The organism is Gammaproteobacteria bacterium (assembly GCA_035501935.1).
In the GTDB taxonomy this organism is placed as follows: Bacteria; Pseudomonadota; Gammaproteobacteria; order JAJPIJ01; family JAJPIJ01; genus JAJPIJ01.
In genome coordinates this window covers 1-54887 of record DATJVC010000019.1, presented here as the reverse complement: position 1 = coordinate 54887, position 54887 = coordinate 1, and the positions used below count along the sequence as shown (strand labels likewise).

The 54887-nt window shown below is 62.6% G+C and carries 63 protein-coding genes and 1 tRNA gene (1 of these 64 running past the window's edge); 45 read left to right on the top strand and 19 right to left on the bottom strand.

Features of this window, described 5'->3' with window-relative positions:
* From mfd to VMH34_05050, 3 genes are all read left to right on the top strand, one after another.
* On the top strand, positions 1–1949 hold the 3' portion of the coding sequence (gene mfd, locus VMH34_05060; GenBank protein ID HTT08141.1) for a transcription-repair coupling factor. It extends 1516 nt beyond the left edge of the window; only the last 1949 of its 3465 coding nucleotides appear in the window; its start codon lies beyond the left edge, outside the window; it ends in the stop codon at positions 1947–1949.
* Between the two features lie 214 nt (positions 1950–2163).
* Positions 2164–2697 (top strand): CsiV family protein, encoded by a 534-nt coding sequence (locus VMH34_05055; GenBank protein HTT08140.1) that lies wholly within the window; start codon positions 2164–2166, stop codon positions 2695–2697.
* A 123-nt stretch (positions 2698–2820) separates the two neighbouring features.
* Positions 2821–3123 (top strand): hypothetical protein, encoded by a 303-nt coding sequence (locus tag VMH34_05050; GenBank protein ID HTT08139.1) that lies wholly within the window; start codon positions 2821–2823, stop codon positions 3121–3123.
* Positions 3124–3126: 3 nt separating this feature from the next.
* Here VMH34_05050 and VMH34_05045 read toward each other — a convergent pair whose 3' ends face one another.
* The 3 genes from VMH34_05045 to VMH34_05035 are packed head-to-tail and all read right to left on the bottom strand — an operon-like array spanning position 3127 to position 5317.
* Complete coding sequence (locus tag VMH34_05045; GenBank protein HTT08138.1) at positions 3127–3891, bottom strand: S-methyl-5'-thioinosine phosphorylase; 765 nt, start codon at positions 3889–3891, stop codon at positions 3127–3129.
* Positions 3888–4454 carry a hypoxanthine-guanine phosphoribosyltransferase gene (locus VMH34_05040; protein HTT08137.1) on the bottom strand — a complete coding sequence of 189 codons (567 nt, stop codon included), beginning with the start codon at positions 4452–4454 and terminating at the stop codon, positions 3888–3890. Before VMH34_05040 ends, VMH34_05045 begins: the two co-directional genes overlap by 4 nt.
* On the bottom strand, positions 4451–5317 hold the full coding sequence (locus VMH34_05035) for an ATP-binding protein (protein HTT08136.1): 867 nt from the start codon (positions 5315–5317) through the stop codon (positions 4451–4453). Before VMH34_05035 ends, VMH34_05040 begins: the two co-directional genes overlap by 4 nt.
* A 163-nt stretch (positions 5318–5480) precedes the next feature.
* Here VMH34_05035 and glyA point away from each other — a divergent pair, with 163 nt between their 5' ends.
* The 8 genes from glyA to thiL are packed head-to-tail and all read left to right on the top strand — an operon-like array spanning position 5481 to position 12351.
* A complete protein-coding gene (gene glyA, locus VMH34_05030) occupies positions 5481–6881 on the top strand; it encodes a serine hydroxymethyltransferase (GenBank protein HTT08135.1) in 1401 nt (466 codons plus the stop codon).
* Between the two features lie 36 nt (positions 6882–6917).
* Positions 6918–7514: a transcriptional regulator NrdR gene (gene nrdR, locus VMH34_05025; GenBank protein HTT08134.1), complete on the top strand. Its 597-nt coding sequence runs from the start codon at positions 6918–6920 to the stop codon at positions 7512–7514.
* Positions 7515–7547: 33 nt separating this feature from the next.
* Positions 7548–8666: a bifunctional diaminohydroxyphosphoribosylaminopyrimidine deaminase/5-amino-6-(5-phosphoribosylamino)uracil reductase RibD gene (gene ribD / locus VMH34_05020; protein HTT08133.1), complete on the top strand. Its 1119-nt coding sequence runs from the start codon at positions 7548–7550 to the stop codon at positions 8664–8666.
* Between the two features lie 8 nt (positions 8667–8674).
* Entirely contained in the window at positions 8675–9283 is a 609-nt protein-coding gene (locus VMH34_05015; protein HTT08132.1) for a riboflavin synthase, read from the top strand.
* Positions 9284–9318: 35 nt separating this feature from the next.
* Positions 9319–10422, top strand: coding sequence for a bifunctional 3,4-dihydroxy-2-butanone-4-phosphate synthase/GTP cyclohydrolase II (gene ribBA / locus VMH34_05010; GenBank protein HTT08131.1), 1104 nt, complete (start codon positions 9319–9321; stop codon positions 10420–10422).
* A gap of 16 nt (positions 10423–10438) precedes the next feature.
* Positions 10439–10909, top strand: coding sequence for a 6,7-dimethyl-8-ribityllumazine synthase (gene ribH / locus VMH34_05005; protein ID HTT08130.1), 471 nt, complete (start codon positions 10439–10441; stop codon positions 10907–10909).
* On the top strand, positions 10906–11364 hold the full coding sequence (nusB, locus tag VMH34_05000; protein ID HTT08129.1) for a transcription antitermination factor NusB: 459 nt from the start codon (positions 10906–10908) through the stop codon (positions 11362–11364). Before ribH ends, nusB begins: the two co-directional genes overlap by 4 nt.
* A gap of 48 nt (positions 11365–11412) precedes the next feature.
* Positions 11413–12351 (top strand): thiamine-phosphate kinase, encoded by a 939-nt coding sequence (gene thiL / locus VMH34_04995; protein ID HTT08128.1) that lies wholly within the window; start codon positions 11413–11415, stop codon positions 12349–12351.
* Here the strand turns inward: thiL and VMH34_04990 are convergent.
* From VMH34_04990 to VMH34_04980, 3 genes are read right to left on the bottom strand one after another with little or no spacing between them, the layout of a single operon-like run.
* The gene (locus tag VMH34_04990) at positions 12317–13123 is read right to left on the bottom strand and encodes a class I SAM-dependent methyltransferase (GenBank protein ID HTT08127.1); all 807 of its coding nucleotides are present in this window, start codon (positions 13121–13123) and stop codon (positions 12317–12319) included. The two genes, thiL and VMH34_04990, sit on opposite strands and share 35 nt — an antisense overlap.
* Before the next feature lie 56 nt (positions 13124–13179).
* Positions 13180–13413 carry a hypothetical protein gene (locus VMH34_04985; protein HTT08126.1) on the bottom strand — a complete coding sequence of 78 codons (234 nt, stop codon included), beginning with the start codon at positions 13411–13413 and terminating at the stop codon, positions 13180–13182.
* A gap of 40 nt (positions 13414–13453) precedes the next feature.
* Positions 13454–13945 carry an acyl-CoA thioesterase gene (locus VMH34_04980; GenBank protein HTT08125.1) on the bottom strand — a complete coding sequence of 164 codons (492 nt, stop codon included), beginning with the start codon at positions 13943–13945 and terminating at the stop codon, positions 13454–13456.
* 208 nt (positions 13946–14153) lie between these two features.
* On the opposite strand from VMH34_04980, the gene VMH34_04975 reads away from it, so the two are divergent.
* From VMH34_04975 to VMH34_04960, 4 genes are all read left to right on the top strand, one after another.
* Positions 14154–14750 carry a TetR/AcrR family transcriptional regulator gene (locus tag VMH34_04975; GenBank protein ID HTT08124.1) on the top strand — a complete coding sequence of 199 codons (597 nt, stop codon included), beginning with the start codon at positions 14154–14156 and terminating at the stop codon, positions 14748–14750.
* A complete protein-coding gene (locus VMH34_04970; protein HTT08123.1) occupies positions 14750–15688 on the top strand; it encodes a quinoprotein relay system zinc metallohydrolase 2 in 939 nt (312 codons plus the stop codon). The genes VMH34_04975 and VMH34_04970 overlap by 1 nt, the downstream gene beginning before the upstream one ends.
* Positions 15689–15740: 52 nt before the next feature.
* Entirely contained in the window at positions 15741–16583 is an 843-nt protein-coding gene (locus VMH34_04965) for a quinoprotein dehydrogenase-associated SoxYZ-like carrier (protein ID HTT08122.1), read from the top strand.
* Between the two features lie 114 nt (positions 16584–16697).
* The gene (locus tag VMH34_04960) at positions 16698–18095 is read left to right on the top strand and encodes a class II fumarate hydratase (GenBank protein ID HTT08121.1); all 1398 of its coding nucleotides are present in this window, start codon (positions 16698–16700) and stop codon (positions 18093–18095) included.
* 19 nt (positions 18096–18114) lie between these two features.
* On the opposite strand, the gene VMH34_04955 is transcribed toward VMH34_04960, so the two are convergent.
* The 8 genes from VMH34_04955 to VMH34_04920 form a co-directional block, all read right to left on the bottom strand.
* Positions 18115–19164, bottom strand: coding sequence for a hypothetical protein (locus VMH34_04955; GenBank protein HTT08120.1), 1050 nt, complete (start codon positions 19162–19164; stop codon positions 18115–18117).
* A 72-nt stretch (positions 19165–19236) separates the two neighbouring features.
* Positions 19237–19683 carry a hypothetical protein gene (locus VMH34_04950; protein HTT08119.1) on the bottom strand — a complete coding sequence of 149 codons (447 nt, stop codon included), beginning with the start codon at positions 19681–19683 and terminating at the stop codon, positions 19237–19239.
* 48 nt (positions 19684–19731) lie between these two features.
* A complete protein-coding gene (locus VMH34_04945; protein HTT08118.1) occupies positions 19732–20280 on the bottom strand; it encodes a glutaredoxin family protein in 549 nt (182 codons plus the stop codon).
* Positions 20281–20313: 33 nt separating this feature from the next.
* Complete coding sequence (gene dapE / locus VMH34_04940) at positions 20314–21444, bottom strand: succinyl-diaminopimelate desuccinylase (protein HTT08117.1); 1131 nt, start codon at positions 21442–21444, stop codon at positions 20314–20316.
* Entirely contained in the window at positions 21437–22234 is a 798-nt protein-coding gene (locus tag VMH34_04935; protein ID HTT08116.1) for a site-specific DNA-methyltransferase, read from the bottom strand. The genes dapE and VMH34_04935 overlap by 8 nt, the downstream gene beginning before the upstream one ends.
* Positions 22231–22497, bottom strand: a complete 267-nt coding sequence (locus VMH34_04930; protein ID HTT08115.1) for a BolA family protein — start codon at positions 22495–22497, stop codon at positions 22231–22233. The genes VMH34_04935 and VMH34_04930 overlap by 4 nt, the downstream gene beginning before the upstream one ends.
* 11 nt (positions 22498–22508) lie before the next feature.
* Positions 22509–22808: a YciI family protein gene (locus VMH34_04925; GenBank protein HTT08114.1), complete on the bottom strand. Its 300-nt coding sequence runs from the start codon at positions 22806–22808 to the stop codon at positions 22509–22511.
* A 9-nt stretch (positions 22809–22817) separates the two neighbouring features.
* Entirely contained in the window at positions 22818–23387 is a 570-nt protein-coding gene (locus VMH34_04920) for a septation protein A (protein ID HTT08113.1), read from the bottom strand.
* 74 nt (positions 23388–23461) lie between these two features.
* Between VMH34_04920 and VMH34_04915 the strand changes: the two genes are divergently transcribed.
* From VMH34_04915 to VMH34_04790, 26 genes are all read left to right on the top strand, one after another.
* Positions 23462–24103, top strand: a complete 642-nt coding sequence (locus VMH34_04915; protein HTT08112.1) for an L-threonylcarbamoyladenylate synthase — start codon at positions 23462–23464, stop codon at positions 24101–24103.
* Between the two features lie 143 nt (positions 24104–24246).
* Entirely contained in the window at positions 24247–25452 is a 1206-nt protein-coding gene (locus VMH34_04910) for a tryptophan--tRNA ligase (protein HTT08111.1), read from the top strand.
* Positions 25449–26267, top strand: a complete 819-nt coding sequence (locus VMH34_04905) for a ScpA family protein (protein HTT08110.1) — start codon at positions 25449–25451, stop codon at positions 26265–26267. The genes VMH34_04910 and VMH34_04905 overlap by 4 nt, the downstream gene beginning before the upstream one ends.
* Entirely contained in the window at positions 26264–26956 is a 693-nt protein-coding gene (gene scpB / locus VMH34_04900) for an SMC-Scp complex subunit ScpB (GenBank protein ID HTT08109.1), read from the top strand. Before VMH34_04905 ends, scpB begins: the two co-directional genes overlap by 4 nt.
* A gap of 17 nt (positions 26957–26973) precedes the next feature.
* Complete coding sequence (locus VMH34_04895) at positions 26974–27939, top strand: pseudouridine synthase (GenBank protein ID HTT08108.1); 966 nt, start codon at positions 26974–26976, stop codon at positions 27937–27939.
* The gene (locus tag VMH34_04890; GenBank protein HTT08107.1) at positions 27936–28607 is read left to right on the top strand and encodes an endonuclease III domain-containing protein; all 672 of its coding nucleotides are present in this window, start codon (positions 27936–27938) and stop codon (positions 28605–28607) included. Before VMH34_04895 ends, VMH34_04890 begins: the two co-directional genes overlap by 4 nt.
* Positions 28608–28688: 81 nt before the next feature.
* Positions 28689–29462 carry a triose-phosphate isomerase gene (gene tpiA, locus VMH34_04885; GenBank protein ID HTT08106.1) on the top strand — a complete coding sequence of 258 codons (774 nt, stop codon included), beginning with the start codon at positions 28689–28691 and terminating at the stop codon, positions 29460–29462.
* 16 nt (positions 29463–29478) lie between these two features.
* Positions 29479–29952, top strand: coding sequence for a preprotein translocase subunit SecG (gene secG / locus VMH34_04880; GenBank protein HTT08105.1), 474 nt, complete (start codon positions 29479–29481; stop codon positions 29950–29952).
* Between the two features lie 31 nt (positions 29953–29983).
* Positions 29984–30068 (top strand) — tRNA-Leu (locus tag VMH34_04875).
* 24 nt (positions 30069–30092) lie between these two features.
* Positions 30093–30953: a hopanoid biosynthesis-associated protein HpnK gene (gene hpnK, locus VMH34_04870; GenBank protein ID HTT08104.1), complete on the top strand. Its 861-nt coding sequence runs from the start codon at positions 30093–30095 to the stop codon at positions 30951–30953.
* Between the two features lie 160 nt (positions 30954–31113).
* Positions 31114–31482 (top strand): NADH-quinone oxidoreductase subunit A, encoded by a 369-nt coding sequence (locus VMH34_04865; GenBank protein ID HTT08103.1) that lies wholly within the window; start codon positions 31114–31116, stop codon positions 31480–31482.
* A 78-nt stretch (positions 31483–31560) separates the two neighbouring features.
* On the top strand, positions 31561–32112 hold the full coding sequence (locus VMH34_04860; GenBank protein HTT08102.1) for an NADH-quinone oxidoreductase subunit B family protein: 552 nt from the start codon (positions 31561–31563) through the stop codon (positions 32110–32112).
* Positions 32113–32116: 4 nt separating this feature from the next.
* A complete protein-coding gene (locus VMH34_04855) occupies positions 32117–32800 on the top strand; it encodes an NADH-quinone oxidoreductase subunit C (protein HTT08101.1) in 684 nt (227 codons plus the stop codon).
* A gap of 141 nt (positions 32801–32941) precedes the next feature.
* Complete coding sequence (locus VMH34_04850) at positions 32942–34195, top strand: NADH-quinone oxidoreductase subunit D (GenBank protein ID HTT08100.1); 1254 nt, start codon at positions 32942–32944, stop codon at positions 34193–34195.
* 133 nt (positions 34196–34328) lie between these two features.
* On the top strand, positions 34329–34823 hold the full coding sequence (locus VMH34_04845; GenBank protein ID HTT08099.1) for an NAD(P)H-dependent oxidoreductase subunit E: 495 nt from the start codon (positions 34329–34331) through the stop codon (positions 34821–34823).
* Complete coding sequence (nuoF, locus tag VMH34_04840) at positions 34820–36121, top strand: NADH-quinone oxidoreductase subunit NuoF (protein ID HTT08098.1); 1302 nt, start codon at positions 34820–34822, stop codon at positions 36119–36121. Before VMH34_04845 ends, nuoF begins: the two co-directional genes overlap by 4 nt.
* An 11-nt stretch (positions 36122–36132) precedes the next feature.
* The gene (gene nuoG, locus VMH34_04835; protein ID HTT08097.1) at positions 36133–38493 is read left to right on the top strand and encodes an NADH-quinone oxidoreductase subunit NuoG; all 2361 of its coding nucleotides are present in this window, start codon (positions 36133–36135) and stop codon (positions 38491–38493) included.
* A gap of 28 nt (positions 38494–38521) precedes the next feature.
* Complete coding sequence (nuoH, locus tag VMH34_04830; GenBank protein HTT08096.1) at positions 38522–39583, top strand: NADH-quinone oxidoreductase subunit NuoH; 1062 nt, start codon at positions 38522–38524, stop codon at positions 39581–39583.
* A gap of 2 nt (positions 39584–39585) precedes the next feature.
* Positions 39586–40074, top strand: a complete 489-nt coding sequence (gene nuoI, locus VMH34_04825) for an NADH-quinone oxidoreductase subunit NuoI (GenBank protein ID HTT08095.1) — start codon at positions 39586–39588, stop codon at positions 40072–40074.
* Positions 40075–40103: 29 nt separating this feature from the next.
* Positions 40104–40718 carry an NADH-quinone oxidoreductase subunit J gene (locus VMH34_04820; GenBank protein ID HTT08094.1) on the top strand — a complete coding sequence of 205 codons (615 nt, stop codon included), beginning with the start codon at positions 40104–40106 and terminating at the stop codon, positions 40716–40718.
* Positions 40715–41020 (top strand): NADH-quinone oxidoreductase subunit NuoK, encoded by a 306-nt coding sequence (nuoK, locus tag VMH34_04815; GenBank protein HTT08093.1) that lies wholly within the window; start codon positions 40715–40717, stop codon positions 41018–41020. The genes VMH34_04820 and nuoK overlap by 4 nt, the downstream gene beginning before the upstream one ends.
* 2 nt (positions 41021–41022) lie before the next feature.
* On the top strand, positions 41023–42984 hold the full coding sequence (gene nuoL / locus VMH34_04810) for an NADH-quinone oxidoreductase subunit L (protein ID HTT08092.1): 1962 nt from the start codon (positions 41023–41025) through the stop codon (positions 42982–42984).
* A 39-nt stretch (positions 42985–43023) separates the two neighbouring features.
* Positions 43024–43602 carry a Yip1 family protein gene (locus tag VMH34_04805; GenBank protein HTT08091.1) on the top strand — a complete coding sequence of 193 codons (579 nt, stop codon included), beginning with the start codon at positions 43024–43026 and terminating at the stop codon, positions 43600–43602.
* A 23-nt stretch (positions 43603–43625) separates the two neighbouring features.
* Positions 43626–45152, top strand: coding sequence for an NADH-quinone oxidoreductase subunit M (locus tag VMH34_04800; GenBank protein ID HTT08090.1), 1527 nt, complete (start codon positions 43626–43628; stop codon positions 45150–45152).
* Positions 45149–46591 (top strand): NADH-quinone oxidoreductase subunit NuoN, encoded by a 1443-nt coding sequence (nuoN, locus tag VMH34_04795; GenBank protein HTT08089.1) that lies wholly within the window; start codon positions 45149–45151, stop codon positions 46589–46591. Before VMH34_04800 ends, nuoN begins: the two co-directional genes overlap by 4 nt.
* A gap of 6 nt (positions 46592–46597) precedes the next feature.
* Positions 46598–46906 carry a DUF2818 family protein gene (locus VMH34_04790; protein HTT08088.1) on the top strand — a complete coding sequence of 103 codons (309 nt, stop codon included), beginning with the start codon at positions 46598–46600 and terminating at the stop codon, positions 46904–46906.
* A 1-nt stretch (position 46907) separates the two neighbouring features.
* On the opposite strand, the gene asd is transcribed toward VMH34_04790, so the two are convergent.
* From asd to VMH34_04775, 3 genes are read right to left on the bottom strand one after another with little or no spacing between them, the layout of a single operon-like run.
* The gene (gene asd / locus VMH34_04785) at positions 46908–47774 is read right to left on the bottom strand and encodes an archaetidylserine decarboxylase (GenBank protein HTT08087.1); all 867 of its coding nucleotides are present in this window, start codon (positions 47772–47774) and stop codon (positions 46908–46910) included.
* Between the two features lie 20 nt (positions 47775–47794).
* A complete protein-coding gene (locus VMH34_04780) occupies positions 47795–48241 on the bottom strand; it encodes a copper chaperone PCu(A)C (protein HTT08086.1) in 447 nt (148 codons plus the stop codon).
* Positions 48238–48861 (bottom strand): SCO family protein, encoded by a 624-nt coding sequence (locus VMH34_04775; protein ID HTT08085.1) that lies wholly within the window; start codon positions 48859–48861, stop codon positions 48238–48240. The genes VMH34_04780 and VMH34_04775 overlap by 4 nt, the downstream gene beginning before the upstream one ends.
* 94 nt (positions 48862–48955) lie before the next feature.
* On the opposite strand from VMH34_04775, the gene VMH34_04770 reads away from it, so the two are divergent.
* Entirely contained in the window at positions 48956–50245 is a 1290-nt protein-coding gene (locus VMH34_04770) for a serine/threonine-protein kinase (protein HTT08084.1), read from the top strand.
* A gap of 6 nt (positions 50246–50251) precedes the next feature.
* Here the strand turns inward: VMH34_04770 and pgi are convergent, their stop codons facing one another.
* Together pgi and VMH34_04760 are read right to left on the bottom strand one after the other, a co-directional pair.
* A complete protein-coding gene (pgi, locus tag VMH34_04765; GenBank protein ID HTT08083.1) occupies positions 50252–51892 on the bottom strand; it encodes a glucose-6-phosphate isomerase in 1641 nt (546 codons plus the stop codon).
* A 117-nt stretch (positions 51893–52009) separates the two neighbouring features.
* Positions 52010–52444 carry a CBS domain-containing protein gene (locus VMH34_04760; GenBank protein HTT08082.1) on the bottom strand — a complete coding sequence of 145 codons (435 nt, stop codon included), beginning with the start codon at positions 52442–52444 and terminating at the stop codon, positions 52010–52012.
* 247 nt (positions 52445–52691) lie between these two features.
* Here VMH34_04760 and VMH34_04755 point away from each other — a divergent pair, with 247 nt between their 5' ends.
* From VMH34_04755 to VMH34_04745, 3 genes are all read left to right on the top strand, one after another.
* Positions 52692–53993, top strand: a complete 1302-nt coding sequence (locus VMH34_04755) for a serine/threonine-protein kinase (protein ID HTT08081.1) — start codon at positions 52692–52694, stop codon at positions 53991–53993.
* A complete protein-coding gene (locus VMH34_04750; GenBank protein HTT08080.1) occupies positions 53993–54418 on the top strand; it encodes a hypothetical protein in 426 nt (141 codons plus the stop codon). Before VMH34_04755 ends, VMH34_04750 begins: the two co-directional genes overlap by 1 nt.
* A 275-nt stretch (positions 54419–54693) precedes the next feature.
* On the top strand, positions 54694–54887 hold a 194-nt coding region (locus VMH34_04745), incomplete at its 3' end, for a hypothetical protein (GenBank protein ID HTT08079.1).

Here is a 54887-nt window from a genome sequence, read left to right as displayed (position 1 = left end):
TGACCGTCGACGGCATCCCCGGCGAATTTCTGCATCTGGAGTACGCCGGCGGCGACAAATTGTACGTGCCGGTGGCCGCGCTGCAACTGATCAGCCGCTACGCCGGCGTCGATCCGGAACACGCACCGCTGCACAAGCTGGGCAGCAATGCCTGGGCGAAGGCGCGCCGCCGCGCCGCCGAGCGCGTCCGCGACGTGGCCGCGGAACTGCTGGCGCTGCACGCCCAGCGCGCCGCGCGCCAGGGACACGCCTTCACGCTCGACCGCCACGCCTATTCCGTATTCACCGAGGGCTTTCCGTTCGAGGAGACCCCGGATCAGGCGCGGGCCATCGACGAGGTCGTCAATGACATGACCGCCGGGCGGCCCATGGACCGGCTGATCTGCGGCGACGCCGGTTTCGGCAAGACCGAGGTGGCGATGCGCGCGGCGTTCGTCGCCGTGCACGACGGCCGCCAGGTGCTGCTGCTGGTGCCGACCACCTTGCTGGCGCAGCAACACGTCCAGACCTTCAAGGATCGCTTCGCCGACTGGCCCGTGCGCGTTGAGAACCTGTCGCGCTTCCGTTCGCGCAAGGAGCAGACGGCGGTCATGGCGGGGCTGGCCGACGGTACGGTCGACATCGTCATCGGCACCCACAAACTGCTGGCCTCCGATCTGCGCTGCAAGCGCCTCGGCCTCGTCATCATCGACGAGGAACACCGCTTCGGCGTGCGCCAGAAGGAGCGGCTCAAGGCCCTGCGCGCCGAGGTGGACGTGCTGACGCTGACGGCCACGCCCATCCCACGCACGCTCAATCTGGCGCTGACCAGCGTCCGCGACCTGTCGTTGATCGCCACACCCCCGGCGCGGCGGCAGGCGGTAAAAACTTTTCTTCGCGAATGGGACGATGGCCTGCTGCGCGAGGCCCTGCTGCGCGAGATCGGCCGCGGCGGGCAGGTCTTTTTCCTGCACAACGACGTGGACAGCATCGAAGAGATGGCCCGCAAGGTGGCCACGTTGTTGCCGGAGGCGCGCGTGCGCGTGGCGCACGGCCAGATGCGCGAGCGCGATCTGGAGCGGGTCATGCTCGATTTCTACCACCGCCACTTCAACGTGCTGGTCTGCACCACGATCATCGAAACGGGCATCGACATCCCGACGGCCAACACGCTGATCATCCACCGCGCCGACAAGTTCGGTCTGGCGCAGCTCTACCAGTTGCGCGGCCGCGTGGGCCGCTCCCATCACCGCGCTTACGCCTATCTGCTGGTGCCTTCCATCCGCGGGTTGTCGGCGGACGCGGCCAGGCGGCTGGAGGCGGTCGCCGCGTTGGAGGAACTGGGCGTCGGCTTTACGCTCGCGACCCACGACTTGGAGATCCGCGGCGCCGGGGAGATCCTGGGCGAGGAACAGAGCGGCCACATTCAGGAGATCGGCTACGGTCTGTATATGGAATTGCTGGATCGCGCCGTGGCGAGTCTCAGGAGCGGCAAGATGCCGGCGGAAGCGGAGGTTGCAACCGGCGTCGAGATTGAACTGCACGCGCCGGCGCTGTTCCCCGCCGATTACCTGCCGGACGTGCATGCGCGGCTCATGCTCTACAAGCGCATCGCCGGCGTCAGGGACGCCGCCGGCCTGATCACGCTGCGGGAGGAGGTCATAGACCGTTTCGGCCACCTGCCCGAACCGGCGCTTAATCTTTTCCGGCTGGCGGAGATGAAATTATTGTTACAGCCGCTTGGCATACGCAAGGTGGACTTGGGTGAGCGCGGCGGCCGCGTCCTGTTTCACGAACGGCCCAACCTTGATCCGCAGGCGGTGCTGCGGCTCATCCAGCAGCAGCCAAAGTGTTACCGGTTGGATGGCGCCGACAAGTTACGTATCATCAAGGAACTGCCGGAGTTCGACGTCCGCATTGAGGAACTACGGCAACTGGTGGAACGGTTCGGAATCCGGCGGGCCGCGTGATTTTTATCATGAACCATTTCAAAAAATGCCGTTCGTGCTGAGGCCCATCCTGAGGTATCGAAGGATATCGAAGCACGAACGACTTAATGTGCTTGATAATATTCGCCCTTCGATACCTTAGGGCGAACGGCTTTCATACTCTGGTGTAGTTTTGGGATGAGTTTTAATATTCAAAGTTATGAACAAGACAAGTAAAAATATTTTGAAAGCATGGATGCTGATCTTGTCCGCGCTTGCCGCCGCACCGCTGGGGGCAGCGGCGGATTCCGGCTATCAGGTCGAGATCATCGTCTTCGAGCGGAACGCGATGGATGCTGCGGCAACTCATGATGAGAGCAACAACAAGGCGCCGTCGGATTACTCCAATGCCGTGACGCCCGGCACCGACAGTATCGGCTTGCTGACGCCGGGAAGGTTCCAGCTTTCAGGCGCGGAGCAGAAACTCAAACGTTCCGGCCGCACGCCGCTGGTGCACACCGGCTGGATACAGCGGCGCAGCGAGTCCCGCGCCGTGCGCATCACCTCAACCGCAACGGAAGCCGGGGATGCAGCACCGATCGTGGACGGCGCAATGCGCCTGAAGGTCAGCGATCTGCTCAACGTCGGAGTCGACCTGACCTGCCGCGACGGCGGCGATGTCACCTCGATTATAGAAACACGCGCTGTGAAATTCGGCGAGTTGCATTACTTCGACGGTGATCAATTCGGTGTCTTGATGCAAGTCACCCGCACCACCGGCAGCGAATAGTCGACCAAAATAAACGTGACACGCCACACATATTTTTATAACAAACTGTTTTCTTAGGCAAATTTTACATATATGAGCCTCGTGCTAAATTTATTAATATCTTAAACGACACGAGGAACGCACATGAGCGCATCAGCTATAAAAGAAGGCGAGAACGGAGAGTTGGTATTGGAAGAAACTGTAACAGGCATTCAATCTCTCTATGAACAATCCTCTACCTACGATCGGGAAGAGCTTTATAAACGATTCTCTGCTGCTCTATATTCACCAGCACCTTTCACAGCTTGGCAGCCATACGAGAAAATTCTAGAGGAAGCTCATATCGACGTAAAAAATTCAACACATATGCGTTTTGCGGCAGCTGCTTTCGCAAGAGTGATGATGAAAGGGAACGCGCCACTATCTTTCTGCTTTCAAGGGCGATAAAGGTTAACTGGTGTTGAGGGACAAGGTGGCGCGGAGGAGGGCGACGACCTGCGTCATGCCGGCGTTGAGATGCGCCTCGATGATCTGCGGCGTGATGGTCGCCGCGCAGCGGCCGGCGGCACGATTGACTACCACCGCGCAGCAGGCGTAAGGAATCCCCAGCTCGCGCGCCAGCCCGGCCTCCGGCATGCCGGTCATGCCGACGATGTCGCAGCCGTCGCGTTCCATGCGGTCGATCTCGGCGGCGCTTTCCAGTCGCGGCCCCTGCGTTGCGCCATAAACGCCGTGCGGAACCACGTCGATTCCCGCAGTTGCGGCCGCGTCGATCAACTGCTGTTGCAATGAGGGATCGTAGGGCCTCGTGAAATCGACGTGCGTCACCGGTGTGTCGTCGCCCTCGAAGAAGGTGTGCGCGCGGCCGTAAGTGTAATCGATGATCTGATCCGGTATGACGATGCGCTCCGGGCGCATCTCGATGGTAATCCCGCCGACCGTCGCCACGGCGATGATGCCGCTCACGCCCGCCGACTTCAGGGCGTGGATGTTGGCGCGGTAGTTGATGAGGTGCGGCGGCAGGGTGTGTCCCGCGCCGTGGCGGGTGAGAAAGATCACTCGACGTCCGGCGAACTCGCCGTGGATCAGCGGCGCCGAGGGCGCACCGTAGGGCGTGTCCACGCGATCTTCGCGCGTGATCTTGAGGTCGGGCAATCGTTGCAGGCCGCTGCCGCCGATGATGGCGATTGATTTGCTGGTTTTGGAACTACTCATCGCTGATCCTCCCGCACGGCGTAGATGCCGTCCGCATTGCGTAGATAATGGTGGTAGTCCATGCCCCAGCCGAACAGGTATCGATCGGGGGCATGCAGCGCGGCGAAATCCGCATGTGCCGGGCCGTTGCGGCGGGCGATGTCCTTCTCGACCAGCACCGTCATGTATACCGCGGCAGCGCCGTTCGCCTTGCAGCGCGCGGCGATCGCGGCCAGCGTCGTGCCTTGATCGAGGATGTCGTCCACCAGCAGCACGGTGCGGCCGGACAACAAATCGGGTGGCGGACGCAGCCAGTGCAGATCGCGGCCCTGCGTGCCGCCGTGATAGCGGGTGACGTGCACGTAATCCACCTGTAATGGAAACGTCAGGCGGGTCAGCAGATGGCCGGCGAATACCACGCCGCCGTGCATGACCACCAGCAGCAACGGATTGGTGCCGCCCAGCCGGGCGGCGATGACCGTTGCCGTGCGATCGAGGGCGAGTTCGATTTCGGGGCGGGCGTAGAGCCGCTCGGCGTCGCCCTGAACGCGGCGGATTTTTTCCAGCTCAGTGCTGTCGGTCATGGCGATGGCACCGCCGCCCGGCCCGCCCAGTCTCTGGCAAACTGCCATGCGCTGCGGCCGCTGCGCGAGCCCTGCCGCAGGGCCCATTGCAGCGCGGCCTGCTCGACCGTCTCGCCCGCACCGGGAGCGCCCAACCGTTGCAACCAGTGGTGGACGATGCGCAGGTATTCCTCCTGGCTGAAGGGATGCAGCGGCAGCCACAGACCGAAGCGCTCCGAGAGCGAGATGCGTTCCTCGACGGATTCGCCGTGGTGCAGATCGCCATCGATCATCTGCGCCTCCCAGTTGTCGCGCTGCGATTCCGGCAGCAGGTGCCGGCGGTTGGAGGTGGCATAGACCAGGACATTGGCGGCGCCCGCGCGCACGGAGCCGTCGAGGATGACCTTCAACGCCTTGTAGCGCGTATCCTGGGCCTCGAACGAGAGATCATCGCAAAACAGGATGAACCATTCCGGACGATTGGCCAGCCGTTCGATGATGTCGGGCAGATCGGCGAGATGATCGCGATCCACCTCGATGAGCCGCAGCCCCTGATCCGCGAATTCAGTCAGCAGCGCCTTGATGATCGAGGACTTGCCGGTGCCGCGCGGCCCCCAAATCAGTGCGTGGTTGGCCGGGGCGCCGGCCAGAAACTGGCGGGTATTGGCCACGACGCGTTGTTTGGCGTCGTCGATGCACAGTAAATCGTCGAGGCGGGGAATGGCGGAGGCGGTGACCGCCTGCAAATAGCCGTAAAACGCCTCCCGCCGCCAGCAATAGGCCGTGGCCGACCAGTCGACGGCGGTCGGCAGCGGCGGCAGCCTGGCCTCGATGCGAACCAGCAGTTGCTCCAGGCGTTGCAAAAGGGATTCGATGGCGGACATGCGGGGCGGAAATATAACACAGACTCCCACGGCACCCGGACGCAGCGCTGGCAAAATCATGGGCAAAGCGCCGTGCGCCGGAAGTTGATTTTTGTTACTCTGTGCAACCCCGGGCGCCACCGCCCCAGATTCATTTCAGACTTGAAAAATCGAGGACAAGACGATGTTCAGCGCAACGATGAAAATAGCCGGTTTCGACAATGAATTATGGGCCGCGATACAAAACGAACTGCTGCGGCAGGAGGAGCACATTGAGCTGATCGCCTCCGAGAACTACGTGAGCCCCAGGGTGCTGGAGGCCCACGGCACCGTGCTTACCAATAAATACGCCGAGGGCTACCCCGGCAAGCGCTATTACGGCGGTTGCGAATACGTGGACGTCGTCGAACAACTGGCCATCGATCGCGCCAAGCAGTTGTTCGGCGCGGATTACGCCAACGTGCAGCCGCACTCCGGATCGCAGGCCAACGGCGCCGTTTACCTCGCGCTGCTCAATCCCGGCGACGTCATCATGGGCATGAGCCTGGCGCACGGCGGCCATCTCACCCATGGCGCCAAGGTGAACTTTTCCGGCAAACAGTACAACGCCGTGCAATACGGCCTCAATCCCGCCACCGGCGAGATCGACTACGACGCCGCCGAGCGGCTGGCGCTCGAACACCGGCCGAAGATGATCATGACCGGCTTCTCCGCCTACTCGCGCATTCTGGACTGGCAGCGGTTCCGCGACATCGCCGACAAGGTGGGCGCCTACCTGGTCGCCGACATCGCCCATGTCGCCGGGCTGGTGGCGACCGGTTTGTATCCCAATCCCATCAAGATCGTCGACGTGGTGACCACCACCACCCACAAGACCCTGCGCGGGCCGCGCGCCGGTCTGCTGCTGGCCCGCCGCAACGAGGAGATCGAGAAGAAACTCAACAGCGCCGTGTTCCCGGGCATTCAGGGCGGGCCGCTGATGCACGTCATCGCCGCCAAGGCCGTGGCCTTCAAGGAGGCCATGCAGCCGGAGTTCAAGACCTACCAGCAGCAGGTCAAGAAAAACGCCCAGGTGATGGCGAAGACCTTCATGGATCGCGGCGTCAAGATCGTCTCCGGCGGCACCGACAATCACCTGATGCTGGTCGATCTTATCGCCAGGAAGATCACCGGCAAGGACCTCGACGCGGCGCTGGGCCGCGCCAACATCACCGTCAACAAGAACGCCGTGCCGAACGATCCGCAATCGCCGTTCGTGACCAGCGGCATCCGGGTCGGCACGCCGGCCGCCACCTCCCGCGGTTTCAGGGAAGGCGAGGCGAGGACGGTCGCGAACTGGATGTGCGACATCATCGACAACATGGGCAATGAGTCCGTGGTGGAGGGCATCAAGAAGAAGGTGCTGGACCTATGCAAGGCCTTCCCGGTTTACGGCAAGGCCGCACCGGCGACCGTTGCCCGGAAAAAGAAACCCGTGGTAAAAAAAGCGCCGAAAAGGAGGGCCTCGAAAAAGAAAACGCCCGTGAAAAAGAAACGCCCGGCGGCCCGCCGCCGGACGGTGAAGAGAAGGAAGGCCAGGCGCTGAAGATTGGCATGGGTTTGAAACGGCACGTTCGCCCACATGCGCTGCCCGTACTGCACCCATATTGACACCCGCGTCATCGACTCCCGCTTCGCCAATGAAGGCGAGCAAGTGCGGCGACGGCGGCAGTGCGAGCGTTGCAAGGAGCGCTTCACCACCTATGAAACCGCCGAGCTCAGCATGCCGCGCATCATCAAGTCGCGCGACAAGGCGCGTGAGGCGTTCAGCGAGGAAAAGCTGCGCGCCGGCATGGATCGCGCACTGCGCAAGCGGCCGGTGGAGACCGAGAAGGTGGACGCGGCCATCGCCCGCATCAAGCGCCGCCTGCGCGAGAGCGGCGAGCGTGAAATACAGTCCGGCCGCATCGGCAACTGGGTGATGGAGGAGTTGCGCGATCTCGATCACGTGGCCTACATCCGTTTCGCGTCCGTTTACCGCAGCTTCGGCGACGTGCGCGCCTTTCTGGATGAAATCGCCGGTCTGGAGAATGTCCTCCCGCCCGAGGTCAAGCGCAGCCAACTGCATCTGGCTCTGCCTGAAGGCGGGGCTCCGCCACCCGCGCCGGCCGAGAGCGGCAAGCGCGCCGGGAAAAAGAAAACGCCAACGCGCGCGCCCGCGGGTCGCGGGAAGCGCTGACAGACCACCAACCATAAATTTCCAATCGTGTTTATGACCGCCTCCCCGTTTACGGCGGATGATTACGGCCACATGGCGCGCGCCCTGCAACTGGCCGTACGTGGCCTCTCGGGCGCGCGTCCCAATCCGCGCGTGGGCTGCGTGTTGGTGAAGGATGGCCGCGTCATCGGCGAAGGCTGGCATGCCTACGCCGGCGGGCCGCACGCCGAGATCGTCGCCTTGCAGGCGGCGGGGGCGGAGGCCCGCGGCGCGACGTGCTACGTCACGCTGGAACCCTGCCGCCATCAGGGCCGCACCGGACCCTGCACCACCGCCTTGATTGACGCCGGCGTGCGCGAAGTCGTGGCGGCCACGGAAGATCCCAATCCAAAAATGACCGGCGAGGGGCTGGCGATCCTGCGCGCGGCCGGCATTGCCACCCGCGCGGGTCTGCTCGCCGGCGAGGCGGAGAATTTGAACGCGGGATTCCTGCGGCGCATGCGCGGCGGCGGGCCTTACGTGCGCGTCAAGGCGGGCATGTCGCTGGACGGCCGTGCGGCGCTCGCAGGCGGAGGGAGCCAATGGATCACCGGCGCGGCGGCGCGGCGCGACGTGCAACGCTGGCGGGCGCGAAGCTGCGCCGTCGTGACCGGCGTCGGCACGGTGCTGGCCGATGACCCGCGCTTGAACGTGCGCGAACCCGACGCGCTCGAAGGCCTGCGCGAGCAGCCGTTGCGCGTGGTGCTGGATGCGAAATTGCGCACCCCGCCAAAGGCGCGCCTGCTGACCGAACCCGGTCGGGTGCTGATTTTTACCGCCACGGCGGATGATGAACGCACGAAAAAATTGCTAGCCGCCGGCGCCGGGATCGAAACTCTCCCGGCGCCGGACGGTCGGCTGGATTTGACCGTGGTGTTGCAACGGCTGGCGCAGCGGGAGATCAACGAGGTGTGGGTGGAGGCCGGCCCGCGATTGACCGGCGCCTTCCTGCAATCGCGCCTGGCCGATGAACTGATCGCCTATGTCGCGCCCAAACTGCTGGGACACGACGCCCGCGCCATGGCCGAGTTTCCGCCATTCGATACACTGGCGGACGCGCCGGAATGGCATTGGCGGGACGTGCGCGTCTGCGGCACGGATTTGCGCCTTATACTGGCGCCAAAGCAAAGGTAAACACAACCATGTTCACCGGCATTGTTGAAACCCTGGGACGCATCACGCAGGCACAGCCGGCGGGCGGCCACCTGCGGCTGGTCCTCGAGCCGGGCGCGATCCCACCTGCCGAACTTAAAGTGGGGGACAGTATTGCCGTCAACGGTGCGTGCCTGACCGTGGCGGCCGTCGAAGCAGCGGGATTTGCGGTGGACGTGTCGCCGGAATCCCTGCATTGCACGACACTGGGCTCGCTGTCGGCGGGAGATCGGGTCAATCTGGAACGCGCCGTGGTGGCGGGGCGGCGCCTGGACGGCCATCTGGTCTGCGGCCACGTCGACGGTGTCGGCAAAATTCTGGCGCGTGAGATGCAGAACGACGCGCTGGAACTGGCCATCATCGCGCCGGAGGAATTGAAGAAGTTCATCGTGCGCAAGGGGTCGGTGTGCGTGGATGGCGTCAGCCTGACGGTGAATGAAGTGCAGGACAACGCCTTTTCCGTGCAGATTGTGCCGCACACCCGCACGCAGACGCTGTGCGGCGGCTACCGGGTGGCTGACCGCGTCAACATCGAAGTGGATCTGGTCGCCCGCTATCTCGACGGGCTGCTCGCTGCGCGGGTGGACACGCATAAATAAATCGCGGGCGGTGTCGTGCACGGTATAATCGCGCCATGACGATCAGCGACACCGAGGAAATCATCGACGAGATCATCCGCGGCCGCATGGTCATCATCATGGACGATGAAGACCGCGAGAACGAGGGCGATCTGCTCATGGCCGCGGAACGCGTGCGGCCGGAGGACGTCAATTTCATGGCCCGTTACGGGCGCGGGTTGATTTGCCTGACGCTGACGCGCGAACGCTGCCAGCGGCTCGGCCTGCCGCTGATGGTGCGCGACACGTATTATCATGAGGGCACGAATTTCACCGTTTCCATCGAGGCGGCGCGCGGCGTGTCCACCGGCATCTCCGCCGCCGATCGCGCGCTCACCATACGCACGGCGGTGGCGGCGGAGGCCAAACCTTCCGACCTCGTGCAGCCAGGTCATGTGTTCCCGCTGATGGCGCAGCCGGGCGGCGTCCTGCGCCGCGCCGGCCACACCGAGGCCGGCTGCGATCTGGCGCGGCTCGCGGGCCTCGAACCGGCGGCGGTGATCGTCGAGATCCTGAAAGAGGACGGCAGCATGGCGCGGCGGCCCGATCTGGAGGTCATGGCCCGCGAACACGGTTTGAAGATGGGCACCATTGCCGATCTGATCCGCTACCGGATTCACCACGGTCGTACCATCGAGCGCGTGGCGATCGCCAAAAAGTCAACAGAATTCGGCGAGTTTCAAGTCGTGGCCTATCGCGACACCGTGCTGGGACACGTGCATCTGGCGATGGTCAAGGGCGGCATCGACGCCGGGCGGCCGACGCCGGTGCGCGTGCATGTTGAAAATCCGCTATATGATCTCACGGCTTGCCATCCGCCGCGCGGCTGGTCGTTGCGCGAGGCCTTGCAGCGGGTCGCGAAGGAGGGCTTCGGGGTGGTCGTCATCCTCCGGCACCAGTTCGAGCCGGGAGATTTGGTCCTGCAGGCCCGGCAGTGGGAGGGCGATGCCGCGACCGCGGAACCCGCGCCGCCCGCGGGCCAGGACAATCTGCGCACCATTGGGTTGGGTGCCCAAATCCTGGCGGACCTGGGCGTGAGAAAGATGCGCGTGATGAGCCGCGCGCGCAAGTACAATGCGTTGTCCGGTTTTGGTCTCGAAGTGGTGGATTATCTGACGTGAGGCGGCAATGGCCGAAATGACGCAAATCACAGGTGGAGAGAAGACCGGCAAATCCGTCCGTGTGGGCGTCATTGCCAGCCGGTTCAACAGTGCCATCGCCGATGCCCTGCTCAAGGGTTGCATCGAGACGCTGCGCGCCGGCGGCGTGGTGGAAAAGGACATCACCGTGGTCCGCGTGCCCGGCGCCTTTGAAATTCCGTTTGTCGCCCGGCGGATGGCGGCGCAGGGCGACTGCGACGTGTTGATTGCGCTCGGCGCCGTCATCCGCGGCGAGACCCCGCACTTCGACTACATCGCCGGCCAGTGCGCCCGCGGCGTGGCCGAAGTCAGCGCCGATCTCGACGTGCCCGTCATCTTTGGCGTGCTGACCACCGAGACGCTGCCGCAGGCGGCGGCGCGGGCCGGCGGCGAGGTGGGCAACAAGGGCGCCGACGCGGCGCGCGCCGCCATCGAAATGGTGAACGTGCTGCGGGCGCTGACCAAATGAGCAGTATTTCCGCGCCGGCGACAGTCATTGATCACCGGGCGCGGGCGCGGGCGCGCCGCTGCGCTGTGCAGGCGCTGTATCAATGGCAGCTGGCCGGGCAGGACCCGGCGGACATCCTGAACGAGTTCATCGCCGAACGCGAAGTCGTGCACGTTGATCTGGATTATTTCCGCCTGCTGGCGCGCGAGATTCCCGCCCACGCCATCGAACTGGAGCAGGACCTGTTGCCGGTATTGAACCGCCCCTGGCGCGAACTCGATCCGGTGGAGCGCGCCATTCTGCTCATCGGCGCCTACGAGTTTCATTTTTGTCCGGAGGTGCCCTGGCGCGTCGTCATCAACGAGGCCATTGAACTCGAGAAGATGTTCGGCGCCGAGCAGGGCCACCGCTACATCAACACCACGCTCGACAAGCTGGCGCATCAACTGCGGCCCCAGGAAATCGCCGCCAGCTGATTCTCCCGCGGCAGGCCGGCTTCTGTACTCCGTTATAATCCAGCCACCATGCCGCTCTCCGAATTCGAATTGATCTCGCGCTATTTTGAGCGGCCCGTCCGCCGCGGAGACGTGGCGCTGGGCATCGGCGATGACGCGGCGTTGCTGCGACCGCCGCCCGGACAGGAGCTGGCGGTGTCCACCGACACGCTGATCGCCGGCGTGCATTTCCGCGAGGATGCCGCGCCGGCCGGCATCGGCTATCGCGCGCTGGCCGTCAACCTGAGCGATCTGGCGGCCATGGGCGCGGAACCCGCCTGGGTCATCCTCGCGCTGACGCTGCCGGCGGCGGATGAGGAATGGCTCACCGGTTTTTCGGCGGGCTTCTTTGAGCTGGCGGAGGCGCACGGCGTGGCGCTCGTCGGCGGCAACACCGCACGTGGGCCGCTCAATATCACGCTCACCGTGATCGGTTTCGTGCCGGAGGGCGGGGCCCTGCGGCGCGACGGCGCCCGCCCGGGCGACGCGATCTATGTCAGTGGCACCCTGGGTGATGCCGGTTTCGCGCTGGAAAACTGGCGTGGTGCGGACGATGCCGCAAGACGGCGCCTGCTGCGGCCCATGCCGCGAGTGGCGTTGGGACTGGCGTTGCGCGGTATAGCCAGCGGCGCCGTCGACATCTCCGATGGTTTCGCCGCCGATCTGGGGCATATCCTGGAGCGAAGCCGCGTCGGCGCGCATGTCGAGGTGGATCGATTGCCGCTCTCACCCGCGTTGAAGGCACTCGACAGGGCGGCCGCACAGCGGTATGCCTTGAGCAGTGGCGATGACTACGAGCTGTGCTTCACCGTGCCGCCGGCGCGGGAGGCAAGCCTGGCTGAAATCGGGGTTCGATGCGGCTGCACCTTGACGCGCGTGGGCGAAATCACCGCGGGCAAAGGTTTACATCTGACTGCGTCGGAGGGTGGGGCGGTTACTCTCGAACGAACCGGTTATCGCCACTTTTAAAGGCGCCCGGGTGCTGATGCCCATGATCGGCGTGTGTGACATTGACCTTGATCCCCGGTTTGAGATTGAAGCGCTTCTTGACGATTTTCAGGCCGTGTTTTTCCAGCAGCCGCTGCAACGTGTCCTTGCTGAAATAATAAAGATGCTGTGACGGCAGTATCGCTTCCCAGCGGTGCAGCGGTTTGGGCGTGCGCCAGTGCGCCACGTCCGGCGTCGTGAGATAGATGATCCCGGTTGGCGACAATACTCTTTTCATCTCCGCGCAAAACCTGTTCAGATTGGGGACGTGTTCGATGACTTCAACGACGGTGATGACGTCGAAAAACCCATCGGGGAAATTCTGCTCTTCCAAGGATCCGAGAAAGATGTTTTTCAAACCGAAGACCTCGGTCGCGTATTTCACCCCCAGCGGATCGACCTCGACGCCGTAGGGATCGAAGCCCGCGGCGCGGGCGGCCTGCAACGTGAATCCCGCGGAACAGCCGATGTCCAGCCAGCGCCCGCGCGGCACAATTCCCGACAGCCGGCGGACCATCTTTCCGGCCCGGCGGAGCTTTTTTTCATGCTTGTCGATGTAGTGAGTGCTGTAGCCGTGGGTATAGGTATGGATGATGTCCGAATACAGCGGCCGGGGATTGATCATGATCAGCGTGCAACCATTGCAGCGCACGAAAGGTTCGCCGCCCTTTTCAAAAAGCCGGGTGAAGGCAACGCCCTCGCAGATGGGACATGACAGCTGCTGCCAGTTTTCCGGCGATCGCGATGCATTCATCGGATGCGGTGACAATCTCCAGGATTTCAGCGGGCGACCGTCGATAGTTCCGGCCGTCACCAGTTCTGAATGGTGGTGTCTTCCATTTCCAGTCCGGCAGCCTTGAGTTCATCGTAAGCGGAGCGCAGGGCCTTGCGTTTGGTATGCAGGACGGCCATGGTCATTTCGCCGACCGCCGTGTCCTTGGTCTTTTTCAGTTCGCGGTCGATGGCGCGAATGCTCTCCTTCAGGCAGCGGGCCATGATCAAGGCGGCTTCTTTGCGGATGGTGATTTGCGGCGCGGTTTTCATGATCTTTACTCCGTTGAGAACAGGGATGGGAATGACGTCTTTATTGTTCCGGTATGCCCACATGCAGGGCGCGGTTGCGTTCGGTAATCTCCTGGCGCATCCCCTTGCGCATGACCGCCGCCTCAAAAAGCTTGCGCTCGGTTTCCGTGGTGATCTCCAGCGGCGTCACACTGCGGGGTCTGCCGGCGTCGTCCATGGCGACCATTGTAAAGTAGCAGGAGCTGGTGTGGCGCTTGGTCTTGGTGTGCAGATTTTCGGCGACGACCTTGATGCCGACTTCCATCGACGTATTGCCGGTGTAATTGACATTGGCCATGAAGGTCACCAGTTCGCCCACCTCCAGCGGTTCCTTGAATTGCACCAGATCGAGCGAGGCGGTGATCACATAACCCTTGGAATAACGGGCGGCGCAGGCATAGGCGACTTGATCCAGCAGCTTGAGGATGGCGCCGCCGTGCACCTTGCCGGAGAAATTCGCCATGTCCGGCGTCATCAACACGGTCATGTACAGCGATTTTTCCTGCGTACTCATGGGGTCAGGCTTGGTGATTGTAATTTTTACCCGGGGTTCGCGATAAGCATAGCAAGATGCGGGGAATTAAAAAACCAAATCATAACAATCAGTTGGTTATAAAGCCCGGGCCGTCGAATCAATCCTCGACAGTTAATCCGCCATGGACAACAGCAGTTTTCGCGAGTATTCTATCTACCAGTAGATAGATAGTGTCTTTGGAGGCCGCATGAGCACGCCGGAGTTGATCCTCGATGTCGCGCAGGACATGCTGCAGAAGGGTGGACTGCAGGCGTTCAGCTACCGCGATATTTCCTCCCGCGTCGGTATACGCACCGCGAGCATTCATTATTACTATCCCACGAAGGCCGATCTCGCCCATGCCATCGTGACGCGCGTCAGGAAACAATTCAGCACCGCTCTGGCAGAGATCGATACCGGCACCTCCGATCCCCTGCGGCGCCTGGAGAAATTCTGCGGCATTTTTCTGGATACGCTGGGCAGCGCCGATCGTTTGTGTCCGATGTGCATGCTGGCGATGGGTCAGGATGAGATTCCACCTGCGGTGCGGCGCGAGGTGTGTGAATTCTGGAGGCATGGCGAGCATTGGGTGGCGGAAAACATCGAACAGGTGCGCGCGCAGGGGAAATACCCGCCGGCCGTCAAATCCAGCCAGCTGGCGCAGAATTGGATGGCCACGCTGGAGGGTGCGATGGTGGCGGCGCGTGCATTCAACGAGCGCGCGCGCCTGGTGGATGCCATCGCGGTGTTGCTGGCTGGATTGGCGCCGGTCGTTTCCAGGCGTAAAAACCGGCTTGATAGGTAATGTCACTCGTGCGGCGCCGCCTGTTTCATGGAATGCTCCTGCTGCTGTCCGGCTGGCTGGCGGCAGGCGCCGTGGCGGCGGACGCCGCGCTGGCCGTGCAGGAAGTGGCGCCGGGTAATTACGTCCACTTCGGCAAACATGTGACGTTTGAAGACCCGCAACACGATGACATCGCAAACATCGGTTTCATTGTGGGCGGCAAATGCGTGGCGGTGGTGGATACGGGCGGTTCGATCAAGATTGGCCGGCAGTTGCGGGAGGCGGTGCGTGAAAAAACCCGGCTGCCTGTATGTTACGTCATCAACACGCATGTGCACGTCGATCACGTGCTGGGCAATTATGCCTTCAAGGATGACAAACCGATCTTCATCGGCAACGCGGCGCTGGCCGAGGCCATGCGGGCCAACCGGGAGTTCTTCGTCAAAAATTACCCGGAGGATTTGGGCGTGCCCCCCAGCCCGGATCAGGTGATAGGCCCGGATCAGGGGGTGGAAAAGACTCTGGAACTGGATTTGGGCGGCAAGCGGCTGCTGCTAACATCCTATCCCAAGGCGCATTCCAGCGCGGATTTGACGGTGCTGGATGAGGACACGAACACATTATGGACGGGGGACCTGCTGTTCCGGGAGAGAATTCCGTCGCTGGACGGGAGCGTTCTGGGCTGGCTGAAGGTCATCGATGACCTCAAACGGGAAAAGGTGAAACTGGCCATCCCAGGCCACGGGTCGGTGACCAACGACCTGGTGGGCGCGCTGGACCAGGAGCGCGGTTATTTGCAGATGCTGGTGGATCAAGTGCGTGGAATGATCAAACAGGGCGTGCCGATGGAGGTGGCGATGACGCAGGTGGGAATGCCGCAGGCCATGAAATGGCAGCTCTGGGAGCAGCATCACCGGCGCAACGTGATCCGTGTTTTTCATGAACTGGAATGGGAATGAACCTCTTCCGGTTCTGCAGTCAAACAGGTTAACGCAGTAGAGGAGAGCAGACATGTTTAATCGAATGGCAGTCAAGATGGCCATGGTTCTGAGCCTGGCGCTGGCGGGTGTTTGTGCCCGGGCGGAACAGTCGCCGATCAGCGTCTGGGACGCGTTTCTCAAGGACAAGTACTTCAAGGACATGAACATCGTCGAGGACAAGACCGTCATCGACATGACCACGCCCTACCGGGCCGAGGATGCGTCGCTGACACCGGTCTCCATCATTGCGAAGATTCCACAGACGGCGGAGCGTTATATCAAGGATATCTATCTCATCGTCGATCAAAACCCGGAGCCGCTGGTGGGCGTATTCCATACCACGGTGGATATGGGCAAGGCGGACCTGTCCATGCGCATACGCATAGACAAGTACACCAACGTACGCGCGATAGCGGTGCTGAACAACGGCGAGCACCACATGGTGACCAACTATGTGAAGGCCTCCGGCGGCTGTTCCGATCCCTTCGGCGGCGACATCTATGAGGCGCTGAAGACTGCCGGCAGGATGAAATTTCGCACCGTCGGCGACGTGCTGGCGGATCAAACCGAGGTCGGGCAGCTCAACATCAGCCATCCGAACTTCACCGGCATGTCGGTCAATCAGCGCACCGGCAACATCGTGCCGCCGCATTACATCGACAAGCTGAAACTGACCTACAACGACAAGGTCGTGATGACGGCGGAAACCGGCATTTCCATCAGTGCCGACCCGAGTTACCGCTTCTTCTTCAAGCCCGGCCAGGGCGGCAGGCTGAAGGCCGAGGTGGAGGACTCCAAGGGCGGCAAATACGTGGAGGAATTCGACATTCAGCCTCAAGCCGCGGAGGCCGTCTCGACAACGCAGAAGTCATAACACATCTGTTTCGCTGCATTGCGGAAGGGCGCTACGGCGCCCTTTTTGTTTTTTCGAGATTGAACCGGTATTCGTACTGTTATAATTGCACTGCGTTCATCCCGGGGATTCACGATGAGTAAAAAAGGCCACCGCGTCGAGAAGGACAGCATGGGCGAGGTGCGCGTGCCGGTGGACGCGCTCTATGCGGCGCAGACGCAGCGCGCCGTGGACAATTTCCCCGTCAGCGGTTTGCGCATGCCGCGCGCCTTCATTGAGGCCATCGGGCTCATCAAGTCGGCTGCCGCCAGGGCCAATCTCGACCTGGGCCTGCTGGAGAAGCCCATGGCGAAGGCCATACAGTCCGCCGCGCTCGAGGTATCGAAAGGCCGGCACGACGCGCATTTCCCGATCGATGTTTTCCAGACCGGTTCCGGCACCAGCTCGAACATGAACGCCAACGAGGTGATCGCCAATCTGGCGACGCAGCGCCTGGGCCGGAAAGTACATCCGAATGATCACGTCAACATGGGGCAGAGCAGCAACGACGTGGTGCCGACGGCCATCCATGTCAGCGGCTGTCTGCTGGTGACGCGCGATCTGATCCCGGCGCTGGAGCACCTGGCCGACACCATCGCCCGCCGCGGTGCAAAACTGAAAAGCGTCGTCAAGACGGGGCGCACGCACTTGATGGACGCCATGCCGGTGACGTTCGCCCAGGAACTCTCCGGTTGGGAGGCGCAGGTCCGCCACGGCATCGAGCGCCTGCACCCGGCGCTGGAGCGCCTGAACGCCCTGCCGCAGGGCGGCTCCGCCGTCGGCACCGGCATCAACGCGCACCCTGAATTCGGCTCGCGCGTGGCCGCGGAATTGACCGAGTTGACCGGCGTGCCGTTCAAATCGAAGAGCAATCACTTTGAAGGACTGAGTTCACAGGATGCGGCGGTGGAGATGAGCGGCCAGTTGAAGACCATCGCCGTGAGCCTCACCAAGATCGCCAACGATCTGCGCTGGATGAACAGCGGGCCGCTGGCGGGCCTCGCCGAGATCACGCTGCCCGTCCTCCAGCCCGGCAGCAGCATCATGCCCGGCAAGGTGAATCCCGTCATCCCGGAGGCGGTGTGCATGGTCTGTGCGCAGGTGATCGGCAATGACCTCACCATCACCCTCGGCGGCCAGGCGGGCAATTTCCAGTTGAACGTGATGCTGCCGGTGATTGCCTACAATCTCTGCCAGAGCATGGAAATCCTCGCCAATGCCTCGCGTCTGCTGGCGGACAAGACGATTGCGGGATTCACTGTGAACCGCGAGCGGCTGAACGACGCCCTCGACCGCAACCCCATATTGGTGACGGCCTTGAATTCGGTGATTGGCTATGAACTGGGCGCAAAAATCGCCAAGCGGGCTTACAAGGAGAAGAAACCCATCCTCGAGGTCGCCAGGGCAATGACCTCGCTGTCGGAGAAGGAACTCAGGCGCCTGCTCAATCCCGCGGAACTGACCAAGGGCGGCATCCGTTCCAGTAAAAAATAATTCAGGCCCGTCAACACGGCTATTGCAGGTTCACGCTCAAGTGATAGGCAATGTTCTGACCTGAACCGGCGCTGACGCGGATTTTATAGTCGCCGTCACGATGCAGTTTGGCCGACCAATCCTTGAGATCGGAGACGATCTCCCCGCGATTGCTGTAAACCCCGAAAGTGGCGGCCCCCTGGTCGCTGTCAAGCTTGAGTGTCAGCGTCTGGCCATCCTTGGCGGTGATCACGTACTCGCGCACTGATTTCCCGCTTACAGTGCCTGACACCGTGGTTCCGTTGGACCCCCCGGCAAGGCTGATCTTTGAACCCGCGGACTCCTTGGGGCTTTCTTTTCCAGCGGTCTTTGCAGCCTTGTTTTTTCCCTTGGCCGCCGGTTTCTCGGCGGCGGCTTCCGCCACGGCCGCGGGCGGCCGGGCCACGTTATGCAGATTCTGCGCCCGCGTCAGCACCGGCAGCGCCTCGTATTCGCTGATCGGAGCCGGGATGTCATCCACGGTCTTCGAGGCGGCAGTCAGCCTGCCGCTGGCGTCAAACACCATGCTGCGCGCGATCTTGCGTGCGTTTACCGGCGCCGGGGAATTGAATTCGCGCCACTGGCCTTCCTCCTGGTAGAAAGTGAGGTTGCCGCCGTCGAAATAATATTTGCCGGTCGAGGAACCCCGATCACCGGCGTTCAAATGTTCCTCGATGTATACCAGATTGGCGCCGGAGAAATAGGCGGTGAAGGTGGATTCATTACTGCCGGCCTGCCAGCGCCCTTCGCTTTTGGTCAGGGTGTTCAGACTGTTGTCAATCTCGGCGGCCTTGGCCTGCGCCTGGACGATGAAGGGATCCGGCGCGGGAGGAGCCGGCGGCGCCTTCGCGGCGCCGGCCGCGGGCGGCGTGGGCGCAGTCTTGGTCGCGGGCACCGGTTCGGGCTGGGCGGTCGTCGCTTCGAGCACCACCTTGGGCTGGGTGACATCACTGGAGCCCTCGGGCTTGTTGCCCTTGTCCTCGTCGTGATGGCGGCTGCACGCGGCGAGCAGCAGGACGGGAAGGATGAACACGTGATAACGCATGGACATGAAACCTCCTAGAAGCGGGCCGGGCTATGGTGCGTCGCGAAAGTCGAATTCTGTCAAGAACGCCGGTCTTTATCAAACCGAACGACGCAGGGCGGCTGCGAGGCGCGCCATCAGCGGCCGATCGCGCGCCGGATCGAATGCCGGAGCAACATGCCAGTCATGCAGCCAGACGGGCTGCCTGCGCAGTGCTTCGGGCTCGGTACTGTAACGCGGGATGACGTGCGCATGCAGCGCCGGCTCGGCGTTGCCCAGCATCTCGTAGTTGATGCGCGCCGCGCCGGTGACCGTCAGCACGGCGGCGCCGAGATCGGCCATGTCACCCAGGAATCGCGCGCGCGCATCGCTGGCAAGCTCATGCAGATCAGCGACCACGGGATCGGGGTACAGCACGCAATAACCCGGCAGGATTTGCGGATCGCCCAAGACCGCCCAGCCGGAAGGCAGTGGCGAGATCACGCGGGCCAGCCTGCCCGCGCGCGCCGCGCTGACAAACCGGTGTATGGCGGTTTCTGCATTCATACCAAGACCATTGCTTTCAAATGAGTCGCCGAATCACGAGATTGCGCTTCAGTTCAGCCGCGCCAAAGCCTGCAGCATGGCTTCTTCGCCGTATCCCCTGATCACCTCATTGCCGATGACGATGACGGGAATGCCCCTGGCATGCAGCACATCCCGATGAACGCGGCCCGCCTCGCTGTCTTGTTCGATATCCCGCTCCAGGTAGTCGACATGATGGCTTTTGAAGAACGCCCGCGTCCTGGCGCAGTAGGGACACCATGCCGTCGAGTACATGACGACCTTGTAGTCGGTGTGGGCGAAAACAGCGGCGCGCGTTCCTGGATCATCAAGCCGCACATCCGGGCTGGCGGTCGCATGGAACAGGCCGTATAAAATGCAGGCGACCACCAGCACGACCAGCCAGGGTGCACTTGTTCCCTGCGCCTGGAGCCGGGTGGGCGCCGGCGGATTCCACTGGGTTGGCGGCATACCTGTGTGAGCCTGCCGCTGATGCGCCAGATACTTGGCGATCGCGATACCGCAATGGGGACACTGCCAGTCCGGCGCCGTATCGCCAGGCCGGCGCGTGTAGTGGCACCTGGGGCAGGGATCGGTCATCGGCAATGCGCGCGTCGCCGGGGCGGGCTTGCGTCACGCCGCCAGCAGGCGCTCCAGCAGTTTTTCGTAGATGGTGGAGAGCGCGTCGAGATCGGCAACGGCAATGTGCTCGTCGATCTTGTGGATGGTGGCGTTGAGTGGACCGAGCTCGAGGACCTCCGCGCCGGTCGGGGCGATGAAGCGGCCATCGGAGGTGCCGCCGCCGGTCGATAGTTCCAGGGTGATGCCGCGCACCTGCTTGACCGCCTGCCCCGCTGCCTCGAGGAGTTTGCCGTGTGAAGTCAGGAACGGCTTGCCGGACAGGCGCCAGTCGATGCTGTAGTCCAGATGATGGCGGCGCAGAATATCCCCGACGTATTGTTTCAAACCGTCATCCGACTGTTCCGTCGAGTAGCGGAAGTTGAACTGTACCTCCAGTTCGCCGGGGATGACGTTGTCCGCGCCGGTGCCGCCGTGGATGTTGGAGATCTGAAAACCCGTCGGCGGAAAATGCGCGTTGCCCTTATCCCAGGTCATCGCTGCCAGCTCCGACAGCGCCGGCAGGGCCAGGTGAACGGGATTTTTGGCGAGATGCGGGTAGGCGACGTGCCCCTGCACACCACGCACCCGTAGCGTGCCGTTGAGCGAGCCGCGCCGGCCGTTTTTGGCGGTGTCGCCGACTTTCTTCTCCGACGACGGTTCGCCGACCAGACACCAGTCGATCTGCTCGCCGCGCCGGCGCAGTTTGTCGATGACCTTTACCGTGCCGTCCTCCGCCGGCCCCTCTTCATCGCTCGTCAGCAGGAATGCAATCGAGCCTTGATGTTGCGGACGCCGCGCGATGAAGCGCTCGGTGGCGGTGACCATCGCCGCGATGCTGCCCTTCATGTCGGCCGCGCCGCGCCCGTAGAGATTGCCATCGCGCACCTCTGGCACGAACGGATCGGAGGTCCAGGCCTCGCGCGGCCCGGTGGGAACCACGTCGGTGTGCCCCGCAAACACGAACAACGGCTGCGCAGTGCCGCGCCGCGCCCACAGGTTCTCCACCTCGGCGAACATCATGGCCTCGATGTTGAAGCCCAGTGCCCGCAACCGCGCGGCGATCAGCGCCTGGCAGCCGGCGTCGTCGGGCGTCACCGACGGCCGGTTGATCAATGCCTTCGCCAGTTCCAGTGTCTCAGTCATGTTTCCGTCCGGAGATCTCGCCCAACCGTTTGCGCGCGAGGAGGAAATAACGCTCGTCAATTTCGCTGCCGATGAACCGGCGGCCCAATTGTAGCGCAGCCACGCCGGTGGAGCCCGAACCCATGAAGGGGTCGAAAATCACGTCTTCCGGCCGCGTACTGGCGCGCAGGCAGCGTTCGATGAGTTCCACGGGTTTTTGCGTGGGATGGCGCCCATGTTTTTTCTCCGCTCTTCCCGCGGCGCGCAACCGCCAGACGCTCTTCATCTGCCGCCCGCCGTTGAGTTTCTTCATGTCGGCATAATTGAAGGTGTATTTGTGTCGGTCATTTTTTTGCGCCGGCGTCGCCCACAACAGGGTCTCGGTGGCGTGCGTGAAACAGCGGCAGCCGAGATTGGGCGGTGGATTGGGCTTTTCCCAGACGATGTCGTTGAGTATGCGAAAACCGAGTTGCTGCATGGCCATGCCGACGCTCAGGTAGACATGAAACGTCCCGCTGACCCAGATCGTGCCCGCGGGTTTCAGCACCCGCTTGCACGCTGAAAGCCATGCCAGGTTGAATTCATGATCAACTTCGATCCCGCGGCTGCGGTCCCACTCGCCCTTGTTGACCCGGGCGCGACGGCCTGCAACGCACGTGGTGCCGTTATTGGAAAGAAAATAAGGCGGATCGGTCCACACGCTATCGACACTGGCCGCCGGCAGTTCCGCCATCACCGCGAGCCGATCACCGCAGTACAAACGGATGCGGCCGCTGGCGGTTTCCCAGTAACGATGTTCCTTGTGCTTCACGCGTCCGGTGCCGAGGCGTCGATGCTGAGCGCGTGGATGTCGGTCTGCATCAGATCGCCGAGTGCGTCGTAAACGAGGCGGTGGCGCTGCACCGGATTCAACCCCGCGAAACGGCTGCTGACTATGCGCAGCCGGTAATGACCCCTCCCGCTTTTGGCGCCGGCATGTCCCGCGTGCAGATGACTTTCGTCGATCAAGTCCATCGTCGCCGGTGTCAGCGCCTTTTGCAGGCGATCACGAATGCGCGTCATGCGATCTTCCATGTGACATCTGCTTACGGCATGGTTTTCCTGAACGGTCGTACCGTCACGCGCTGGTAGACGCCGGCCGCCAGATATGGATCGGCATCGGCCCAGGCTTGCGCGGCCGTGAGCGAGTCGAACTCGGCGATGATGATGCTGCCGGTGAAACCCGCCGGGCCGGGATCGGGACTGTCGATGGCGGGGAAGGGGCCGGCCAGCAGCAGCCGTCCCTGATCCTTCAGCGCCTGCAAGCGCTCCAGGTGCTGCGGGCGCGTTTGCATGCGCTTGTCCAGGCTGTTGGCGTGGTCTTCGCCGACGATGACGTAGTACATGTGGATCCCTCAGTGCGGAGCCGGTGTGGTTTTATGTATTTCCTCGGCGTGGCGGGCGAGATAGAACGATTGCGCTATGGCAAACAGCAGCATCAGTCCCAGCATGCCGAAGAGCTTGAATTTCACCCAGGTCTCCTCGGCAAAATTAAACGCCACGTAGAGATTGACGCCGCCGAGGAAGATAAAAAACAATACCCAGCTCATATTCAAGCGCCGCCACACCGCCGCCGGCGCGGTAATCGCGCCTTCCATCATCCGCCGCACCAGATTTTTGGGACCGACGAATTCGCTGCCGAGGAAGATCAGCGCGAAGGCCCAGTACACCGCCGTGGGCTTCCATTTGATGTAGCGTGCGTCGTGCAGCAACAGGGTGGCGCCGCCGAGGACGATGAGCAGCGCCAGGGTCACCAGTTGCATTTTTTCATAACGGCCATGACGCAGCCGGTGCCAGGACACCTGCGCCAGCGAGGCGCCGATGGCCACCGCCGTGGCAAGGTAGATGCCCTGACTGCGATCCGCCGGAAGGTAATAGGCGATGAAAAACAGCAATATTGGGAGAAAATCGAATAAAACTTTCATGTATCAGCCGGCGCGATATGGAAACATTATAATCATACCGGAAACATGCCAACGGCTGCACCGCGAGTCATCACATGGGACGCCTGCTGGAAATTCATCCGCAAAACCCGGAACGCCGCAAACTGGAACAGGTGGTGGCGGCTTTGCGCGACGGCGGCGTCATCATCTATCCCACCGATTCCTGTTACGCGCTGGGTTGCAAGATCGGCGACAAGGAGGCGCAGGAGCGCATCCGCCGCCTCCGCCAGCTCGACGCCCGGCACAATTTCACGCTGGTATGCCGCGACCTGTCGCAACTCGCGACCTATGCGCGGGTCGGCAATCCGGCCTACCGGCTGATGAAGTCGTTGACGCCGGGGCCGTATACGTTTCTACTGCGTGCCACGCACGAGGTGCCGCGACGTTTGCAAAATCCCAAGCGCAAGACCATCGGCTTGCGGGTGCCGGATCATCGGGTCACGCAGGCGCTGCTGGAACTGCATAACGAGCCGATTATGAGTTCCACGCTGATGTTGCCCGGCGAGGATCTGCCGCTTAACGACCCTGAAGTCATCATGACGCGGCTGGGAAACCAGGTGGATCTGGTCGTGGGAGGGGGCAATTGCGGGCTGACGCCGACCACCGTGATAGATTTGGCCGAAGGCGAGCCGCATGTATTGCGAATCGGCAGCGGTCCGGTGGAGATGTTCACCACCGCATCTGTAGCGACGCACTAGTTTGTTGATCTGAAAAGACATTATTCGAGAAATTCTGTTTGGGGCGGGAGGCCGTGCTGGGGTAAAATGCCCCATTCGTTTCGTGTCATAGTTTTGTCATTTCAGTTTAAATAAACACGACGCCCACGGGAAATCCTACAAGCATGACCGCCAGCCGACGTGTAGTATCCGGCATGCGCCCCACGGGCGCATTGCATCTGGGGCACTACCACGGGGTACTCAAGAACTGGGTGCGTTTGCAGCATGAATACGAGAGCTTTTATTTCGTCGCCGACTGGCACGCGCTGACCACCGCCTACGAGGATACCGCCGTCATCGCCGGCTCCGTGCTGGAAATGGCGGTGGACTGGCTGGCCGTGGGTTTGAATCCGGGCGAGGCGACGCTGTTCATCCAGTCGCGCGTCCCGGAACACGCCGAGCTGCACCTGTTGTTGTCGATGATCACGCCGCTCGGCTGGCTGGAGCGGGTGCCGTCGTACAAGGATCAGCAGGAAAAACTGGCGGCCAAGGACCTGTCGACGTACGGCTTTCTTGGGTATCCGCTGTTGCAAACGGCGGACGTGCTCTGCTACAAGGCCGGCTATGTGCCGGTGGGCGAGGATCAGGTGGCGCATATCGAACTCTCGCGCGAAGTCGCGCGGCGTTTCAATTTTCTCTACGGCCGCGAGCCGGGCTACGAGCAGAAGGCAGAGGCGGCGGTGAAGAAACTGGGGAAGAAAAACGCCACCCTCTACAACGATCTGCGCAAGCAGTATCTGGAGACAGGCGACGCAGCGGCGCTGGAAAAGGCCAAGGCGCTGATTGACGCGCGGCGGAGCATGAGTCTTGGCGATCGCGAGCGCCTGCTCGGATATCTTGAAGGCGGCGGCAAGGTCATCCTGCCCGAGCCGCATCCGCTGTTGACGCCGGCATCGAAGGTGCCGGGACTGGACGGCGAAAAAATGTCGAAGTCCTACAACAACACCATTGGTTTGCGCGAAGATCCGGAGGCGGTGGAGAAAAAACTGCGCACCATGCCGACCGACCCGGCGCGCGTGCGCCGCTCCGATCCGGGCAATCCGGATAAATGCCCGGTGTGGAAATTTCACGAGATTTACTCCAGCGATGATGTGAAGAAATGGGTGCAGCAAGGCTGCCGTAGCGCCGGCATCGGCTGCCTGGAGTGCAAACAACCGGTGATCGACGCGGTGCTGAAGGAGTTGAAGCCCATCCGCGAGCGCAGCCAGGAATATCTCGAGGACCTCGACAACGTGCGTGCAATCCTGGATAAAGGCTGCGAGAAGGCGCGTGAAGCGGCGCGCGAAACGCTGGAGGATGTGCGCGAAGCAATGGGCCTTGTTTATCGATGAGCACTGAAGATCTCGTCACGCAGGGCGCGCGTCCGGAGCAGGAGGAGATGCCATTTGCCATCGTGCAGGGCGTGCCGCTGACGGAACTGCCCAAGGACCTCTACATACCGCCGGACGCCCTGGCGGTGTTTCTGGAGGAAACCTTCGAGGGGCCGCTCGATTTGCTGCTGTATCTGATCAAACGTCAGAACTTGGACATCCTGGACATCCCCATCGCCCAGATTACGCGCCAGTACATGTCCTACATCGATCTCATGCAGGAACTGCAACTGGAACTGGCGGCGGAATATCTGGTGATGGCCGCGATGCTCGCCGAGATCAAATCGCGCATGCTGCTGCCGCGCCCCGCCCGCGCCGACGACGAGGAGGACCCGCGCGCCGAACTCGTGCGCCGCCTGCAGGAATACGAGCGTTACAAGAGGGCGGCGGAGGATCTGGAGCAATTACCGCGGCTGGAACGCGACCTCCACGCCGTCGTCGTGCCCTTTCCGGAGCGCCACGTCAGTCTGCGCCCGCCGACGGTGACGATGCAGGAGTTGATGGCGGCATTCGCCGAGGTGCTGGCGCGCGCCGATCTGTTCACGAACCATCGCGTCCGGCGCGAGCCCCTGTCGGTGCGCGAGCGCATGGCCAGTGTGCTCGAGCGCAGCCGCGATGGTTTCGTGGAATTCACGCGGCTGTTCACGGTGTCCGAGGGCCGCGCAGGCGTGGTGGTGACGCTGCTTGCCATTCTGGAATTGCTGAAGGGGGCCATGATCGAAATGGTGCAGAATGAGCCGCATGGCCCGATCTACGTGAAGGCGGTGCCGGCATGAACATGGAAGAACTGAAAAAGATCATCGAAGCCGCGCTGATGGTGACCGATGAACCGTTGTCGCTGGACCGGCTGGAGGCGTTGTTCGATCTCGGCTTGGGCGCGGTGCCGGAGCACGAGGCCGTGCGTGCCGCGGTGGAATCCCTGCAGCAGGATTACGCCGGGCACGGCATCGAACTGAAACAAGTGGCGAGCGGCTGGCGTTTCCAGGCGCGCGCCGAATACGCGCCGTGGATCAACCGGCTGTGGGAGGAGCGGGCGCCGAGGTATTCGCGCGCCCTGCTGGAAACGCTGGCGATCATCGCCTACCGCCAGCCGATCACGCGCGGCGAGATCGAGGACATCCGCGGCGTGTCGCTGGCGCCGAGCATTCTGAAAACCCTGACCGAGCGCGAATGGGTGCGGGTGGCAGGCTACCGCGACGTGCCCGGCCGACCCGCGGTATACGCCACCACCAGGGAATTTCTGGATTACTTCAATCTGAAAAGCCTGTCCGATCTGCCGGAGCTGTCGGAGTTGCGGGATATCGAGGACATCAATCTTGATCTGTTCCGTGAATTGCCGGCGTCATCGGCCGACGGTACCGGCGCCGCGAACGAGGCGGAGAGAGTGCCCGCAATGGCGTCCATTCCGGAAGCGGATGACGGCACACGGGAAAACAGCGCCCAGGCCGCCGAGGCGGCGGAATAAATTTTCCCGGTTGGCAAGTGAGTGAACGTCTGCACAAGGTGCTGGCCCGCGCCGGGTTGGGTTCGCGCCGTCAGCTGGAAGGCTGGATCGCCGCCGGGCGTGTCAGTGTCAACGGCAGCATCGCGCAGATCGGGCAGGCGGTGAATCCCGGTGATGACATCCACGTGGATGGTCGCCGCGTACCGGCCATGCGCCTGGCGCCGGTGCAGCTGCGGGTGATCGGTTACCACAAACCGGCGGGCGAAATTTGCAGCCGGCGCGATGAGCAGGGGCGCGGAACCGTGTTTGACAGGTTGCCGAACCTGCGCGGCGGGCGCTGGCTCAATATCGGCCGGCTTGATGTTGCCACCTCCGGCCTGCTGTTGTTCACCACCGATGGGGAGCTGGCCCATCGCCTCATGCACCCTTCGAGTAGTGTGGAACGCGAATACGCCGTGCGCATATTAGGGACGGTCACGCCCGATATGCTGCACCGTTTACAGAGCGGCGTGGAACTGGACGACGGTCCTGCACACTTCGACACCATCATCGACGCCGGCGGCAGCGGCGCCAACCACTGGTATCACGTGACGTTGCACGAGGGCCGCAACCGGGAGGTCAGGCGCCTGTGGGAATCGCAGGGACTGACGGTCAGCCGCCTTATTCGCGTGCGTTACGGTCCCTGTCTGCTGCCGCGTGATCAGCGCGCCGGTCGCTGGTGGGAACTTGAGGACGCCGAACTCAATGCCTTGTTGCAAATCGCCGGATTCCCGGCACCACCACCGCGCAAATCCAGGTCCGGATCCAGGCGCCAAGCGGCTGCGCGGAACAGCCCCCGCCGCGGCCGCCGCACTGACCCGCGCCAGGAACGCCGTGAGCATGGCCATGATTCTGGTTCCAAAACCGCCACAGAAACCAGCCGTAAACCCGGCCAGAGTGTGGGCCGTGGCAGCCATCGTAACCAGCGGCCGTCGTCCAAATCACGGCGTCCACGCACGCGATGAACGCGAGGCGGTTGCGCACCGTGTATGAGCGGCTTCATCATCACCATGGTCCTCAGCATTGGTGGCCGGGTGACACGCCGTTTGAAATCATGGTCGGTGCGGTGCTGACGCAGAACACCGCCTGGCGCAATGTGGAGCGCGCCATCGCCAACTTAATCGCCGTGCGCTCTCTGGACGCACGCCGGATCGTCCGGCTGCCACTCAAACGCCTGGCGGAACTGCTCCGTCCCTCCGGCTATTTCAACGTCAAGGCGCGCCGGCTGCGGCATTTCTGTGAATGGCTGCTGGCGCGTGGCGGCGTGTCCGTGCTGAAGATGATGGATACGCCTACGTTGCGGCATGATCTGCTGGCCGTGCACGGCGTCGGCCCGGAGACCGCCGATGACATCCTACTCTATGCCCTGCACCGGCCGGTATTTGTCATCGATGCCTACACGCGGCGGCTGTTTTCGCGCCTGGGGCTCATCAAGGGCGATGAATCCTACGAGACGCTGCGCACCGGTTTCGAGACCGCGCTGGGCCCGGATGTGCCGCTTTATAATGAATACCACGCCCTCATCGTCCGCCACGCCAAGGAGATATGCCGGCCCCGCCCGCGCTGTGAAATATGCTGTCTGCGGCGCATGTGTCCAAGTCGCCAGCGAACCGGCCGGGCCGCTAAAAATTGATTTCGGGGGCAGCGGTGGTTAAGCTTTGCGGCCCTTTTGTCGAATGCGTCGGCCGGCAAAGACCCCGTCGGGAGAATAAGCGTGCGTGATCGCCTGGTGGCGGGTAACTGGAAAATGAACGGCACGCTGGGTTCGGTGCGGGCATTGTTGGAAAATTTGCGCCGTGAGTTGAAGCCGATGCAGGACGTGAAGGTGGCGGTATGCCCGGCATTCGTGCATTTGCGCGATGTGGCGGCGTTGTTGGCGGATATGCCGGTAACGCGGCGCATCTGCCTTGGTGCACAGAATTTATCGCCGCACCCGCCCGGAGCGCATACCGGTGAGGTGGAGGGCGGTATGCTGAAGGAACTGGGCTGCCGTTACGTGATTATCGGCCATTCCGAGCGCCGGCAGCATGACGGTGAGACAGATGAGCTTGTTGCGGCCAAGTTCGCGCGGGCGCTCGAAGTGGGCCTGACGCCGATCCTGTGCATGGGTGAGACGCTGGCCGAGCGCGAGGCCGGCGACACCGAGCGGGTGGTGGCACGGCAACTCGACGCCGTGCTGAACCGCAGTGGAACAACGGCGTTGGCGGATGCGGTGATTGCCTACGAACCGGTGTGGGCAATCGGCACGGGGCGTGTCGCGACGCCGGCGCAGGCGGAAGCGGTGCACGCCTTTTTGCGCCAGCGCATCGCCGGCCATGACGCCACGGCGGCGGCGCGGGTGCGCATCCTGTACGGCGGCAGCGTCAAGGCGGCGAATGCGCCGGCGCTGTTCGCGGAAGCAGATATTGACGGCGCGCTGGTGGGCGGTGCTTCGCTGGACGCTGCGGAGTTCGCCGCGATTTGCCATGCCGCGAAGAGACAACGTTAATCGAGAGACTTGCAACATGTTGATGACTGTATTGCTGGTATTTCATGTATTGATGGCGGCGGCGCTGACCACGTTGATTTTGATCCAGCGCGGTCGCGGGGCGGAGGCCGGCGCGGCCTTCGGCAGCGGCGCCTCGGCGACCGTGTTCGGCGCGCGCGGCTCGGCCTCGTTTCTGTCGCGCACCACGGCGATTCTCGCCACTTTATTTTTCATCAATTGTTTCGTGCTGTGGCATCTGTCCAACCAGCAGGCCCCGAAAAAAAGTTTGATGGAAAGCGTCGTCACCGCGCCCGCGGGCAAGACGCCGGTGAATACCGCCCCGCCGGTAAATGAGCCCGCGGATGTGCCGGCCAAACCCGGAATGAGCACTCCGGTGCAGGAGAATTCCCCGGCGCCGGTACAGGCTGCCGGGGCGGAAAGGACGGCCCCGCCGGCGCCGGAGAGCAAACCCGCGGACGTGCCCACCGTGCCCCCTGCACCAAAAAACTGATTTCTGTTAGTTTTCATATCGTCATACGCATGCCGACGTGGTGGAATTGGTAGACACGCCATCTTGAGGGGGTGGTGGGGCAACCCGTGAGAGTTCGAGTCTCTCCGTCGGCACCATCCAGCACCCGGTTCGAACGACCCATGAAGACACTCATCGTTACCGCCGATGATTTCGGCCTGTCCGTGCCGGTGAACGAGGCGGTGGAGGAGGCGCACCGCCGCGGCATACTGACCGCCGCCAGTCTCATGGTGACGGCGCCGGCGGCGGCGGATGCCGTGGAACGCGCGCGCCGGCTGTCCACGCTCGGAGTCGGCCTGCATCTGGCGCTGGTGGACGGCCGGCCGGCGCTGCCTGCGGAGCAACTGCCGGATTTGGTCGGGCGTGACGGGCGTTTCCTGCGTGATCCGGTGCGCGTGGGCGTGAAGTTGTTTTTCCTGCGCCCAGTGCAGCAACAGGCGGAGGTGGAAGTGCGCGCGCAACTCGAGCGATTCCTCGCCACCGGCCTCCCGCTCGATCATGTGGACGGGCACCATCATTTCCACCAGCATCCGGTGATCGTCGACTTGTTGATCAAGCTCGCCCCGGAATACGGCATTAAAGCTGTGCGGGTGCCGAGCGAACCACCACTGGTTTCCTGGCGCGCGCAACGCGAAGGATTGCTGCGGCGCTGCCGGGGTTGGTTGTTCGCCGCCAACCGCCTGCGCACCATGCGCCGGCGGTTGCGTCGCGCGGGAATACTCTGCAACGATCACATTTTCGGTTTGTACGACAGCGGTCGCATGACATCCGCGCGTATCGTCCGATTTCTTGATCATCTGCCGGACGGTGTCACCGAATTGTATTGTCATCCTGCTACAAGGCGGTGGCCGGCCGATGCCGACCATCTGCCGGACAGCTATCTTTGCACCGAGGAGTTCATCGCGCTGGCGGACCCGGAGCGTCGCGCGCAGCTGGAGTCCTTGGGCGTCCGTCGCGTCGCGTTTCGCGGTTTGACAGCATAGGCCTCGTGGGACGGAAACCGGCTGCCGAAGCCGCCCTGACCGGGGCGTCTGGAATTATTAATCGGTTGTGAAATCCAACATTTAAGAGGGATTTGCAGTACACTATTGCTGTGCAGCAGCAGGCGGTGATGCGGCCGGGAAAATACATCGTGATTACGCCATGTTAACAGGCTATCTGCCCATACTGGTCTTCATCGTGGTCGGCATCCTGGTCGGCGTGGTGTCGATTGCCATCGGCTTTGTCCTGAGCAGCCTCACTGGCAGCCGCAAACCCTACGGCGAGAAGTTGTCGCCGTATGAATGCGGCTTCGAGGCTTTCGAGGACGCGCGCATGAAATTCGATGTGCGTTATTACCTCGTCGCCATCCTGTTCATTCTGTTCGATCTGGAGATCGCCTTCCTGTTTCCCTGGGCCGTGGCCCTGCGCCAGATCGGCGCCGCCGGCTTCTGGGCGATGATGATCTTCCTCGCCATCCTGGTCGTGGGTTTCATCTACGAATGGAAGAAGGGCGCGCTCGAATGGGAATAACAAGTACCTGTCTCAAAAATACCGTTTGCCCTTCGATACCTCAGGGCGAACGGTTTTCTTGTTCCGAGGGATTTTTTTATGAGCACTAATCTTACGGCGGCGGCGATGAGCAAGTCTTCCTCGCCCATCCCCGGCGCTGTGCCGACGACGCTGACGGACACGACGGGCTTCCTGCAGCGCGGTTTTGTCACCACCACGCTCGATGCCGCGATCAACTGGGCGCGCACCGGCTCGCTGTGGCCGATGACCTTCGGGCTCGCGTGCTGCGCGGTCGAAATGATGCACGCCGGCGCCGCGCGTTACGATTTGGATCGTTTCGGCGTCGTGTTCCGACCGAGTCCCCGCCAGTCCGATCTGATGATCGTCGCCGGCACGCTGGTCAACAAGATGGCCCCGGCTCTGCGCAAGGTGTACGACCAGATGGCGGAGCCGCGCTGGGTCATCTCCATGGGCTCCTGCGCCAACGGCGGCGGCTATTACCATTATTCCTACTCGGTGGTGCGCGGCTGTGATCGCATCGTGCCGGTGGACGTCTACGTCCCCGGCTGTCCGCCGACCGCCGAGGCGTTGCTGTACGGCATCGTGCAGTTGCAAAAGAAGATCCGCCGCACCCAGACCATCGCCAGATAGCCCCATGCCGCTGCCCGTAACGGAATTACAAGCGCGACTGGAACAATGCTTCGCGGGCCAGTACACGCAGCTCATACTGGCCACCGGCCAGCTGACGATGGAGTTGCCGCGCGCGCAGTTCTCGACAGTTTGCCAGCGGTTGCGGGATGACCCGCAATTCGCGTTTACCCAGATGATGGACCTTTGTGGCGTGGATTACGCCGCCTTTGGAAGCAGCGATTGGGAAACAAACAATGCGACGACTTCCGGTTTCAGCCGTGGCGTCAGCGATGACCCCGATGTGCAAACCACGCCGCGCCGTTACGCCGTGGTCTATCAACTGCTATCGCTGGAACATAATCAGCGCCTGCGTTTGCGCGTTTTTGCCGAAGGTGAACCGCCAACCGTGGATACGGTGACGGCGATCTGGAATTCCGCCGACTGGTTCGAGCGCGAGGCATTCGATCTGTTCGGCATCCTGTTCGAGGGGCATCCGGATTTGCGACGGCTGCTCACCGATTATGGTTTCATCGGCCATCCCTTCCGCAAGGATTTCCCGCTCGAAGGCCATGTCGAGGTGCGCTACGACCCGGAGAAGGGCCGCGTGGTGTACCAGCCGGTGACCATCCAGAATCGCGTGCTGGTGCCGCGCGTGATCCGCAAGGATGATCGCTTTGACGCCGCCCGCAACAAATCAGCCAAGAATTGAAGTGGAGCAATGAAAATGTCATCAAGGGATGCAGCGCAAGGCGAAAATGGACGAGAAAGCGGAGTGTACACGGCCAGTACACGAGCATTTCGAGTTCGTTTTCAACACAGCGATGCGCCCTTCAGGACATTTTCGTAGATCATGCCGGAAATTCGGAACATGACGCTGAATTTCGGGCCCCAGCATCCTGCGGCCCACGGCGTGCTGCGGCTCGTGCTGGAAATGGACGGCGAGGTCATCGAGCGCGCCGATCCGCACATCGGTCTCCTGCACCGCGCCACGGAAAAGCTGGCCGAGAGCAAGCCCTACAACCAGAGCATCGGTTACATGGACCGGCTCGACTACGTTTCCATGATGTGCAACGAACACGCCTATGTGCTCGCCATCGAACGGTTGCTCGGCATCACGCCGCCGAAGCGCGCCCAATATATCCGCGTACTGTTCGACGAGATCACCCGCATCCTGAACCACTGTCTCTGGCTCGGTGCGCATGCGCTCGACATCGGGGCAATGACCGTGTTCCTGTACGCCTTCCGCGAGCGCGAAGACTTGATGGACTGCTACGAGGCGGTGTCCGGCACGCGCATGCATGCGACTTATTACCGCCCCGGCGGCGTCTATCGCGATTTGCCGGCGCAAATGCCGCAGTATCAACCCTCGCGTTTTCGAAGCGACGGCGACGCGCAGCGGCTCAACCGCAACCGGCGGGGTTCCTTGCTGGATTTCATCGATGACTTCGCCGATCGTTTCCCGAAATGCGTGGACGAATATGAAACACTGCTGACCGACAACCGCATCTGGAAGCAGCGCACGGTCGGGATCGGCGTCGTCACGCCCGAGCGTGCCCTGCAACTGGGCTTCAGCGGACCGATGCTGCGCGGTTCGGGTATCGCCTGGGACCTGCGGAAGAAACAACCCTACGAGGTCTACGATGAGATCGACTTCGACGTTCCCGTGGGCGTGAAGGGCGACTGCTACGATCGCTACCTTGTCCGCATCGAGGAGATGCGGCAGTCGGCGCGGATCATCAAGCAGTGCGTCAAGTGGCTGCGCGCGAATCCCGGCCCGGTGATCATCGACGATCACAAACTGGTGCCGCCGCGGCGCGAGGAAATGAAGGGCGACATGGAGTCGCTGATCCATCATTTCAAGCTGTTTACCGAGGGTTTTTGCGTGCCTGCCGGCGAGGTCTACGCGGCGGTGGAGCACCCCAAGGGCGAGTTCGGGATTTACCTGGTATCCGACGGCGCCAACAAGCCGTACCGCGTCAAGATCCGCGCGCCGGGTTTCGCGCACCTGTCCGCGCTCAACGAAATGGCCAGGGGCCACATGCTGGCCGACGTTGTTGCGATTATCGGCACGCAGGACATCGTCTTTGGCGAGGTGGACAGATGAGCTTCGTCTTTCGCGCCCATACTTTGTTGCCCGGCCCTTCGCGGTCTTCACATACTGCCGCGTATGCTCCGGCCGCTCAGGACCTCGCGCCTTGTCTGGACGCGAAATACTTGCTCATGGGTTTGGTGACTTGATGGAAGCGAATAATGCAAAATTGTCGGCGCATGCGCGGCAGGTCATCGATCAATGGCTCACGAAATACCCGCCGGATCGCAAGCGCTCCGCCGTGCTGGCGGCGCTGCGCGAAGTCCAGCATGAGAACGGCGGCCATCTGACGGTGGAATTGATGGACGCCGTGGCTGAATATCTCGGAATGCCTTCGATCGCGGTGTATGAAGTGGCCAGTTTCTACTCCATGTTTGAGACCCACCCGGTCGGGCGGCACAGCATCTCGGTGTGCACCAACATCTCCTGCATGCTGCGGGGCGCCGATGACATCGTGGCGCACATGGAGAAGAAGCTCGGCATCAAGACCGGCCAGAGCACCCGGGACGGGCGCATCCATCTCAAATGCGAGGAGGAATGTCTCGCCGCCTGCTGCGGCGGCCCCATGATGATGGTGGATCACAAATATCACGAGCAGCTGACGCCGGAGAAGGTCGACCGCATCCTGGAGGATCTGAAATGACGCAGTTGAATCAGGTCTGCTACCGGACGCTGCAATTCGAACAGCCGTGGACCTACGAGAATTATCTCAAGGTCGACGGTTACAGGGCATGGCGGAAGATTCTCGCAGAGAAAATTCCGCCGGATCAGATCATCGAGGAGGTCAAGAACTCCGGACTGCGCGGGCGCGGAGGCGCCGGCTTCCCGACCGGCGTGAAATGGGGATTCATGCCGAAGAACCCCACGGGTCCGAGCTACGTCATCTGCAACTCGGATGAATCCGAGCCGGGCACATGCAAGGATCGCGACATCCTGCGGTTCAACCCGCACGCGCTGGTGGAGGGCATGGCCATCGCCGGTTACGCCATGCGCTGCAAGGTGGGCTACAACTACATCCGCGGCGAGTTCATGGACGAGCCCTGCGAGCGTTTCGAACAGGCGCTGAAGGAGGCCTACCGCGAGGGCCTGCTCGGCAGGAATATTCTGGGTTCCGGCGTGGATTTCGATTTGCACACGCACCTGGGCGCCGGCGCCTACATCTGCGGCGAAGAGACGGCATTGCTGGAATCCTTGGAGGGCAAAAAGGGACAACCGCGCTTCAAGCCGCCGTTCCCCGCCAATTACGGCGCCTTCGGCCGGCCGACCACGGTGAACAACACCGAGACCTTTGCCTCCGCGCCAAGCATCATCCTCAAGGGTGGCAAGTGGTTCGCGGAACTGGGCAAGCCCAACAACGGCGGCACCAAGATCTTCTCGGTGTCTGGCCACGTGGAAAAACCCGGCAACTTCGAAGTGCCGCTGGGCCTGCCGTTCAAGGAACTGCTGGCGCTGGCGGGCGGCGTCTGGAAGGGCCGCCGGCTCAAGGCGGTGATCCCCGGCGGTTCGTCCGCGCCCGTGCTGCCGGGCGACGTCATGATGGGCTGCACCATGGATTTCGACTCATTGAAGAACGCCGGCTCCATGCTGGGTTCCGGCGCGGTGGTGGTGATGGATGAGACCACCTGCATGGTCAGGATGCTGGAGCGCATCGCGCGCTTTTATTATTCGGAATCCTGCGGCCAGTGCACCCCCTGTCGCGAAGGCACCGGCTGGATGTACCGCGTCATCAAGCGCATCGAGGAAGGTCAGGGGCGCCAGCAGGACCTCGACATGCTGGTGGACATCTCGAAGAAGATCGAGGGGCACACCATCTGCGCCTTCGGCGACGCCGCCGCCTGGCCGGTGCAGAGTTTCATCAAGCATTACCGCGCCGAATTCCAGCATCACATCGACAACGGCTGCTGCATGACGGGTCCCGGCGCCCGCAGGCAGGCGGCGTGACGTGAACTGACATGGCGGACGCACTGGTCAACATTGAGATCGACGGCAAGCCGCTCCAGGCGCGCAAGGGCGCCATGATCATCGAGGTCACCGATCAGGCGGACATCTACGTGCCGCGGTTCTGCTACCACAAGAAGCTGTCCATCGCCGCCAACTGCCGCATGTGCCTGGTGCAGGTGGAGAAGATGCCCAAGCCGGTGCCGGCCTGCGCCACGCCGGTCATGGAGGGCATGAAGGTGCAGACCCGCTCGCCCTTCGCGCGCGCGGCGCAGAAGGCGACGATGGAATTCCTGCTCATCAACCATCCGCTCGACTGTCCGATCTGCGATCAGGGCGGCGAGTGCGAGTTGCAGGACCTGGCCATGGGCTATGGCGCCGATGTGTCGCGCTTCAACGAGGGCAAGCGCGTGGTCAAGGACAAGGATCTGGGACCGCTGATCCAGACCGACATGACGCGCTGCATTCACTGCACGCGCTGCGTGCGCTTCGGCGAGGAGATCGCCGGTCTGCGCGAGCTCGGCGCCACCGGCCGCGGCGAGCACATGGAAATCGGCACCTACATTGAGAAGGCGGTCAATTCCGAGATGTCGGGCAACGTGATCGACGTCTGCCCGGTGGGCGCCTTGACCTCCAAGCCCTACCGCTACAGCGCACGGGCCTGGGAGTTGCGGCAGCTGCCGGGGATCGCGCCGCACGATGGCGTGGGCTCGCACGTGGATTTCCACATCAAGGGGCGGCAGGTGAAGCGGGTGGTGCCGCACGAATGCGAGGAACTGAATGAAGTATGGCTGTCGGATCGCGATCGTTACAGTTATGAAGGGCTGCACAGTCCCGATCGATTGCTGCAACCGATGATTCGGGAGAACGGCCGGTGGCGAGGGGTGGACTGGGAGATTGCGTTGCAACGGGTGGCGGAGGGAATGCGCCGGGTCGTGTCGCAGGCGGGCGCATCCCAGCTGGGCGCCCTGATCAGCCCCAGTGCCACGGTGGAGGAAATGTATTTGCTGCAGAAGTTGATGCGCGGCTTGGGCAGCCAGAATATCGATCACCGCCTGCGGCAGGGCGACTTTCGCGGCGAGCAGCAGATGCCGCTGTATCCCGGCTGGCAGGCGCCGCTGGCGGAGTGGGAACGGCTGGAGGCGGCGCTTCTCATCGGCTCAAACGTCAGGAAGGAACAACCGCTGGCCAACCACCGCCTGCGCAAGGCCGCGCTGCGCGGTGCCGCCATGATGGTGCTCAATCCGGTGGACTTCGATTGCAACTGGCGCGTGAGCGAAAAGATGATCGTGCCGCCGGCCGCGATGCCGGCCCGGCTTGCCGCCGTTGCGCGCGCGCTGGCGGAGGATGCAAATGACGCCGCCGGTGTGGAACGTTTCCGCGCCGCTGGCGTCGAGGAGACACACCGCCGGATCGCATCACGGCTCAAGTCGGCGAAAGCGACGGCGGTAATCCTGGGCCCGCTCGCGATCGCCCATGTTGATTTTCAGGCGCTGCGAACGGCCGCGCAGTGGATCGCGCATTACAGCGGCGCCCGCCTGCATTTTCTGGCCGAAGGCGCCAATGCCGCCGGCGCGTGGCTGGCGGGCGCGGTGCCGCATCGCGGCCCGCGCGGCGCGGCGGTTGCCGCGCCCGGATTGAATGCCGCGGCCGTGCTGGCGCAACCGCGGCGCGGTTACGTACTGGCCGGCATCGAGCCGGAACTCGACTGCTGGGACGGCGCGGCGGCGCTGAAGGCACTGACAGGCGCGGAATTCGTCGTGCACCTGACGGCGTTCCGCAGTCCGGCGATGGAACGTCACGCACACGTCATGCTGCCCGTGGCCCCTTACGCCGAAAACGAGGGCACCTACGTCAATGCCGGGGGCCGCTGGCAGGGTTTCGAGGCCGCCGTACCGCCGGCCGGCGATGCACGGCCATTGTGGAAGATCCTTCGTGTGCTCGGCGGTCAGTTGCAGACGCCGGGTTTCGATTTCGTGGATTGCGCCGGCGTGCGCGCGGAGCTGGCGGCGCTCCCGGAATCGCCGGGCGCGATCGCGCCGGACAACCTCTGCGCGTGGAGAAAAAATGACGGCGCGCTGGAGCGGGCGACGGTGGTGCCCATGAATGCGGTGGATGCATTGGTGCGGCACGCGGAGGCCCTCCAGTTGACCCGGGACGCGGCGGATGGCGATGTGCGCCTGAACGGAGCCACCCTGCAGCGCATCGGGGTTGCCGATGGCCAGCGGGTGCGCGTGCGGCAACAGGGTGAGACAAAAACCGCCGTCGCGCGGCGCGACGATCGAGTGGCGCAGGATGTCGTGCTGATTCACGGCGGCGGGCCGCTTGCCGATCTGGGCCCGGCCTTCGGGGCAATCACGGTGGAGAGGGAATGACGTGCTGGAGTGGGTGCATACCAGGATCTTGTTCTGGCTGCCGGCGCCGGCGTGGCCGGTGACGGCCATCGTGCTGCAGATCGTCGCATTGCTGATACCACTGATGCTGTCGGTGGCCTATCTCACGCTCGCCGAACGCAAGATTATCGGCTACATGCAGGTCAGGCTGGGCCCCAATCGTGTGACCTTCTTCGGCATCCCCTGGCTGGGGGGCTTCGGGCAACCCATCGCGGATGCGTTCAAGCTGCTGTTCAAGGAAATCATCATCCCCGCCGGCGCCAACAAGACCTTGTTCCTGATGGCACCCGTGCTGGCCATCGGTCCGGCGCTGGCGGCCTGGGCGGTGATCCCGTTCGACGCCGTCAGGCACATCGCCGACATCAACGCCGGCCTGCTGTACATCCTGGCCCTGACATCGCTCGGCGTCTACGGTGTCATCATCGCCGGCTGGGCGTCCAATTCGAAATATGCCTTCCTGGGCGCGCTGCGATCCGCCGCCCAGATTGTCGCCTACGAGATCGCCATGGGGTTCGCCCTGGTCGGCGTGCTGATCGCCGCCGGCAGCCTCAATCTGCGCGCCATCGTGCTGGCCCAGCAGGGCAATATTTTGCATTGGTTCTGGCTGCCGCTGCTGCCGTTATTTGCGGTATATTTCATCTCCGGCGTGGCCGAGACCAACCGCGCGCCGTTCGACGTCGCCGAGGGAGAGTCGGAGATCGTCGCCGGTTTTCACGTCGAATACTCCGGCATGGCCTTCGCGGTGTTCTTCCTCGCTGAATACGCCAACATGATCCTGGTATCGGCGCTGGCGTCGATCATGTTCCTCGGCGGCTGGTTGTCGCCATTTCAGGGGGTGCCGGTGCTGGAGCCGCTGTTCGCGCGGGTGCCCGACATCTTCTGGCTGCTGGGCAAGATCAGTTTCTTCCTGTTGCTGTTTTTATGGTTCCGCGCCACGTTCCCACGTTACCGTTATGATCAGATCATGCGGTTGGGTTGGAAGGTGTTCCTGCCGATCACGTTGGTCTGGATCGTGGTCGTCGCCGGTCTGGTGATGCTACATGCACCGCCATGGTTTTCAGGAGGGGCCTGAATATGCGCGCCATCGTCAATTATGTGAAAAGCCTGTTCCTGTGGGAGCTGCTCAAGGGCATGCGGCTGACCGGCCGCTATCTCTTCGATCGCAAGATCACCATCCAGTACCCCGAGGAGAAGACGCCGCAATCGCCACGCTTCCGCGGCCTGCACGCGCTGCGGCGCTACGCCAACGGCGAGGAGCGCTGCATCGCCTGCAAACTGTGCGAGGCGGTGTGCCCGGCGGTCGCCATCACGATCGAATCCGAGCAGCGCGCCGACGGCACGCGCCGCACCACGCGCTACGACATCGACCTCACCAAGTGCATCTTCTGCGGCTTCTGCGAGGAATCCTGCCCGGTGGATTCGATCGTGGAGACCCGCCATTACGAATATCACGGCGAGCAGCGTGGCGACCTGCTCATGACCAAGGAGAAACTGCTCAAGGTGGGCGACATGTTCGAGGCGCAGATCGCCGCCGATCGCGCCCGCGACGCGATGTACCGATAGCTGTAAAAATCAAAAGAAAGAAGAGAGGAATGGAACTGGGGATATTCTACGCGCTGGCCGCGCTGGTGCTGTTCGCCGGCACCATGGTGATCACGGTGCAGAATCCCGTGCATGCGGTGCTGTTTCTGGTGCTGGCGTTCTTCGGCACCGCCGGCCTCTGGTTGCTGCTCGAGGCGGAATTCCTGGCCATCGCGCTCGTGCTGGTCTATGTCGGCGCGGTGATGGTGCTGTTCCTGTTCGTGGTGATGATGCTGGACATCAACCTGGTGCCGTTGCGCGAGGGCTTCGCGCGTTATCTCCCCTTCGGCGCGGCGGTGGCGCTCGCCCTGGCTTCGGTGATGGGATTCATCCTGGGTCCCCGCTATTTCGGCCTGGCGCAATTTCCCCCGCCGGCGCCATTGCCCGCGGATCACAGCAATACGACCGAACTCGGGCGCCTGCTTTACACCTACTATCTTTATCCCTTCGAAGTGGCCGCGGTGATCCTGCTGGTGGCCATCATCGCCGCCATCGCGCTGACCCAGCGCGCCCGGCGGCAGACCAAGGCGGGGCGGCCGGAGTGGCAGGTCGGCGTGCGGCGGCAGGATCGCGTGCGGCTGCTGTCCCTGCCCGCGGAGAAACCGGCGAAGGAGGGCGGCGCATGATCCCGCTGTCGCATTATCTGGTGCTGGCGGCGCTCTTGTTCTGCCTCAGCGTGGCCGGCATATTCATCAACCGCAAGAACCTCATCGTGCTGCTGATGTGCATCGAATTGATGCTGTTGGCGGTGAATATCAATTTCGTCGCCTTCGCGCATTTTCATCATGATCTGGCCGGACAGATCTTCGTCTTTTTCATCCTGGCGGTGGCGGCGGCCGAATCCGCCATCGGGCTCGCCATCCTGGTGGTGCTGTTCCGCAACCGGCGCAGCATCAATGTCGACGACATCGGCGTCCTGAAGGGATGAACATGGCCGCATACTGCATCGCCATCGTGATGGCGCCGCTGCTGGGCGCGTTGATCGCGGGCCTGTTCGGCCGGCAGATCGGCCGCGCCGGTGCGCACACCGTGACCATCGGCGGCGTGGCAATTTCCACCGTGCTGTCGCTGCTGGTGTTCAAGCAAATCGTCATTGATGGCGGGCCGGTTTACAACGAAACATGGTATGAATGGGCGCGGATCGGCTCCCTGCCGTTGTCGCTGGGATTTTTGATAGACCGGCTGTCCGCCACCATGATGGCGGTGGTGAGCTTCGTGTCGCTGATGGTGCACATCTACACCATCGGCTACATGCACGATGACCCCGGCTATCAGCGCTTCTTCAGCTACATCGCGTTGTTCACTTTTTCCATGCTCATGCTGGTCATGAGCAATAATTTCCTGCAACTGTTCTTCGGCTGGGAGGCGGTGGGCCTGGTGTCCTATCTCCTGATCGGCTTCTGGTTCAGGAAACCGACCGCGATCTACGCGAGCCTCAAGGCCTTTCTGGCCAACCGCGTCGGTGATTTCGGCTTTCTGCTCGGGATCGCGCTGGTCCTCATGTATTTCGGCACGCTGGATTACCGCGAGGTGTTCGCCAACGCGCAGAATGTCGCCGGCGCCTCGATCACGGTGTGGCACGGCCAGCCGTGGGCCGTGGTCACGCTGATCTGTCTGCTGCTCTTCGTAGGGGCCATGGGCAAATCGGCGCAGATGCCGTTGCACGTCTGGCTGCCGGATTCCATGGAAGGCCCCACGCCCATCTCGGCGCTGATCCACGCCGCCACCATGGTGACGGCGGGCATCTTCATGGTGGCGCGCATGTCGCCGCTTTTTGAACTGTCCGACACCGCGCTCAACGTGGTGATGAGCATCGGCGCGCTTACGGCCTTCCTCATGGGACTGCTCGGCCTGGTGCAGAACGACATCAAACGCGTCATCGCCTACTCCACGCTGTCGCAGCTCGGTTACATGACGGTGGCGCTTGGCGCCTCGGCCTACAGCGTCGCCATCTTCCACCTGGTCACGCACGCCTTTTTCAAGGCGCTGCTGTTCCTCGCCGCCGGCTCGGTCATCATCGGCCTGCATCACGAACAGGACATGCGCCACATGGGCGGCCTGTACAAATACATGCCGATCACATGGGTGACCTCGCTGATCGGCTCGCTGGCGCTGATGGGATTTCCCGGTCTCGCCGGTTTCTATTCCAAGGACGCCATCATAGAGGCCGTGCATTCCTCGACGCTGCCGGCCGCGCATTGGGCCTATCTCGCGGTGCTGTTCGGCGTCTTTTTCACCGCGCTGTACAGCTTCCGGCTGTTCTTCATGGTGTTCCACGGCGCGGAACGATTGGAACCGCACGCCCGCAAACATCTGCACGAATCACCCGCGGTCGTGACGGTGCCGCTCGTACTGCTGGCGCTGCCGTCGGTGGTGGCCGGTTATTTCATGGCGCCCACCGTCTTCAGCGGCGATTTTTTCGGCGGCGCCATCGTGGTAAATGAGTCGCACGATGCCGCGCACCGGATCGCGGAGGACTTCCACGGCAGCGGCGCGATGCTGCTGCATGGCCTGACCGCCGCGCCGACCTGGCTCGCGTTCGCGGGCGTGGCGGTGGCGTGGCTGTTGTATCTGCAGCGCCCGCAGTGGCCGGCGCTGCTGGCCCGCCGGCTCTCCTGGCCGTACCGGCTGCTGCTGAACAAGTATGGCTTCGACGGCTTCAACGAGGTCGTGTTCGCCGGCGGCGCCCGCGTCTCTGGCCAGGTGCTGTGGCGGGCCGGCGATCGCGGCTTGATCGACGGGCTGGCGGTCAACGGTTCCGCCCGCGCCATCGGCTGGCTGGCTCAACAGGTGCGCCGCGTACAGAGCGGCTATCTCTATCATTACGCCTTTGTGATGATTCTGGGCATGTTGTTGTTACTTGGGTATTTCGTGCACGGAATCGGAAGGTGACCGTGATTTCCAACGCTTCTCAACAGGGGAGTTGCCGACATGAACATCGATCGCATTAAAAATATCCTGCTCCAACCCGTGGGCGAGTGGCAGAAGATCGCCGCCGAGCCCGCGGACATGAAGAGCCTGTACGTGAACTACGCGATGATCCTGGCCGCCATACCGGCAATCGCCGGCTTCATCGGCTCCGCCATCGTGGGCCACGCCATCCCGTTTGCCGGCACCACGATACGGCTGCCGATCGTGACGGCGCTGGGCTACGCCATCTCCGAATACATACTGAGCCTGATCGGGGTGTATCTGGTCAGCCTGCTGGTCGATGCGCTCGCCCCGACCTTCGGCGGGGAGAAAAACCAGATCAACGCCTTGAAGCTCACGATCTATTCCTCCACCGCCGGCTGGCTGGCCGGCATCTTCGCGATACTGCCCGGTTTGCAGATGCTGGGGATCCTGGGTCTCTACGGTGCCTACCTGTTCTACACCGGCCTGCCGGTGCTGATGAAATGCCCCTCCGACAAGGCCGCCGCCTATACCGTGGTGTCAATCCTTGCCGCCGCGCTGTTGTTTTCCGTCGCCGGCATGGTCGGCGGCGGCATGGGTCATTCCGCGCTGCACTAGGCTTCCACGAAGCGCCGCTGGATATGACCGAGCTGCCGTTGCTGAGCCTGCTGATCTGGCTGCCGATCCTGGGCGGCGCATGGGTCGGCGTCGCCGGAACAAAGGCGCGCGACGATCGCGCGGTGCGGATTGACAGCCTGCTCATCAGCGCGGCGACGTTCCTGCTGTCGTTGTTGCTGTATGCCCATTTCGACCCGGTGCGCGGCGACATGCAGTTCGTGGAGCGGCACGACTGGATCCCGGCCTTCGACATTTACTATCACCTGGGCATCGACGGCATCGCGCTGCCGCTCATCCTGCTGACCACGCTGACCACCGTGCTCGTGGTCGTGGCCGGCTGGGAGGTGATCACGGATCGCGTGGCCCATTACATGGCCGCGTTTCTCATCCTTGAAGGCACGATGATCGGCGTCTTCGCGGCGCGCGACGTGATCCTGTTCTACGTGTTCTGGGAGGCCATGCTGATCCCGATGTTCCTGATCATCGGCATCTGGGGCGGCAAGCGGCGCGTGTATGCGGCGGTGAAATTCTTTTTGTACACCTTTCTCGGCTCTGTGTTCATGCTGGTCGGCCTCCTGTATCTGTACGCCAAGGGCGGCAGCTTCGATCTGGCGCAGTTGCAGCACCTGCGGCCCGGTCTGGCCGCGCAGCAGTGGCTGTTCCTGGGCTTCCTGCTGGCCTTCGCCGTCAAGGTGCCGATGTGGCCGGTGCACACCTGGCTGCCGGACGCGCACGTCGAGGCGCCGACCGGCGGCTCGGTGATCCTCGCCGCCATCATGCTGAAGATGGGCGCCTATGGTTTCCTGCGCTTCAGCCTGCCAATCCTGCCGGACGCGTGCCGCTTCTTCGCGGTGCCGATGATGCTGCTGTCACTGATCGCCGTGGTCTATATCGGTTTCGTGGCGCTGGTGCAGCAGGATATGAAGAAGCTCATCGCCTACTCCTCCATATCGCACATGGGCTTCGTCACGCTCGGCTTCTTCCTAATCTTCCCGACGCCGGCGCATGGCGGCTACGGCAACATGGAATTGCTGGGCCTCTCCGGGGCGGTGGTGCAGATGATCTCGCACGGTTTCGTCTCCGGCGCGCTGTTCCTCTGCGTCGGCGTGCTCTACGACCGCATGCACAGCCGCGAAATCCGCGACTACGGCGGCGTGGCCAACACCATGCCGGCGTTCGCCGCGCTGATGACGTTGTTCGCCATGGCCAATTGCGGACTGCCGGGCACCTCCGGTTTCGTCGGCGAATTCATGGTCATTCTGGCGGCCATGCACGCGGGCTTCTGGTACAGTTTTTTTGCCGCGACCACGCTGATTTTGGGCGCGGCCTACACCCTGTGGATGGTGAAGCGCGTCATCTTCGGCGGCATCGCCAATGATCACGTCGCCGCGCTGAAAGACATCGGGCTGCGCGAGGGATTCGTACTCGGCGTGCTGGCGGTCATGGTGCTGGGTCTGGGGCTGTGGCCGGCGCCGCTGACCCATACCATGCAGGCGAGCCTGCAGGCGCTGGTCGCGCAGGTGAGCCCGATCCAGGTGGCGTCGCCATGAACGTGTACTTCTATGCGTTTCTTGCCGCCTCGCCGGAGATCGTGGTGCTGCTGACGGCCTGTCTGGTGCTGCTGGTGGATTCATACCTCCGTGACAGGGAGCATGCGCTGGCCTATTGGCTGGCGCAGACGGGCCTGCTGCTGGCGCTGTGTTGTTGCGCCCTCGTGCTGCCCCGCGTGGTGGGTCTGCGCTGGTTCTTCGGAATGGTGGTGATCGATCCGCTGGCGGTGGTGCTGAAATGCTTCGTGCTGATGCTGGTGATCGTCGCGCTCATCTATGGCCGCGAATATCTGCGCCCGCGGCGATGGCTGTCGGGGGAATACTTCGCCCTCGTGCTGATGGTCGCGCTCGGCGCGCTGGTGCTGATCTCCGCCGGCAACCTGCTGATGGTGTATCTGGGCCTGGAACTGCTGTCGCTGTCGTTGTACGCGCTGGTGGCGCTGCACCGCGACGCGCCCGCCACGACCGAGGCGGCCATGAAATACTTCGTGCTGGGGGCGCTGGCCTCCGGCATGCTGCTGTACGGCATGTCGCTCGTCTATGGCGTCACCGGCACGCTCGATCTCGGCACGCTGGCGCGAACGCTGACGGCCGCGCAGACCGGCGGTCCGGTCTGGGTGCTGGCGCTCGTACTCATCATCGCCGGCGTCGCGTTCAAGCTGGGCGCCGTGCCCTTTCACATGTGGGTGCCGGACGTCTATCAGGGCGCGGCCACGCCGGTGACGCTGCTGGTCTCCACCGCGCCGAAGCTGGCGGCCTTTGCGATGGCCATGCGGCTCCTGGCGATGGGCCTGGGCGCGAGCGCGGCGCAATGGTCGCCGATCCTGATCGTGCTGGCGGTGGCCTCCATGGCGCTCGGCAACCTCGTCGCCATCGCGCAGTCCGACATCAAGCGCATGCTGGCCTATTCCACCATCGCCCACATGGGCTTCCTGCTGCTCGGCGTGCTGGCCGCCTCGCCGGCGGGCTATGCCGGCGCCATGTTCTATTCCATCGTGTACGCGCTCATGAGCCTCGGCGCCTTCGGCGTGGTCATTCTGCTGGCGGGGGCCGGGCCGGAGACGGATCGGTTGGACGAATTCACCGGCCTGGGCAGTCGCAGCCCGTGGTTCGCGCTGGTGGCGCTGATCCTGTTTTTCTCGCTCGCCGGCGTGCCGCCATTCGCCGGCTTCTGGGCCAAGTGGTTCGTGATCAAGGAACTGATCCATTCGGGGCACGTCGTCGTGGCCGGGCTCGCGGTGTTTTTCTCGGTGATCGGCGCCTACTATTATCTGCGCATCGTACGGCTGATGTATTTCGACGCCGGCGGGACGGCCAGGCCGCTGGCGACGGACGGCGATTTGCGCCTCGCCTTGAGCGTGAATGGCCTCGCGATCCTCGCGATCGGCGTGATGCCGGGTCTGCTGATGTCCACCTGCCTGCGCGCCACCGGCATCTGATGACTGATGGGCTGGGCGGTGGCCGCGGTTGTGTTTACGAGTCTGGTGCTGGCCAACCTGCCGTGGCTCACCGCGCGGTTTCTGCTGGTGTTCCAGCTCGGGCGTGGCGCGAAGACGCTGGCGGTCTGTCTGCTGGAATGGCTGATTTATTACGGGCTGGCCGGCGCCGTGGCCCTGGGTGTTGAACGCAAGATGACCGGCGGGTTGTACGCCCAGGGCTGGGAGTTTTACGTGGTCACTTTTTTCCTGTTCATGGTGTTTGCGTTGCCGGGATTCATCTATCGGCTCGAATTCAAACGCCACACCGGGCCCTGAATCAACGTCCGGTCAGCGGTTCCCCCAGACACACCCGATCGCCGGCAAGCAACGAGCCCAGCCAGCGCACACGATCCTGGCCGAACAGCAGGATGACGGTCGAGCCCATGTTGAAGCGGCCCAGTTCGTCGCCGCGCGCGAGCCGCGGATTTTTTCCGGCGTAATTCCACGAGGTGACGCGGCGGTTCCGCGCCGGCGTCACCTCGCCCGCCCAGACCGTTTGCATGCCGCCGACGAGGAGGGCGCCGACCAGGATCACGGCCATGGGACCCAGGGCGGTGTTGAAATGGCAGATGATGCGTTCGTTGCGCGCGAACAGATTGGGCACATTGCGGGCCGCGGGCGCGTTGACGGGAAACAGCCGTCCCGGCACGTACGCCATGCGTTCCAGAACGCCGTCCACCGGCATGTGGATGCGGTGATAATCGCGCGGCGAGAGGTACAGCGTGACGAACGCGCCGCCGTGATAGGGGCGCGCCCGGCCGTCATCGCCGGCCAGCAGGTCGCTCAAGGTATAGACGCGGTTTTTGGCCTGGATCAAAAGCCCGCCGTCGAGCACGCCGATCTCGCTGATGGCGCCGTCCACGGGGCAGCCGATGATTTCCGGATCCGGCGGCCAGGTGCGCGCGCCGGGTTTGAGCGCGCGCGTGAAGAAATCGTTGAAGCAGGCGTAGCCGCGGACATCGCTGATCGCCGCCTCCGCGAGATTGACGTGAAAGTGACGGCAGAAATGACGGATGAGCGGCCGCGCCAGCCACCGCGCGCGGCAGCGGGCAAGGACGCGCACGAGCCGGGACAGGGCATGATGCGGCAGGGCATGCAGGAACGCGAGCCGGCGCCGTTCACGCGCCGTGGCCGCGGATTCCATATCCTGTCGTACCACAAGATTCATGGCCTGGCGGCGGGGGCGGCGGCCCTGACCTCCGCCGGCACGGTCAAATGCTGGCCGTCATCCACATCCAGTTGCAGGTTTATTTTTTCATGCTGCTGCAACGGATGGTTCAAGCCGTAGAGCATGGCGAGCATGTCCTGGTCTTGAAAACGCAGGCGGGTGTGCGGCGGCAGTTCCAGTTTGGGCACGCGCTCGAGTATGGCCGAGTTGGCGCCGTAACGGGCATGGTAGATCGCGACGCTTTCAGCCACCGCCGCGCGCAGAGTCACGGAATGGGGCGATCCGCCGCTGTTCTCGATATCGAGATAAGCGGCGGGCGCCGAAGTTTCCGGCGGGCCCGGATCTATCCATGCCTCGTGAACCTTGATGTCCGCCGCTTGGACCGGCATGCCCCACGCCAGGCCCAGCAATGCCGCCGCCAGATACGTCTGCTGCGACGTCATCGGGATGCGGCGACAAACCGGCGTATGGCGTCAAACCGCTTGATCAGCGTCCCGGCGTCATGCGGCGGCGTGAAGATGCCCACGCGCCGGGCCCGCGGATCGATCAGCAGGATGGCGGCGGTGTGTTCGATGCCGCCGGCGGGATTGGTCGCGGGTGCGTGCGCGATCCCCAGCTTGCGCGCGAGCCGCGATATTTCATCGGCGCTGCCGCTCAAGCCGATCACTTTGGGCGCCATGGTATCGAGATAGCGCCGCATCTGCTCCGGGCTGTCGTGATCGGGATCGATGGAGACAAAAATAAACTGCGTCTGCGGGTCTCCGGTCATCTTGTCCGCGACCCGGTTCATCGCGCGCAGCGTCGTGGGACAAATGTCGGCGCACTCGGTGTAGCCGAAGAACATCCATGACCAGCGGCCCTTCAGGTTGTCGGCGCCGAATGTGTCGCCGCGCTGGGTGCGCAGGACGAAATCCGGCAGGGGATCGCCGGGCGGCCATAACAGTCCCTCGATTTCGTTCGTGGCCGGCGCCGGCGGGCGGAAAACGAAGAAGGCGCCAGCGGCTGAAACCACGATCAGCAGCAGAAGCGGCGGCCCGATTTTTTCGAACAATGCCTTGGACACCCGTGAATTATACCGGATCAGCGCTGGTGGCCCGCCCTGTCATACTCGATTTAATTTCAGTAACATGGGCGCATCCTTTCACGTCCGTGTCCCCATGGCGACCCAGGTTCCAAAGCGGTTGGGAAAATACGATGTCATCGAGCCGATCGGCAAGGGCAGCATGGGCATCGTCTACCGCGGTTACGATCCGTACATCGACCGGCCGGTGGCCATCAAGGTGGCGATTGCCGATTTTCTGAAGGACAAGGAATCGGGGGATCGCTACCGCAAGATGTTTTTCAACGAGGCGCACACCGCCGGCAAGCTGCAGCACCCGAACATCCTCCACATCTTCGACGCCGGCGTCGAGGGCGACACCTGTTACATCGTGATGGAATTGATCGAAGGCGCCGACACGGTCAAGACCCACACGCAGGCCAATAATCTCCTGCCGCTGCCCAGGGTCGCCGAGATCATTTTCAAGTGCGCCAAGGCGCTGGATTATGCCCACAGCCAGGACGTGGTGCATCGCGACATCAAGCCGTCCAATCTGCTGCTGACCCGCGACAAGGACGTCAAGGTGGCGGATTTCAGCATCGCCCATGTCAACCGCGCCGATGAGAACCTGGCCCTGGCCACGGGGTTCGTGGGTTCGCCGCGCTACATGTCGCCGGAGCAGATCCAGGAGGAGACCGTCAACAACCAGGCCGATCTGTTTTCGCTCGGCATCGTCATGTACGAAATGCTGACCGGCCGCCATCCCTTCGGCGGCGACAGTTTTTCCAAGCTGGTCTTTCAGATCGTCAACGAGGAACACACGCCGCTGTGGGAGGTGCGCCAGGACCTGCCGGAGGAACTCGAACACATCATCGCCAAAAGTCTGAACAAGGACCTGCGCCATCGCTACCAGTCCGGCCTGGCGATGGCGGCGGATCTGAGCCGCCTGTTCTCCCACCTGGAGGCGACGCAGCCCATTTCCCCGCAGGTGCAGTTCGACGAGGTGCGGGCGCTGGAGTTTTTCGCCGGCCTGCCCGACCCGGAGCTGAAGGAACTTGTCCGCGCCGTCGTCTGGGAGGAACACCCGCAGGGTCACAACGTCATCACCGAAGGCGAGATGGGGGACTGGTTTTACGTGCTGGTCCACGGCGCCGTCGCGGTGAAGAAGGGCGCGACGGTGGTGGGCAGCCTGACCGCCGGCGAATGCTTCGGCGAGATGGGCTATCTCAACAAGACCCGCCGCTCCGCCACCATCACCGCCAGCAGCCCGGTGGGCGTCCTCAAGATCAACGCCATGCTGATGGAGCAATTATCCAAGGACACCCAGTTGCACTTTCACCAGGTGTTTCTGAAGACCGTCATCAAGCGCCTGTCGATTACCACCGCCAAGCTGGTCGCCAGTAGTTAAAGCGCATTATTTGTCGGATTTGCCGCGCAGGCGGGCCAGCAGGCCCTGGGTGGAGGCGTCGTGATCGGAAGGCGGTCCGCCTTGCAGTTCCTTCAAAATTGTCCCCGCCAGTTGCTTGCCCAGTTCCACGCCCCATTGATCGAAGGGATTGTTCCCCCACACCGCGGCCTGCACGAAAACCTTGTGCTCGTACAGCGCGATGATCTGGCCCAGCACGCGCGGCGTGAGTTTCGAGTAGAGCAGCATATTGCTGGGATTGTTGCCGGGGAAGACGCGATGCGGCGCGAGCGCGCGGCGGCGGCCCTCCGGCACGCCCGCGCCGCGCATCTCGGCCCCGGTTTCCTCCGCCGTGCGGCCGCGCATGAGCGCCTCCGCCTGCGCCAGGCAGTGCGCGATCAGCATCTGCTGTTGTTTCGCGGGCGCGTAATGCCCGCGTTTGCCGAGGAGGAAATCCAGCGGGATCAAGCGCCCGCCCTGATGCAGCAATTGCATGAAGGCATGCTGGGAGTTGGTGCCGGCGCCGCCCCAGAGGATGGGGCCGGTGGTGACGGAAATCGGCCGGCCGTCGCGGGTCACGCGCTTGCCGTTGCTCTCCATGTCCAGCTGCTGAAGATAGGCCGGCAGGTGTTTCAGATTTTCCTCGTAGGGCAGCACCGCATGCGTCTCCGCCCCGAAGAAATTGTGGTACCAGATGCCGAGCAGCCCCAGGATCACCGGCATGTTTTTCTCCAGCGGCGCCGAGCGGAAATGCTGGTCCATGAGGCAGGCGCCTTCCAGCAGCCCGGCGAAATGCTCCGGCCCGATGGTCAGCATCAGCGGCAGCCCCACCGCCGACCACAGCGAATACCGCCCGCCCACCCAGTCCCACATCTCGAACACCGACTCCGCGGGCACGCCGAAATCCAGCGCCGCCGACGCATTCGCGGTCACGGCGGCGAAGTGGCGCGCCGGGTTGCCGCCGGAAAGCTTCTGCTTCAACCATTGCCGCGCACGTTCCGCGTTGGCGAAAGTCTCCTGCGTGATGAAGGTCTTGGACGTGACGATGAAAAGCGTGGCCGCGGGGTCGAGCCCCTCCAGCGTCTGCGCCAGATCGGCGGGATCGGCATTGGCGACAAAGTGCGCCGAGAGGCCCGTGCGCTGGTACGGCCGCAATGCCCCGGCGGCCATGAGCGGGCCGAGATGCGAGCCGCCGATGCCGAGGTTGACGACGTCCTTGATGCGCGTGTCCTGGAGCCCGCGCCGATCGCCGTGGATGACCTCGTCGGCCCAGCGGCACAGACGCTTCAGTTCACGCGCCACGGCGGCGCGGATGTCCACGCCGTCGACCGTCAGCGGCGTCCTGTCGCGGCTGCGCAGGGCGGTGTGCAGCGCCGCGCGATCTTCGCTGACGTTGATTTTGTCGCCGCGGAACATCGCCGCCGCGGCCTCCTCGACGCGGCGCTCGCGGGCCAGCGCCAGAAGCAGCGGCATCGTCTCCGCGGTGATGCGATTCTTGGAGTAATCGAGAAACAGATCGCCGCTGGAGAGGCTGAATCGCTCGAAGCGCTTGGGGTCATCGGCGAACAGTTGCCGCAGATGCAGGCCGGCAATCCGGCGGTGATGCGACTCGAGCGCCCGCCAGGCGGCGGTGGTCTCCACGGAATTCATGCGGCGAAACGACGGCGGTCAGGCGGCATGAGGACATTATGCATCGTGGATGGGCATTCGCCCACCCACGATGTTTGGAGAACTTCAGAGATACCGGTTTAACCTGCCAAAAGCAGGTCAGGCCGCGCCGGCGATGTAATTTTCGAGCTGCTCGATGAGCAGTTGCTTCTCGGCGATGACGCTGTTCATGATGTCCCTGATCGACAGCATGCCCACCACGCGATCGCCGTCGACCACCGGCAGGTGCCGGAACCGGTGCCGGGCCATCAGCAGCATGCAATTGTCGACGGATTCATCGGGGGTCACGTGCATCACGTTGGTCGTCATGATGTCCTTGACCCTGGTGTCCTTCGATGAGCGCTCCTTGAGCACAATCTTGCGGGTATAGTCGCGCTCGGAAATGATACCCATCAGGCGGTTCCACTCCATGACCAGCAGTGCGCCGATTCCCTTGTCCGCCATCGTCGCCACTGCCTCGTACACAGTGGCCTCGGGCCCAATCGACCAGACCGAAGAGCCCTTTTCCTGCAACAAATGCTGGACCGTGATCATCGTTTTATCCTCCCGGGGCTGCTCCCCGCTGAGTGAGTATTTATGCCGGTTAGTTTGTCACTGCCCGCAAGCGATCTCAACAAAAATTGTGCAGCAAAATTGTGCGGCGCATGATTCCAAGTCACTGTTAGACTGAGGATAGATCTTGTGCTGGCGCAGCATCCATCGATGAGAGTATATTGCTTGCAAAATAAACCTGCGGCGGATCAATACGCTGACGGGAAACCCTAAAAAATGTTGCAATGCCATGACTGAAACCGGGGTTCCAAACAAGCTCGGCAAGTACAGTGTGTACCGCGAAATAAATCGCGGCAGCATGGGGACCGTTTTCCTGGGACATGACCCCTACGTCGACCGGCCGGTCGCCATCAAGGTCGCGCACGCCGAACAACTCAAGGACGAGGAGTCCGGCGAACGTTACCGCAAGATGTTCTTCAACGAGGCGCACACCGCCGGCCGCGTGACCCATCCCAACATCATCAGCATCTTCGACGCCGGCGTGGAAGGCGAGGTGTGTTACATCGTCATGGAGTACGTGGAGGGCGGCAACACACTCAAGACCTATTGCAAATCGGACTCGCTGCTGCCGATCGAGAAGGTCGTGGAGATTATTTTCAAGTGCGGCAGGGCGCTCGACTTCGCGCACAAGGAGGGCGTCATACACCGCGACATCAAGCCCACCAACATCCTCATCACCGGGGACCTCGACGTCAAAATCGGCGACTTCAGCATCGCCTACATCAACAAGCTGGATTCCACCGAGACCATGCCGATGGGTATGGTGGGCTCGCCGCGTTACATGTCGCCGGAGCAGATCCAGGAAAACACGCTCACCAACCAGACCGATCTGTTCTCGCTCGGCGTCGTCATGTACGAACTGCTGACCGGCAAGCATCCCTTCGCGGCGGAAAACTTCTCGCGACTGGTGCAGCGCATCCTGAACGAGGAGCCGCCGCCGATGAAGGAGTTCCGCAGCGACGTTCCGGATGAACTGGAGCGCATCATGCGCAAGCTGCTGGCCAAGAAAACCACCGACCGTTACGGCATGGGCCTCGATCTGGCCTCCGATCTGAGCCGCGCCTTCGAGCACCTGCTGGAGCAGCCGCGCGAGGAAATCTCCGCCGAGGAGCGGTTCATCATGGTCAAGGGCCTCGCATTCTTCGAGGGCTTTCCGGACGCCGAAATATGGGAAATCGTTCGCGCCGGCTCCTGGCAGAAGTACGAGGACGGCCAGAAGATCATCGTCGAGGGCGAGATGGACGATTCCTTCTACATCATCGTCGACGGCGAGGTCACGGTGCGCAAGGGCAAGAAAAACCTGCGCAAGCTGGCGAAGGGCGACTGCTTCGGCGAGATGGGCTACCTCGCGCGCACCAAGCGCACCGCCACCATCGTCGCCAACGGCCACGCCGAAATGCTCAAGGTGAATTCCACCGTCATCGGCCAGGTGTCGCTGCACTGCCAGGTGCGCTTCCTCAAGGTCTTCCTGCGCACCCTAATCCACCGCCTGTCCGCCACCACGGAAAAAATGTCTCAGGAGGTCGCCTGATGATTGCCCGCTATATAAATCCCGTTCGCCCTGAGCCCGTCGAAGGGAGCGAACACCATTCAAGAATCCCGTTCGCCCCGAGGCCTGTCCCAAATATAAAAACCGTTCGTACTGAGGTATCGAAGTACGCACTTATTTTTTTCAGCGCATTCCTCACCGCCTGTTCCCTCCCGCCCAGCGAAGGCGACATCAAGGCGGCGATCGAAGCCTCGCTCACCGACACCAACAAATTGACTTCCTCGCTCTTTGGCGATGCGGGCAAGGTTGAAATCGTCGCGGTCAACAAAATCGGTTGCAGCAAGGACGGCGGCGGCTATCTCTGCGACGTGGAGGTCACTACCAAAGTACCCGTGGTCGGCGAGACGAAGAAGGAGAGCAAGATGCGGTTCGTCAAACTGGATTCCGGTTGGTCAGTCGCTCAATAAGTTTTGATATTCAGCAGGATCTGGAGGTGAGCATGGATTGAACCTGCGCCCAGTTATAGTATTGAATGAAAAAGCTAGACCATTTTCTTTAACACAGATGAGTTTCTTGAAAAATTTAGCCACCTTGTAGCCATTAAGTTCCATGAACCATAACATCTCAACGACTTTCTCTAGTTATATGAATTAATAACATGGCCGGGAGATAACGGGAGATAAGAAGACTCGCTGTAAGGCGTTTACACAGCTAGATTATATATTATATGCGAATGCAAATAATGTTTAATCGTTATCTTGTGACCGAAACGAGTATGGATTCGGTAACGGCGCATGCAGCATATCTTAAGCATCTAGTACATCCGCCAGCTCTTCAACAAGTGTTAGAGGAGCAATTTGGGATGATAGAAGATGATTCAAGAACCAGATCGGTAGAGATCGCACCTTTTATCAATCAAGCCCTGCTATTCAGAGA

What these genes read in the sequence shown, in the direction of transcription:
- VMH34_05055 (HTT08140.1), top strand. Translation starts at nt 2,164, where the DNA reads ATGCTGATCTTGTCCGCGCTTGCCGCCGCACCGCTGGGGGCAGCGGCG.
- VMH34_05050 (HTT08139.1), top strand. Translation starts at nt 2,821, where the DNA reads ATGAGCGCATCAGCTATAAAAGAAGGCGAGAACGGAGAGTTGGTATTG.
- VMH34_05045 (HTT08138.1), bottom strand. Translation starts at nt 3,891, where the DNA reads ATGAGTAGTTCCAAAACCAGCAAATCAATCGCCATCATCGGCGGCAGC.
- VMH34_05040 (HTT08137.1), bottom strand. Translation starts at nt 4,454, where the DNA reads ATGACCGACAGCACTGAGCTGGAAAAAATCCGCCGCGTTCAGGGCGAC.
- VMH34_05035 (HTT08136.1), bottom strand. Translation starts at nt 5,317, where the DNA reads ATGTCCGCCATCGAATCCCTTTTGCAACGCCTGGAGCAACTGCTGGTT.
- glyA (HTT08135.1), top strand. Translation starts at nt 5,481, where the DNA reads ATGTTCAGCGCAACGATGAAAATAGCCGGTTTCGACAATGAATTATGG.
- nrdR (HTT08134.1), top strand. Translation starts at nt 6,918, where the DNA reads ATGCGCTGCCCGTACTGCACCCATATTGACACCCGCGTCATCGACTCC.
- ribD (HTT08133.1), top strand. Translation starts at nt 7,548, where the DNA reads ATGACCGCCTCCCCGTTTACGGCGGATGATTACGGCCACATGGCGCGC.
- VMH34_05015 (HTT08132.1), top strand. Translation starts at nt 8,675, where the DNA reads ATGTTCACCGGCATTGTTGAAACCCTGGGACGCATCACGCAGGCACAG.
- ribBA (HTT08131.1), top strand. Translation starts at nt 9,319, where the DNA reads ATGACGATCAGCGACACCGAGGAAATCATCGACGAGATCATCCGCGGC.
- ribH (HTT08130.1), top strand. Translation starts at nt 10,439, where the DNA reads ATGACGCAAATCACAGGTGGAGAGAAGACCGGCAAATCCGTCCGTGTG.
- nusB (HTT08129.1), top strand. Translation starts at nt 10,906, where the DNA reads ATGAGCAGTATTTCCGCGCCGGCGACAGTCATTGATCACCGGGCGCGG.
- thiL (HTT08128.1), top strand. Translation starts at nt 11,413, where the DNA reads ATGCCGCTCTCCGAATTCGAATTGATCTCGCGCTATTTTGAGCGGCCC.
- VMH34_04990 (HTT08127.1), bottom strand. Translation starts at nt 13,123, where the DNA reads ATGAATGCATCGCGATCGCCGGAAAACTGGCAGCAGCTGTCATGTCCC.
- VMH34_04985 (HTT08126.1), bottom strand. Translation starts at nt 13,413, where the DNA reads ATGAAAACCGCGCCGCAAATCACCATCCGCAAAGAAGCCGCCTTGATC.
- VMH34_04980 (HTT08125.1), bottom strand. Translation starts at nt 13,945, where the DNA reads ATGAGTACGCAGGAAAAATCGCTGTACATGACCGTGTTGATGACGCCG.
- VMH34_04975 (HTT08124.1), top strand. Translation starts at nt 14,154, where the DNA reads ATGAGCACGCCGGAGTTGATCCTCGATGTCGCGCAGGACATGCTGCAG.
- VMH34_04970 (HTT08123.1), top strand. Translation starts at nt 14,750, where the DNA reads ATGTCACTCGTGCGGCGCCGCCTGTTTCATGGAATGCTCCTGCTGCTG.
- VMH34_04965 (HTT08122.1), top strand. Translation starts at nt 15,741, where the DNA reads ATGTTTAATCGAATGGCAGTCAAGATGGCCATGGTTCTGAGCCTGGCG.
- VMH34_04960 (HTT08121.1), top strand. Translation starts at nt 16,698, where the DNA reads ATGAGTAAAAAAGGCCACCGCGTCGAGAAGGACAGCATGGGCGAGGTG.
- VMH34_04955 (HTT08120.1), bottom strand. Translation starts at nt 19,164, where the DNA reads ATGTCCATGCGTTATCACGTGTTCATCCTTCCCGTCCTGCTGCTCGCC.
- VMH34_04950 (HTT08119.1), bottom strand. Translation starts at nt 19,683, where the DNA reads ATGAATGCAGAAACCGCCATACACCGGTTTGTCAGCGCGGCGCGCGCG.
- VMH34_04945 (HTT08118.1), bottom strand. Translation starts at nt 20,280, where the DNA reads ATGACCGATCCCTGCCCCAGGTGCCACTACACGCGCCGGCCTGGCGAT.
- dapE (HTT08117.1), bottom strand. Translation starts at nt 21,444, where the DNA reads ATGACTGAGACACTGGAACTGGCGAAGGCATTGATCAACCGGCCGTCG.
- VMH34_04930 (HTT08115.1), bottom strand. Translation starts at nt 22,497, where the DNA reads ATGGAAGATCGCATGACGCGCATTCGTGATCGCCTGCAAAAGGCGCTG.
- VMH34_04925 (HTT08114.1), bottom strand. Translation starts at nt 22,808, where the DNA reads ATGTACTACGTCATCGTCGGCGAAGACCACGCCAACAGCCTGGACAAG.
- VMH34_04920 (HTT08113.1), bottom strand. Translation starts at nt 23,387, where the DNA reads ATGAAAGTTTTATTCGATTTTCTCCCAATATTGCTGTTTTTCATCGCC.
- VMH34_04915 (HTT08112.1), top strand. Translation starts at nt 23,462, where the DNA reads ATGGGACGCCTGCTGGAAATTCATCCGCAAAACCCGGAACGCCGCAAA.
- VMH34_04910 (HTT08111.1), top strand. Translation starts at nt 24,247, where the DNA reads ATGACCGCCAGCCGACGTGTAGTATCCGGCATGCGCCCCACGGGCGCA.
- VMH34_04905 (HTT08110.1), top strand. Translation starts at nt 25,449, where the DNA reads ATGAGCACTGAAGATCTCGTCACGCAGGGCGCGCGTCCGGAGCAGGAG.
- scpB (HTT08109.1), top strand. Translation starts at nt 26,264, where the DNA reads ATGAACATGGAAGAACTGAAAAAGATCATCGAAGCCGCGCTGATGGTG.
- VMH34_04890 (HTT08107.1), top strand. Translation starts at nt 27,936, where the DNA reads ATGAACGCGAGGCGGTTGCGCACCGTGTATGAGCGGCTTCATCATCAC.
- secG (HTT08105.1), top strand. Translation starts at nt 29,479, where the DNA reads ATGTTGATGACTGTATTGCTGGTATTTCATGTATTGATGGCGGCGGCG.
- hpnK (HTT08104.1), top strand. Translation starts at nt 30,093, where the DNA reads ATGAAGACACTCATCGTTACCGCCGATGATTTCGGCCTGTCCGTGCCG.
- VMH34_04865 (HTT08103.1), top strand. Translation starts at nt 31,114, where the DNA reads ATGTTAACAGGCTATCTGCCCATACTGGTCTTCATCGTGGTCGGCATC.
- VMH34_04860 (HTT08102.1), top strand. Translation starts at nt 31,561, where the DNA reads ATGAGCACTAATCTTACGGCGGCGGCGATGAGCAAGTCTTCCTCGCCC.
- VMH34_04855 (HTT08101.1), top strand. Translation starts at nt 32,117, where the DNA reads ATGCCGCTGCCCGTAACGGAATTACAAGCGCGACTGGAACAATGCTTC.
- VMH34_04850 (HTT08100.1), top strand. Translation starts at nt 32,942, where the DNA reads ATGCCGGAAATTCGGAACATGACGCTGAATTTCGGGCCCCAGCATCCT.
- VMH34_04845 (HTT08099.1), top strand. Translation starts at nt 34,329, where the DNA reads ATGGAAGCGAATAATGCAAAATTGTCGGCGCATGCGCGGCAGGTCATC.
- nuoF (HTT08098.1), top strand. Translation starts at nt 34,820, where the DNA reads ATGACGCAGTTGAATCAGGTCTGCTACCGGACGCTGCAATTCGAACAG.
- nuoG (HTT08097.1), top strand. Translation starts at nt 36,133, where the DNA reads ATGGCGGACGCACTGGTCAACATTGAGATCGACGGCAAGCCGCTCCAG.
- nuoI (HTT08095.1), top strand. Translation starts at nt 39,586, where the DNA reads ATGCGCGCCATCGTCAATTATGTGAAAAGCCTGTTCCTGTGGGAGCTG.
- VMH34_04820 (HTT08094.1), top strand. Translation starts at nt 40,104, where the DNA reads ATGGAACTGGGGATATTCTACGCGCTGGCCGCGCTGGTGCTGTTCGCC.
- nuoK (HTT08093.1), top strand. Translation starts at nt 40,715, where the DNA reads ATGATCCCGCTGTCGCATTATCTGGTGCTGGCGGCGCTCTTGTTCTGC.
- nuoL (HTT08092.1), top strand. Translation starts at nt 41,023, where the DNA reads ATGGCCGCATACTGCATCGCCATCGTGATGGCGCCGCTGCTGGGCGCG.
- VMH34_04805 (HTT08091.1), top strand. Translation starts at nt 43,024, where the DNA reads ATGAACATCGATCGCATTAAAAATATCCTGCTCCAACCCGTGGGCGAG.
- VMH34_04800 (HTT08090.1), top strand. Translation starts at nt 43,626, where the DNA reads ATGACCGAGCTGCCGTTGCTGAGCCTGCTGATCTGGCTGCCGATCCTG.
- nuoN (HTT08089.1), top strand. Translation starts at nt 45,149, where the DNA reads ATGAACGTGTACTTCTATGCGTTTCTTGCCGCCTCGCCGGAGATCGTG.
- VMH34_04790 (HTT08088.1), top strand. Translation starts at nt 46,598, where the DNA reads ATGGGCTGGGCGGTGGCCGCGGTTGTGTTTACGAGTCTGGTGCTGGCC.
- asd (HTT08087.1), bottom strand. Translation starts at nt 47,774, where the DNA reads ATGGAATCCGCGGCCACGGCGCGTGAACGGCGCCGGCTCGCGTTCCTG.
- VMH34_04780 (HTT08086.1), bottom strand. Translation starts at nt 48,241, where the DNA reads ATGACGTCGCAGCAGACGTATCTGGCGGCGGCATTGCTGGGCCTGGCG.
- VMH34_04770 (HTT08084.1), top strand. Translation starts at nt 48,956, where the DNA reads ATGGCGACCCAGGTTCCAAAGCGGTTGGGAAAATACGATGTCATCGAG.
- pgi (HTT08083.1), bottom strand. Translation starts at nt 51,892, where the DNA reads ATGAATTCCGTGGAGACCACCGCCGCCTGGCGGGCGCTCGAGTCGCAT.
- VMH34_04760 (HTT08082.1), bottom strand. Translation starts at nt 52,444, where the DNA reads ATGATCACGGTCCAGCATTTGTTGCAGGAAAAGGGCTCTTCGGTCTGG.
- VMH34_04755 (HTT08081.1), top strand. Translation starts at nt 52,692, where the DNA reads ATGACTGAAACCGGGGTTCCAAACAAGCTCGGCAAGTACAGTGTGTAC.
- VMH34_04750 (HTT08080.1), top strand. Translation starts at nt 53,993, where the DNA reads ATGATTGCCCGCTATATAAATCCCGTTCGCCCTGAGCCCGTCGAAGGG.